Source organism: Mesorhizobium sp. M0854 (assembly GCF_040319815.1).
Lineage (GTDB): Bacteria > Pseudomonadota > Alphaproteobacteria > Rhizobiales > Rhizobiaceae > Mesorhizobium.
On record NZ_JAMYOL010000005.1, the window covers coordinates 55,654 to 109,790 of the forward strand.

Consider the following 54,137-nt stretch of genomic DNA (forward strand, 5'->3'; position numbering starts at 1 on the left):
GCCCCGACGAGGCGCGACGACCAGCCGTCGATTGCGGTGCTGCCGTTTCAGAATCTAGGCGGTGATGTCGAGCAGGAATATTTCGCCGACGGCATGGTGGAAGACATTGTCACCGCCTTGGCTCACTTTCGTCACCTGTTCGTGGTCGCACGGAATTCGAGCTTCACCTACAGGGGACGGTCCGTAGACATAAAGCAGGTCGGGCGTGAGCTGGGCGTGCGCTATGTGGTCGAGGGAAGTGTTCGCCGGGCGGGCGACCGCCTGCGCATCGCCGGGCAGCTCATCGACACCTCGACGGGGGCCTATCTCTGGGCCGACCGTTTTGACGGAACGCTCGCCGAAGTCTTCGATCTGCAGGACCAGGTCGCCTCGAGCATTGTCGGCGCAATCACGCCGAAAATGGAGGAGGCTGAGATCGAGCGTGCCAAACGCAAACCGACAGAAAGCCTCGATGCTTATGACTACTATCTCCGCGGGCTGGCGGCCTTTGACCGAACGATCACTAGTAGATCGGCGATTGACGACGCCTTGCGCCTCTTCATGAAGGCGATCGACCGTGACCCGGAGTTCGCGATAGCCCATGCGCGGGCGGCGCGGTGCTACGCTACCCGAAAAAGCAACGGCTGGATGGTCGACCGTGCAGAAGAGATTGCCGAAGCTACTCGACTGGCCAGGAGAGCGGTCGAACTCGGAAGGGACGATGCAATTGCGCTTTCCTACGGTGGATACGTCCTCGGCTACGTAGGCGGCGACCTTGATGATAGTGCGGCTTGCATCGATCGCGCGCTCGCTCTCAACCCTAACTTGGCCGCTGCTTTGGGCGTCAGCAGCTGGGTGAGGGCTTGCTTGGGCGAGCCAGGCAAGGCCATCGAGCACGCCGCGCTTGCCATGCGCCTAAGCCCATTGGATCCACGCCTGTTCGCTTGGCAGTTCAACACCGGGCTCGCTCATTTTTGTGCAGGCCACTACGATGACGCCGTCGCTTGGGCGGGAAAGTCGCTGCGGCACCAGCCGAACTACGTGAGCGCGATGCGTGTAGTGGCGGCGGGTCATGCCCTTGCGGGGCGCCTAACGGAAGCGCAGCAAATGATGGCCCGGCTTTGCGAGTTCGACCCCTCGCTGCGGCTTTCGAATCTCGCCGAGGTGCTGCCGCCGTTTTATCGACCGGACGATCGCAGCAGATATATCGAAGGCCTTCGCAAGGCGGGCCTGCCGGACTAACGCAGTATCAGCGCGAAGCGAGGCCGTCTTATGCAGCTTTCGGTGCTTCGCGCGTCGGCGCGACGCGCAAGCCCTGCAGCATCAGACCTTGGCGACGATCCGCATGAAGGCCGGCATGTCGTCGCCGAAGCCGACGGTCGCGTCATTGTCTTCCTGGCGCTGGCGGGCAGGGCGCTCGCGCTGCGGCCTGGTGTCGCCCCGTTCCGGCGCGCGCCGTTCGTTGCGATCGGGCGAAGCCTTGCGTTCAGGTGAAGCCTGGCGCTCGCTGTTTTCCGAGCGGATCGCCTCTTTGCGGGTACGCCGCTCGTCGATGTCGGCGACGGTGGCTTCGGCCACGACCGGCTGTTCCTCGCTAACTGCTTCTGGCGCTGCTTCTTCGCTGCGCTTGGCGTGGCGTTCACGCGGTTTGCGCTCGCCCCTGTCCTTGGCGTCGTCCTTGCGGCCGGCACGGCGTGGCGCACCGCGGCCACGGCGCGGGGCCTCATCCTCGCCGCCTTCGCTGGCAACGACCGTCGACAAATCGCCGTCATGCCACTCGATCTTCGTGCCGATCAGCCGCTCGATGGCGTCGATGTATTTGGTGTCCGACTTGGTCGCGATGGTGAAGGATTTGCCCGAGCGCCCGGCGCGGCCGGTACGGCCGATGCGGTGGACGTAATCCTCCGCGTGGATCGGCACGTCGTAATTGAAGACATGGCTGACATCGGGAATGTCGAGGCCACGCGCCGCGACATCCGAAGCAACGAGGTAGCGCAGCTTGCCGTCACGGAAATTGGCCAGCATCTGCATGCGCGCGCGCTGGTCCATGTCGCCGTGCAGGGCGCCGGCATCGAAGTCATATTTCAGCAGCGAGCGGAACAGCTCCGATACCTCGATCTTGCGGTTGCAGAAGATGATGGCGTTCTTCAGCTCGGCATCCTCGGCTTTCATCAGATTGCGCAGCGTCTCGCGCTTGTCCCAGGGTTTCGGGCCGGATTTCACCAGCCGCTGGATGATGTTGGTGGCGGCCGATGCTGCCTTCGACACTTCGACGCGCACCGGTGCGTGCAGGAATTTCTCGGTGAGCTTGGTGATTTCCGGCGGCATCGTCGCCGAGAAGAACAGCGTCTGCCTCGTGAACGGAATCATCTCGCAGATACGCTCGATGTCGGGGATGAAGCCCATGTCGAGCATGCGATCGGCCTCGTCGATGACGAGGATCTCGACGCCGTTGAGCAGGAGCTTGCCGCGCTCGCGATGGTCGAGCAGGCGGCCCGGCGTCGCGATCAGCACATCGGCGCCGCGCTCGAGCTTCTTGTCCTGCTCGTCGAAGGACACGCCGCCGATCAGCAGTGCGATGTTGAGCTTGTGGTTCTTGCCGTATTTGACGAAGTTTTCCTCGACCTGCGCGGCGAGCTCGCGCGTCGGCTCGAGGATCAGCGTGCGCGGCATGCGCGCGCGGGCGCGGCCCTTTTCCAGCCGGGTGAGCATCGGCAGGACGAAGGACGCCGTCTTGCCGGTGCCGGTCTGGGCAATGCCCAGCACGTCCTTGCCGAGCAAGGCGTGCGGGATAGCACCAGCCTGGATCGGCGTCGGCTCGGTGTAGCCGGCATCGGTAACTGCGGAAAGGACCTTCGGCGACAGGCCGAGGTCTGCGAAGGTCAACGCTTCTTGAGCGATCTGGGTGTCTGAGGACAAGTTTGGCTGTCTTTGGCTGGTTCGGGGGCGCAACATATGCAGTCGCGGCAAGCGCCGCGCGCCTGCAAGATTGGTATTGCAGGTAGGCGCAAGCCCACGATTTGTCAACACAAACGGGCGGCATTGGTGCGATTGTGAAGCCGTAAGCTTAATCGCGATGGTTACCGCTCGTCGATGGCCCGCTGTTCAGCAAGGCGACATTCTCGCATCAGCGCAGGTGTTGCAGATCAGCAACGCCAGGGTGCATTCATTCTGACCACACGCCAAAGTATCATTTGAGATTTGAAATAACTCAGAAAACTAGCCACAAACGATTCATCCATTTTCTTGGCTAGGGGGGCCACATTATGAAGAAAGCTTTTCTCTCCGCTGCGTTTCTGGCAGCGGCCTTGACTCCGGCGATCGCGGCCGATGTCGTGGAGTTGCCGGTCGCATCAACGTATAACTGGACGGGCCTCTATCTAGGCGCACATGTCGGCGGTGGCAGCAGCAAAGTAGACTGGGAATATACTGGTGGCGGGACGGCTGATCATGATGGCAGCGGCGCCCTGGGCGGCGTCCAGGCCGGTTACAATTTCCAGAGCGGAAATATAGTCTATGGCGTCGAGGCGGACATCTCGGCCGCCCATATCGATGGCGGCACGGACTGTCCGAACCCCACCTTCTCTTGCGATTCCGATGTAAAGATGCTCGGATCGCTGCGTGGCCGAATTGGCTATGCGATGGATAGGCTGCTGATCTACGGTACCGGCGGTCTCGGCTTCGGCAGGGTTGAGATTAGCACAAGCGGTCCGATCGGGACCAACGGCACCTCGAAAACCAGAGCAGGCTGGACCCTGGGCGCGGGCCTGGAATATGCCTTTACCGATCACTGGTCGCTCAAGGGCGAATACAAATATTTCGATCTGGGCAAGAGCGATTATACAGTCGACACCGGCCTGAATGTCGAAGCAAAGGTCCGCATACACACCGGAGTCATCGGCTTGAATTACAAGTTCTGATCGCAACGATCGGCCGCCGCAACACTTGTGTTGTCAAATAGGAACCCGGCCTCGTGCCGGGTTTTTATTTGCACGGTCTGTTCAATACCTGAACTGTTCGGCGAGAATGCGCTCGTTCCACGAATGGTTGGGATCGAACAGCAGCGTCGCCGTTGCCGTCGGCGATTCCCTCACCGTGACCGTCGTCACCGCCTTAACCTCGGTGTGGTCGGCGGCGGCATTCACCGGCCGCTTTTCCGGCTCCAGAATGTCGAAACGCACGATCGCCTTGTTGGAGAGCAGCGCGCCGCGCCAGCGGCGCGGACGAAACGGGCTGACCGGGGTCAGCGCCAGCAGCGGAGCGTCGAGCGGCAGGATCGGCCCGTGCGCCGACAGATTATATGCGGTCGAGCCGGCCGGCGTCGCAATCATCACGCCGTCGCAGTGCAATTCCTCCAGCCGCTCTTGCCCATCCACGGTGATGCGGATCTTGGCCGTCTGGTACGACTGGCGCCAAAGCGCGACCTCGTTGATCGCGAGCGCCGAAATCGTCTCGCCTTCGGCCGTCACCGCCTGCATCTCCAGCGGACGGATCGTTTCGGCAACGGCCGCCGCGATGCGCCCGGTCAAGCCGCTGGCGCGGTATTCGTTCATCAGAAAACCGATGGTGCCACGGTTCATGCCGTAGACCTTCTTTCCCGTGCTCATCGTCTCACGCAGGGTCTGCAGCAGAAAGCCGTCGCCGCCGAGCGCCACGACGATCCCGGCTTCTTCGACGGAGGCCTGGCCGTAACGCGCAGAGAGGCTTTCCAGCGCTGCATTGGCGTCGGCTGTACCGGATGAGACGAAGGCGAAACGGCTGGCGGTTTTGCTCATGGCTCTCAACGACAACCGATTGGCGACGACCGTCTGGCGACCGATTGGCGGCGACCGGTTGCTGGGCCGCGCCAGCGCCGGGTTAGCATGGGTGGGCATTTCTGCAAAGGGAGGGAGGTGCCTGGAGATGGCGACCAAACAAGCCGCACTCGCGCATCATGTCGGAGGACAAAATGATGTGATGGTTAAGACTCGCCTTAAACTCTCGTAAAGCCATATCGATCATGTTAGCCGGCAGCGGACGGGCGGCGTGGGGGCTAACCAGTCGAGGCCGATCTATTGCCGCTGGCACGCTTGATTATTGTCTTCCTGATGCTGGCAAGTTTTGCCCTGGCTTTTGCGGAACTGGTGCGCCAGTCGGAGGAAAAGAGCTTTAGACCCGAGCCCACGGCCTCACGCTGCGGCGACGCGGCGGGGACACCCTGTCCGCAAAGGGCGCTTTGACGCCACAGCGCCAGTGCTTATCGGGCTTGCAACAGATGGCAGCCGGCCTGGCGCTTTTGCGCGAGGTACTCGTCGACAAGCTGGCGATAGCGGACTTTGCCGAAGCTCGGGAAATGGCCGCCGTGCACGACCGAGACATCGAGATCGCGCATGCGCAGCAGCGTTTCGACATAATCGTCGATATCGGAGTGATAGACGTCGTCGATCAGCGGGCCGTCATAGATGATGTCGCCGGAAAACAGGATGCCCGTCCTGTTTTCGTAGAGCGCGATGCCGCCGGGTGAATGGCCGGGCGTGTGGATGACCTCGAAGGCACGGTCGCCGAGATCGACGATGTCGCCTTGCTCGAGCAACCGGCCGGCTGGTGCGGGCAGGATCTGGTAGCGCTTGGTGTCCCAACCTTGCGGCATGCCGTCGAACATCGCGTCAGTGGCATAGCGGTCGGCAACCGTCCATTCGTTGCGTGGATCGGCGAGGATTTCGGCCTCGGCCGGGTGCACGCAGCGGTCGGGAAATTCGTGATGGCAGCCGATATGATCGAAATGCGTGTGGCTGGCCACGCAGGTGAGCTTGCGCTCCGTGACCAGCGGCACGTGGCGGCGCAGGCTGAAATGGCCGAGGCCGGTATCGAACAGAAGATCGCGGTCGCGGCCGCGCACATGCCAGATGTTGCAGCGGAAGAACGGCTTGATCCACGGCTCGTGGATCAGCGTCACGCCATCGCCCATGCGGATAGTTTCGTACCAGTCAGGAGCGTCGATGATTGGAAGCGTGCTCATGTTCAGTCCGCAAGCAGGATGATGTCGCCAGCATCGCACGATACCGCGACAACGTCGCCCGGCTGGACGGCCGATGCTGCCGCGACCTTGGCGATGAAGTGCAGCGCCGGGTCGGTCGTGGAGGTCCCCAGCACACGCTTGAAGCTGCCCTGGAAGACGACGTCGCTGACCTTGGCCGTACCGAGCGCCACAGCACCGCCGGCAGCGCCGAGAACAAGATGCTCCGGCCGGACGGCCAGCGCAACGGTCGAGCCGGCCGGCAATGTGCCGGGCAAAGAGAGCGACCCAAGCTTCGTGGTGACGGCGACTTTGCCGCCCTTCGCCTCGGTCACCGTTCCCGATATCAGCGTGCTTTCGCCCATGAAAGTCGCGGAAAAGCGCGTCGCTGGCCGTGCATAAACGCGCTCGGGCGGTCCTTCGTCCTCGATGCGCCCGTCATTCATCACCACGCAATGATCGGCCAGCGCCATCGCCTCTTCCTGATCGTGAGTGACGTGGATGAAGGCGGTGCCGACGCGTTTCTGGATCGCCTTCAATTCATCCTGCATCTGCCGGCGCAATTTCAGGTCGAGCGCGCCGAGCGGCTCGTCGAGCAGGAGCACCGCCGGCTCGACCACCAGGGCGCGCGCCAGCGCCACGCGCTGCCGCTGACCGCCGGAAAGCTGATGCGGCTTCTTGTCGAAGGCAGTGGCCAACCCAACCAGCGCCAGCGCCTCGCGTGCCCTTGCTGCCCGGGTTGCGCCATCGACACCCCGCATGCGCAGCCCGAAGCCGACATTGCTGCCGACGCTCATATGCGGGAACAGCGCATAATCCTGGAACACGGTCGTCGTCGGCCGCTTCGCCGGCGGCACGGCGGTGCAGTCCTCGCCGCGGATCAGCACCTTGCCTTCGCTCGGCGTGACGAAGCCGCCGAGGATGGACAAAAGCGTCGTCTTGCCGGAGCCGGACGGGCCGAGCAGGATCGTGTAGCTGCCAGGCTCGATCGTCAGCGAGACGTTCTTCAGCACGGTATGCTGGCCGAAGCGATGCGAGACGGAGCTTATATCGACCAGTGGCGCACTCAAGCCGGCTTCCTCCGCAACAGCATCAGCTCGAACAATACCACCAGCACGATGGAGACGGCGAAGACCAGCGAGCCGACGGCGTTGGTCTTGGGATTGAGGCCGGAGCGCAGCAGGTTCCAGATCTCGACCGGCAGCGTCGTATCGAAGCGCGTCAACAGGAACGAGATGACGAATTCGTCCCAGGAGAAGGTCATCGACAGAAAGAAACCGGCGAAGATCGCCGGTGCCATGACAGGCACGGTGATCAGCAGCAGCACCTTCCATTCGGGCGCGCCGAGGTCGCGCGCGGCGCGCTCGATGTTGATCTGGTGGTCGCCCATCTGGCTGTAGACGATGGCAAAGCAGAGCGGCAGGTTGATCACGACGTGGCCGATGCCGGCGGCAATGAGCGACTTCGGCACGCCGGCCCAGTTGAACAGCACCAGCAGCCCCATGCCGATGATGAGATAGCTGACGGTCAGTGGCAAGGTGATCAGCCCGCGCATCAGGCCCGAGCCCGGCAAAGCGAAGCGCGCAAAACCCCAGGCGGAGAGAAAGCCCAACGTGACGGCGGCAGCCGAGGAGACGACCGCCACCAGCAGCGAATTGACCAGAGCCGAAGTCAGCCGCGTGTCGGCGAGCACGGCCTCGTACCAGCGCAGCGACGGTCCGGTGAAGGGCGGGATCGGAAACGACGTCGCCTGCAGCGAAAACAGCACCAGAACGATGACCGGTAGAAAGATGAAGCCGTAGATTGCGATGGCGTAAAGGCCGGAGACGAGGCGGATGAGCGCGCGCATGGTCAGGCCCGCTCGATCTTCAGCCAGCGGGAGCAGGCGAGATAGGCAATGGTGACCACCGCCATCAGGATGATCGACAACGCCGAAGCGAGCGGAAAGTCGCCGCGCCGGCCGATCTGCATCATGACGAGCTGCGGCATCAAAAGCTCGTTGTTGCCGCCGAGGATCTGCGGCGTGATGTAGTCGCCGATGCACAGCACGAAGGTGAGGAAGGCGCCGACCATGATACCGGGGAGCGTCAGCGGCAGAACGACATGCAGGAAAGTCCGAACCGGCCCGGCGCCGAGGTCGGCGGCGGCCTTGCGATAGCTGGGGCTGAGCTGCTTCAGATTGGCGAAGATCGTCAGCGTCAACAGCATGACGAAGAAATGCACGAAGCCGATGACGGTGGCCAGCCGCGTATTGGCGAGCTGCAGCGGTTCGCTGAACAGGCCGGAGCCGGTCAACGCATGGTTGACGACGCCGTTCTGCGCCAGCACCAGCAGCCACGAATAGGAGCGCACGACATAGGAGGTCCAGAACGGCAGCACTGCCAGCATCAGCGCCAGCCGCTGCCAGCGCTCCGGCACCTGCTCGGCCAGGATCCAGGCAAAAGGATAGGCGAGCAGCACGGAGATCACGGTGACGATCGCTGTGACCTGCAGCGAGTTCACCATCGCCTGCCAGTAGGACGGATTGGCAAAGAACTGGCTGTAGTTGGACAGCGTGAAGCCGCCGCCTTCATGTGCCGTCAGGCTGGATACCGCCATGGCGACGAAGGGCAGCACGAAGAACAGCAGCGTCCAGCCGAGCGCCGGCGTGACCAGCGCCCAGGGCAGGGCACGCCCACTGTTGACGGCGTTCACGACCGGCAGCCGGTCATTGCGCCTGCAGCATTTCGGTCCAGACGTCCTGCATCTTCTTGTCGAGTTCGGCGTTCGGCGCAGGATAGGACTGGGCGCGGGCGAGGAATTCCGGCTGCTCGTCGAAGCGCAGGATCTTCTTCTGCTCGTCGCTCAACGCCGCCTTGCTGTTGGCCGGCATGCCCCAATAGCAGGACGAGGTGGCGAGCCGCGCCTGGCCTTCGGGGCTCATAATGTACTGGATGAATTTAAGCGCCAGCTCCTTGTTCTTGGAATCCTTGAACATTGCCAGCGACTGCGACCACAGCACGGCGCCTTCTTTCGGGATCGAGAAGTCGAGGGCAGGGTTTTCCTTGGCCAGCCCCGCCGTCACCCATTCGCCGCCGCCGACCAGAATGTCGACCTCGCCGGTCGCCAGCGCCGTCTGGCTGGCGGTCACTTCGCCGACCAGCTTTGCGTTGGCCTTCATTTTGAGCAGCTCTTCCTTGATGGCGGGAAGGTCGGCTTCGGTCAGGTCGGCGGTCTTTTTGCCGATCGCCAGTGCGGCCATGCCGATGACCGGCAGGTAATAATCGTAGATGGCGATCTTGCCCTTGTACTTATCGCCGGTCAGCGCGGCAAGCGACTGCATGTCGGCCGGATCGACCTTGGTCTTGTTGTAGCCGATCGTGTTGTAGCCGAACTTTTCGGTGATGCCGTAGCGCTTGCCGTCGACGACGGTGGAGCTATCCATCTTCACCTGCGGAAACAGGTCGGCCAGCGGCAGCTTGTCTTCCGGCAGTGGCTCGAACAGGCCTTTTTCGACGCCGCGTGGCACGTCGATGCTGTCGATCACCATCACGTCCCAATCGCCGGGCTGTGATTGATCGACGATCGCCAGGCCGGCGCCGGTGCCTTCGAACTCCTTGACATTGACCTTGACGCCGTTGGCCTCCTCGAACGGCTGCAGCAGCGCCGGATCGGCGTGATCGCACCAGATCAGTGCGTTGAGATCCTGCGCCTGAGCGAGGCTGCCCGCCGCCAGCAGCAGTGCTGCCGCGGCACAGGCGCCTTGGAGATGGCTCTTCAGAACGGAAAGAGGATTCCTGACGGTTGGATTGGGGGTCTTTGGATTGACGGACATCGAGTGTTCTCCCTTGCCTTTTTGGCTTGTAGGAAAAAATTGAACCAATTCTAAAATTGAGTCAATTCTGTTTTTGTGGCAAACAGCCGATATGAGCGGATTGCGGGCAAGGCAGAAGGCGGATCGGCACCGCCGCATCATCGAGGCAGCGGCGGCGCTTTTCCGCGATGCCGGTTATGAAGGCGCCAAGATCGAGACCATCGCGGCGCAGGCCGAAGTCTCGGTCGGCACCATCTACAATTACTACCAGAACAAGGGCGACATCCTCGGCGCCATCGTCTCGATGGAGGTCAACGAGGTGCTGAATGCCGGGCGCGGCGTCGTCGCCAACCCGCCGGCAAATGTCGGCGACGCGCTGGATACGCTGCTCGGCATCTATATCGAGCATTCGCTGCATTATCTCAGCAAGGAGATGTGGCGACAGGCGATGGCGATCTCGACGCAACTGCCCGACAGCCCGTTCGGCCAGGCCTATACCGGGCTGGACCGCGCCCTGACAGAGCAGATCCGCGCGCTGATCGTCCGCCTGCAGGCGCTCGGCCTGGTACGCCGCGACATCGACGGGCCGGCGCTCGGCGAACTCATCTTCAACAACATGAACATGATGTTCATCGAGTTCGTGAAACGCGAAGGGGCGAGGATTGCCGAGCTGCGCGCTGCAATACGCCGGCAGAACAGGATATTGGTGGCGGCGATCGGAGTGTAAGAAGATCAAGGGCGAGTTGGGCCTGCAACACAAATCGCCGCAGCCGGAGCATCGCCTACCGGTTGATCAGCCATAGAATGGCCGAGAGCACGATGCTGACCAGTATCCCCGTGGTGATAGGGACATAAAGCCTGAAGTTCTCACGCTCGATCACGATATCGCCGGGCAGCCTGCCAAGGCCGGTCCGAGCCAACCAAGGCCACAGCAGGCCTAAGGCGACTATGCTGAGACCAACGACGATCAGAGTTCGCGACATGGCAGCATCCTGCCGGAAAAATGCCGGGCGCCTAGTATGGACCCGGATCACCCAGCCGTTAGGCCTGCTCGAGCGAGGATTTCAGGAGCCGGCGCGACATGCCCGTGCGGCTTGCAGTAGTCCGGGTCGATCGCGCGATAGCCGAGCAGATGGCCGAGTGGCGCCAGAATCGCCAGCGCCACTCGCTGAATCGCAGGTGGCGGGTGCGTGAAGACGATCACGTCGGCAAATTCCCTGGCGATGACTGCTGCCTGAAGCGGCGAAGGTCTACCTTTTCTGTCCACCTTGCCGGCATTGGCCAGGCCGAAGAGCATGCCGATCAGCAGCTCGAAACGGTTCGGGTCGACATTGTCCGCACCTGGCGCCCGGTCGACTTCGACCAGGACATGCGCTTCTTCGGTTTTGCTGCTGTTCCACCAATCATGTGCGACGCCTGCTTCGACCGTGGCGGATTGGCCAGGCTCCAGGGACAAAGTCTTCCCGGCGATGCAAGCGTCGAGACGGCCACGGAGGACGGTAAACCGTTCCGTCAGGTTCGGGTGGAAGTGCTCGCCCACCACTGCGGCTCCCGGCCGGGCGGTCAGATGAGCGATGCCAGGTCCCTGGCCGCGGTCTTCTGTGCCACGCAGGATGACGGCATATTCGCCGGTCACCTTGTTCTCGTAGACATCTCCGCAGTGTGACATGGATCAGCTCCGGGTTCAGAGCACCGGTGTCCAGCAACTTTATCGTCAACCGATTGATCGTTCAACGACGCTCGAACAGGCGATTGCGGAAACACCAGCTGCCGGCTCTTCGGCGACGCGGGCGATCAGCGCTCTACCGAACATGCTTGGGAGGCCGCGCACGCGGAAACGGCACGACCGTCAGTGGCGCCTTGCGGAATTCCGCGATGGCTATTTCTTCAATCAGCGCGTCGAGGACCTCGTTGACGCGTCGGCTCGTTTCATCTGCGCCGCAGAGGCGGTTTTGTGCGCACTCCAAAAGCTCGCGCGCCGCGGCGAAATCACTTCGCATGACAACACCCTTTGGTTTTTGGCCCGCCGCACCGACATTGTCGGCGCGCTTAATTGAGCGAGTGCTAATATACACAGGAGCAATTTAATCGAATGCTGTTAAATGGCTCGGAGCCGGAGAGGGGCCGAAATGATGGCTGTAAGGGCCAGGCACTAATGGGCTCGGCGTCTCTTGGTATGAGATGCCAAAGCGCAATCTGGCGTCAGATTAAGCCGGCAATTTCACGCGACGTTTGTGGTTCCCCGACGGGACGGAACGCGTGGCCCTAAAACGGTCTTGGGCGGCTTAGATATTCTCTGGCGGCGGCAATCTGGCGCCGGTGCTCGCGCAGGAAGGCTGCGCCGAAACAAATGGCGAAGGCCAGTACCGAAAGGCTTGTCGTTGCTCTTGATGTTGGATCGGGGTCGGGACTTGTCAGCAAACGAAAACCGAACGCGAGGGCGAAGACGATAAGGCCGCCAAACATCCCGTTGATGAAGGGGGCGGTCGTGCGTTTCTGCTCCAACGGAAACTCCCATGGTTTCCGATGCAGTTATATGCGTTTGAATTGATGTGCCACCGCTCTTGACGGCCCGACCCTGTGGAAATCGGGGATGACCAGATATCGATGCGCGTTGGGAAGTCCTCGCAAGCAATCCTTGCTTGCTGGTGCCCCCGGACGGGATCGAACCGCCGACCTTCGGTTTACAAAACCGCTGCTCTACCAGCTGAGCTACAAGGGCACGGCGCTTCGGTTACCATATTTGATGCGCCAGTAAAGACAAAACTCCGTTTTTCGGTTCCCGGCGAACGCGCCGGTTCTGCCGCCGGGGCGTCCTGAAAACGGCCAATTCGCTTCCTATATTGATCGAAGGTGCAATCGCATCAGCGAGGCTGTCGCATGATCAGGTTTGTCATCATTCTCCCGCTCGTCGTCGTGGCCTGGGTTCTCCTGGTGAAGCTCGTCAAGGATCTGAAGCGCGCCAATATCGACTGGACCGGCGTCACCACCATCATCGGCTTCATCGCGCTCGCCTTCTGGCTTCGCCACATCACCGGGATGGGGTGAGCGAGAGAGTGAGTAGTGAAACCGCGAATTCTCACTACTTACCAATCAAAACGAACTCCACTAAGAACCGCTCACTAAGAATTCTCAGAACCTCCGAACCTTTCGCTGCCGCGCCGCGACCGATCTCCAGAGGCGAATGATCGCCTCATTCAAAGATCGAGGAGATCATCATGTCCAAGCGCAGTCTTACTGTAAGCGATGTGCTCCTCACACATTGCTCGGATAATTCGGCCGCTCGGTGTCAGATGCCATTGGCCGCTGAACCTTATGGCAACGTGCGTCACTACCAGTCAGTGGCGACGATTTGAGGCCGTTGATACTGCGAAACATTTCGATATGCTTCCTTTCAAGCCATAATATTGTCGCGCAGCGCCTGTGTTGGATTTTCAATGCCGAGAAGAAAGCAATTTAAGGGAATTTGCCACGATATTCTTGAAAGCTTTGTCAGTAGATACAACGACCTGGATGGCTACTGGGCCTTGGGGCAATACGCAACCTTTCTGACGGAATCCGGTCAACGGGAGTTGCGGCTACAGCTGCAGAGGGGATCAACGTTGTCTGAGTGCTCCAAATTCAGCGCCTCGGCTACCTACTATCAAGGAGCGGTGTTGCGGCTTATGGATGCGAATGAGATGCCGCATAGCTGGTTTGCGGATGCCTACATCAGATTTTCCATGGTGGGTCCGACGAATGCTCTTTGCGAGGTTGAAATCGTGTCTGATCTCGGCAAGGCTTACCACTGTGATCGCAGGATCGACGTCCGACCTCATAACCCGCTTCGCGAGCACTGGAGAGGAGGCAACTTTGGGCCGTCAAATCAAATGGGCCAGTAAACCCGATCCGAGGCAAGGCATTTGTGCAATGACTGGTTCGGGCCGACTGCCATGGGTAGGAATTCCTTTGTAAGGCGGGATATTTCCAAGGAAGCAGCTCATCGATCCGGCATTGTTTATGGCCGCTGACGATGGCGGTGAGTGTGCTCGTCAGATAGGACAGCGGATCAAAAGTATTGAGTTTGCAAGTTTCAATGAGCGAGGCGATGGTCGCCCAGTTCTCGGCCCCAGCGTCGTGCGCTGCGAAGAGTGCGTTCTTGCGATTGAGGGCTATCGGTCCGATGGTTCGCTCGACGCTGTTATTATCGATTTCGACGCGGCCGGCGATCAGGAAGAGCTTCAGGCCATCCCGGTATTTGGCGATGTAGGCCAAAGCCTCGCCGAGTGGGGACTTGGCCGCGACGCGCGACCGTCTTCATCGCCACTGGCGCCCTGGCCGGCACCGCCTGTCGTCGTCGGCCCACGGCACGCATCATCATCATCACCATTGGCATCACTGGTGGTGGTGGCACCACCATCATCATCACCATGGAAGGTGATCATCTTCCTTTGATTAGATGATCCACTTGGCGAAAGGGTGGCTTCGGCCGCCCTTTTTGCGTCATGAGCCAGGATCGTTGCCGTCGGCCGAAGAGACCCGAAAAATGTTTGAACCTTTTTCTCCGCCGCAACGACTGATGGTCAAGAGGCGGTTGGATCGCCTCCCACAACAAGGAGATCGTCATGTTCAAGCGCACCATCATTTCCGGCCTCGTCGCCACCACTGTCGCCGCCGCCATGCTGGTCGGCACCGTTCAGCCGTCGGCCGCCCATCACAAGCACAAGCACCTCGGCATCGGCATTGCCGCAGGTGTCGGCGGCTTCCTGCTCGGCAGCGCGCTGGCCCAGCCGCGCACCGTCTATATCGAGGAAGACGGCGGCTCGTGGCACGTCCGGCGCTGCCTCAATCGCTACCAGAGCTACGACCCGTACTCGGACACCTATGTCGGCTACGACGGCTATCGCCATCGCTGCTGGCTTTGAGGGCCACGATGCCAGCTTGGGAGGACGTGACCGTTTCATGCAACCGGAAGGGCGCCCCACTGGCCCTTTTTCTGTTGTTCGGCGATAGGCTTCCTGTCGAAATCGACTGACTATCAGTGTCGGCGCTGCCCCTCATCTGCCTGCCGGCATCTTCTCCCCGTATAGTGACGGGGAGAAGGGACGCTCTCGGCGATGACTTCGGCAGTCTCCAGCGCTGCAAGAGGGCGCCAAGGTCGCGGTCAGCTTCTTTCTCCCCGTCACTATACGGGGAGAAATGCCCGGCAGGGCAATGAGGGGCAGCGCCAGCTTCAGTCTCCAAGCAATTTAGCTATCATTTGTCTCCGATTTCACCAGGAACCCGGCAGTATACAGCGATTTCCCAACAGCCTAGTCTGCACCGATAGCGAAACAGGGAGAGGGCGCTTGGGCGAGCACGATCCGAACGAAGAGCCGATCGAGACGGTTTTCCGCAACGGCACAATCACCACCGTCGGCATCCTGCTGGCGTTCTCGCTGGGCTTCATCACGCATTGGGCCGCCAACCCGATACCTTGGGAAATCTATCACCTGGCCGCCGTCGTGCCGATTTTGATCGGCATCGCCCTGCAGATACGAGCGCTGCGGTTGCTGCTCGACTTAACGTCTCTACAACGGCGCGTTTATGAACGCGCCAATCGTATCTTCATTGCCGGCCTAATCTTCACCGCCTGCGGAGTTGGGCTGGCGATGCTGCTTGATTTCTACGACCTATCAACCAAGAGCGCGGTGCCCGGGGCCTAGCTTTGGCCATCCTGGCAGATGTCGCACCATTCGACGCTGGTCAGCGCTGCCATGCGCTCGGTTCGCTGCGAAGGCCGGGAGGGGTCGACAGCCCGCCGATCATCCTTGTCACCTCCGCCGCCGCATCGTGCACAAGCGGGCCGATCTCGGCCAGCCGTTCCGGCGTTACCCGCACCGTCGGCCCGGAGACCGAAACGCCGCCGATCGGCTCGCCGAATTCATTGAAGATGGCGGCGGCAACGCAGCGCATGCCCGGATGCCGCTCCTCGTCGTCTACCGACCAGCCGCGCAGCTTGATCGTCACCAGGTCGCGGGCGAGCGCCGGGATATCGGACAGCGTGTTTTCGGTGAAGCGCTCCAGCCCGGCCCGGCGCAGGATGGTGGCGACGCGTTCCGGCTCGAGATGCGCCAGCACCGCCTTGCCGATGCCCGAGGCATGGAAGGAACTGCGCGTGCCCGGCCGGAAGAAGGCGCGGATCGCCTGATGCGTCTCGACCTGACTGACGAAGACGACGCAATCGTCCTCGGCGACGCCGAGATTGGCGGTCTCGCCGGTCTTCTCCATCAATTCCTGCATGACGATACGGGCGCGGTCGACCAGCTTGCGGCGGCGCAGGAACGCCGCGCCCATGCGATAGGTCTTGACGCCGATCGACCACAGCTGGTCGGTACCGTCGAACTCGACCATGCCGTGGTTCTCCAGCGTCGTCAGCATGCGGTAGGCGGTGGATGCCGGCAGACCGGAACTGGCGGCGATCTCGCTCAGCGACAGGCCGCTGCCATCGGCAACGATTGCCAGGATGCGCAGCGCCCGGTCCAGCGACTGCACCGAAGCAGCCTCGGCCGGCCCGTTGAAGGCGCGCGGCCGGCCGCGCTGGCGTTTTTCGGTGGTCTCCATCGGACCATTCTTCGCTCTGTTCGCGCAACAAGGCAATGAAAAAGTTTTTCACCGGTTTGCGCAGCGAATTCGTGGAAAACAGAAAGTCAAATCAATTCAATCCACAAGAGCCGTTTTCTAGAAATGAAAAAATATTCTGAAAAAATTGAAAAATCATTGGTGCGCTGGCATCATCGGCTATCAACAATTCCGTGGAGGCTGACATGGCCAGGATGCGCGCAGTCGACGCAGCGGTTCTCGTTCTCGAAAAGGAAGGCATCTCCTGTGCCTTCGGCGTGCCGGGTGCTGCGATCAACCCGCTCTATTCGGCGCTGAAGGCGAGGGGCAGTATCCGCCACATCCTTGCGCGGCACGTCGAGGCGGCTTCGCATATGGCCGAAGGGTTTACCCGCGCCAGATCGGGCAATATCGGTCTGTGCATCGGCACCTCGGGTCCTGCCGGCACCGACATGATCACCGGCCTCTATTCGGCCGCTGCCGATTCAATTCCCATCCTCTGCATCACCGGGCAGGCGCCGCGGGCGCGTCTCAACAAGGAGGATTTTCAGGCCGTCGACATTGCGGCGATCGCCGCACCCGTCGCCAAATGGGCGGTTACGGTGATGGAACCCTATCTGGTGCCGATGGCGTTGCAGAAAGCGTTTCATCTGATGCGCTCGTCGCGGCCGGGGCCGGTGCTGATCGATTTGCCTGTCGATGTGCAACTGACCGAGATCGAGTTCGACATCGATGCCTACGAGCCGCTGGTGCCGTTCAAGCCGGCAATGTCGCGCGCTCAGGCCGAGAAGGCGTTGACGATGCTGAACGGGGCGGAAAAGCCTGTCATCATCGCCGGCGGCGGCATCATCAACGCCGATGCGTCCGATCTGCTGATCGAATTCGCCGAAGTCACCGGCGTGCCCGTCATCCCGACGCTGATGGGCTGGGGCGCGATCCCCGACGACCACCGCCTGATGGCCGGCATGTGCGGGCTGCAGACCTCGCACCGCTATGGCAATGCCACGATGCTCGAAGCCGATTTCGTTTTCGGCATCGGCAACCGCTGGGCCAACCGCCACACCGGTTCGGTCGACGTCTACACCAAGGGCAAGACGTTCATCCACGTCGACATCGAGCCGACGCAGATCGGCCGGGTCTTCGCGCCGGACCTCGGCGTCGTCTCGGACGCCGGTGCGGCGCTGAAAATGCTGCTCGACGTCGCAACCGAATGGAGGACGGCCGGGAAATTGCGCGACTGGTCGGGCTGGGCCGGCGAATGCCGGCAGCGCAAGAAGACGATGAAGCGCAAGACGCATTTCGACCAGGTGCCGCTGAAGCCGCAGCGCGTCTACGAGGAGATGAACAAGGCGTTCGGCCGCGACACCACCTATGTCACCACGATCGGCCTGTCCCAGATCGCCGGGGCGCAATTCCTGCACGTCTACAAGCCACGCAACTGGATCAATTGCGGCCAGGCCGGCCCGCTCGGCTGGACATTGCCGGCAGCCCTCGGTGTTCGCGCCGCCGATCCGGACCGCACAATTGTGGCATTGTCCGGCGATTATGATTTCCAGTTCATGATCGAGGAACTGGCGGCCGGCGCACAGCACAAATTGCCCTACATCCATGTCGTCGTGAACAACGCCTATCTCGGGCTGATCCGCCAGGCGCAGCGCGGCTTTTCGATGGATTTCGAAGTCAGCCTGGCCTTCGAGAACGTCAACCGGAAAGACGAGCCTGAGGCCGGCTACGGCGTCGACCACGTCGCCGTTGCCGAGGCGATGGGCTGCAAGGCGGTCCGGGTGCGCCGGCCGGAGGAATTCGCCGGCGCGTTCAAGGAGGCGCAGCGCCTGATGAACGAGCACCAGGTTCCGGTGGTGCTCGAATTCATCCTCGAGCGCGTCACCAACGTTTCGATGGGTACCGAAATCGACAAGATCACCGAATTCGAGGAGCTAGCCGAACGCCATGAAGATGCCCCCACGGCGATCGTCATGCTCGACTAGGCCGCATATGAGGAACTACTGCCATGCCACGGTTCTCAGCCAATCTTTCGATGCTCTTTGGCGAGCATGACTTCCTCGACCGCTTCGATGCCGCCGCCCGCGCCGGCTTCAAGGGTGTCGAGTATATCGGCCCCTATGACCATGCGCCGGACGTCGTCGCGGCCAGGTTGAAGAAGAACGGGCTGACGCAGGTCCTGTTCAACCTGCCTGCCGGCGACTGGGCCAAGGGCGAGCGCGGCATCGCGATCCTGCCCGACCGCGTGCCGGAGTTCCGGCAGGGCATTGCCAAGGTCGTCACCTATGCCCATGCGCTCGGCTGCGAGCAGGTCAACTGCCTCGCCGGCATCGCGCCGCAAGGCGTCGACCGCTCCGTGCTGGAAGACGTCTTCGCCGAAAATCTGGCTTTCGCGGCCGAAAAGCTGGAGCAGGCCGGCATCAGGCTGCTGATCGAGCCGATCAACACCCGCGACATTCCGGGTTTTTTCCTGAATTACTCGGATCAGGCCCTGGCGCTGATCGACCGCGTCGGCTCGAAGAACCTGTTCCTGCAATACGATATCTATCACATGCAGATGATGGAGGGGGATCTCGCCCGTACCATCGAGGCAAACCTCAACCGCATCGCGCATATCCAGCTTGCGGACAATCCCGGCCGTCATGAGCCGGGGACGGGCGAGATCAATTTTCCCTTCCTGTACAACCACATCGACCGCATCGGCTATTCCGGCTGGGTCGGGGCGGAGTACAAGCCGAAGGGCGGAACGGAAGCCGGGCTTGGGTGGTTCAGGGACCTGGCCGGGCAGGGGAGTGCGGCAGCATAGACGCAACGTGTCGCACTTCCTGCGCGCCCCCTCTGGCCTGCCCTCTTTGCCAAAACTTGGCATCTCCCCCACAAGGAGGGAGATTGGATGTCACCGCCGCTTTCGCCAATTTTCGAGGTCGGGAAAGTTTAAGGGCCGGCGCGGCAACTGCCGATCTCCCCACTCGTGGGGGAGATGGCAAGTTTTGGCAAAGAGGGCAGGCCAGAGGGGGGCGCGCAGGAACGCCCCCTTAACAAGAAACGGAGAAAGACATGGACACCATCGGCTTCATCGGCCTCGGCATCATGGGCGCGCCGATGGCGGGGCATCTGCTAGACGCCGGTTATCAGGTCGTCGCCAGCGACCACCGCTCGAAGCCGCCGGCCGATCTCGTCGCCAAGGGCCTGAAGGCCGTCACCGGCCATGATGCCGTTGCCCGCGCGGCCGACATCGTCATCACCATGGTTCCGGATACGCCGCAGGTGGCCGATGTGCTGTTCGGCCAAAACGGCGTCGCGTCCGGCCTGACAAGAGGCAAGCTGGTCATCGACATGAGCTCGATCTCGCCGATCGAGACCAAGGAATTCGCAAAAAAGATCAACGATGTCGGCTGCGACTATCTCGATGCGCCGGTGTCGGGCGGCGAGGTCGGCGCCAAGGCGGCGTCGCTGACCATCATGGTCGGCGGCGAGGAAACAGCCTTCGAACGCGCCAGGCCTATCTTCGAGAAGATAGGCAAGAACATCACTCTGGTCGGACCCAACGGCGTCGGCCAGATCACCAAGGTTGCCAACCAGATCGTCGTTGCGCTGACCATCGAGGCCGTCGCCGAAGCGCTTGTTTTTGCATCGAAAGCCGGCGCCGACCCGGCCAAGGTCCGGCAGGCGCTGCTGGGCGGGCTCGCAAACTCGCGCATCCTGGAAGTGCATGGCGAGCGCATGATCAAGCGCAGCTTCGCGCCCGGCTTCCGCATCGAACTCCACCAGAAAGACCTGAATCTCGCCCTTGAAGGCGCGAAAGCGCTCGGCGTCGCCCTGCCCAACACTTCAACGACGCAGCAATTGTTCAACTCGTGCGCGGCCAACGGCGGCGCTAAGGAGGATCATTCGGCGCTGGTTCGGGCGCTGGAGCGGATGGCGGGATGTGAAGTGGGTGAATAGTGAATAGTGAATAGGTAGTCAGTTGCAGATAGGTGAGTAGTTGGTAGTGAATTGGTCACGACTTACGGACAGTCTCACCATTCACCATTCACCATTCACCATTCACCATTCACCATTCACTCTTTCAAAAATTTTCGCGCCGCATAAAGCGCCACCGCGGCGGCATTCGACACGTTGAGCGAGCGGATGGCGCCCGGCATGTCGAGGCGGGCGAGCGTCGTCACCGTTTCGCGCGTTTTCTGGCGCAGGCCTTTGCCCTCGGCGCCAAGTACCAACGCGATCTTTTCTCCGGCAAAGCTGGTTTCAAGTTCCGCCGGCCCGTCGGAATCCAGCCCTATCGTCTGGAATCCGGCCTCGCGCAGCTGCTCCAGCGCATCGGCGAGGTTCTTCACCTCGATCTGATCAATATGCTCGAGCGCGCCGGAGGCCGATTTCGCCAGTACGCCGGATTCCTGCGGGCTGTGGCGCGCCGTGGTGATCAGTGCACCGGCGCCGAAAGCCACGGCCGAGCGCAGGATCGCACCGACATTGTGCGGATCGGTGATCTGGTCGAGCACCAGCACCAGCCTGGTGTCGCCGAGCGCATCGAGGCGTTTCGGTTTCAGCGGCTCGGCCTCGATCACCACGCCCTGGTGCACGGCATCCGAGCCGGTGACCTTGTCGATGTCCCTGGGTTCGACCAACTCCGCCTTGAAGGGCAAAGCGCCAAGGTCGGCGATTGCCAGCCGCTCGGCAGCGTTGCGCGTCACCAGCATCTTCTTGATTTTGCGGCGCGGATTGTCGAGTGCGGCCCGCACCGTGTGCAGCCCATAGAGCCGCACCAGCCCATCCGCCGGGTTCTCGCCGGGCGGCACCGGCTGGCGTGGCCTGAATGCAGGCGCGCCACCGCTCTTCTCGTCGCGATGCGCGCGGCGCAGCTTGGCGTAGTGGGTGTCTTTAGGGGTCTTGGATTTGTTATCGTTGCTCATGGCCGGCTTCTATAGCCGTGTCGTCCGGCCATGGATACAGCTGCATAAGCTGCTTGTCGGGCGAGGCGTGAGATTCAGCGCTTTTTGCCGGACGGTTGCGGTTGACAGTTTTGGGCGCTGCCGCCATAAGGCGCTTCGCGGAAGGGCTGCTTTGGCAGCCGCGACGCGTCGATGCCTCGTTGCATGGCTCCGGCGGCAGACTGGAGAGGTGCCCGAGTGGTTAAAGGGGACGGACTGTAAATCCGTTGGCTATGCCTACGTTGGTTCAAATCCAACCCTCTCCACCACTGCCGGCCCGGAAGCCCTGAAACGCAGAGCGAGCGTCGGAGCGGATCCGATGCTTGACTGAAAGGCGCGGGTATAGCTCAGTGGTAGAGCAGCAGCCTTCCAAGCTGAATATGCGGGTTCGATTCCCGCTACCCGCTCCAGATTTCCCCCAAGCCGCGGCGCACCTCGCGCACGATTCCGAAGCAGGCACCGCCAAGCGAAGCGCTTTGCCGATAGTTCAAAGTATTCGTTGCGCGTCCAGACGGACGCGCATCTTAATCTGTGTTATCGTTGTCCCGAACCGCAGGCGGTGTGGGGCGACAGGCGTCAGCTCGCGAATTTGCTGAATATGGACGCGAGTTGGTTCTGCTGCGGCACTTGCCCATTCGGCGTCAGCTGGTCGACAAGCCCTGGCAAGGCCGCCGACAGTTGCTTGAGCAGGTCCTGTTGGTTCAGACCCGTCCTTTGCGCGATCTCCTGAATGATCTGCGGGCCGAGGGCACTGCCCAGATCGCTGGGGTTGATCGGCTGGTTCTGACCGGTGCCGACCCACGAATTGGCAACGTTGCCGTGGCCGGCGTCCTTCAGTTTGTCGAGCAGTCCGCCCAGACCGCCGAGCAGTCCGCCATCGGCGGATGCGGTTGTATCAGGCGGGACGGGGGCAGGGCTCTGCGCCGCCTCCGGCTGGGCGGAACTTCCACCGCTCAGCATTTTTCCCACCAAAAGTGCGCCGAGCGCGATCATCAGCGGCTTGGCGACGTTGCCGCCGGGAACGGCATTGTCAAACAGTCCCATTGTGGATCTCCATGTCAAATTGCCCGTCCGTCTCCAACAATGACGCATCCATGGCGAATTTCAAGCCGGTTTGAGCTTTCCGTAATCATGATTTTCAACTTGGCTTGAGCTTTGCTTAATAATGTGGAAGTAATCGGGTGCGGGGAACGGAGAGGAAAAATGTCAATATTAAGCTGGATTATTCTCGGCGTCATCGCCGGCTTCATAGGCAGCAAGATCGTCAATAAAAGCGGGCAAGGCCTGGTGCTCGACATCGTGCTCGGGATTGTCGGCGCCATCGTCGGCGGGCTCATCTTCAGCGCCTTTGGCGCGTCGGGCGTTACCGGGCTCAACATCTATAGCCTGATCGTCGCCGTGGTCGGTGCCGTGGTTGTCCTGTGGGCCTATCATCAGTTCAGCGGCAAGAGGGCACTGTAGAAGCCGTCCGGCAGTTGCGTCGGCATTCGGGTGAATGCCGACCCCCTATCTGATCCTTTTGAGGATTTCGCGGATCAGCGTGTTGAGGCCGGCTTCCAGCCCTCTCACCATGATCGGCCATAATTCCTCGAGCAGTCGCTGCCATGCGGCATCGCGCCCAATCCTCACCGGCAGATTTGGCATCGCGCCCATTGCCGCCGTCACGTCGCGGCGCAGCCGCTCGCCACAGGCGCTTGCGCCGCTGATCGTCGGATCGAAGGGCAGCCGGGTGAAATCCCATTTTCCGCGCTGCTCGATGCCGAGATTGCTCTCGACTTCGGCATGCGACAGCACCGTTTTGGGCGTGACCTTGATGCGGTAGTATTTGCAGAGTTCGGCGACGACGGCGGCCATCGCGCCCCACTGCGCCCTGGTCATCGGATAGCGGCCGGCATCGAACGGCCTTTCCTCCGCCCCGGCCATGCAGCAGACCGAAACCCCGATCGAGCCGCCGTTGCAGTTGAGCGTGTGCGCGGCATATCCCGGTTTTACCCGGCCTGAATTGAGCGCGATCGAAGGCCGGCCCCTGACCAGGCGGCCATTCCCCTCGACCAGTATGTGATACGCATCCCTGTCGGTATCGCCGGCCGAATGCGAGCCGGCCGTCCAGTGGCAAATGACGCGCCTCATCGCAACATTGGGCAACCAGTCGGGCGGCAATGCCACAGAAATCCCCGCGACATAAGTTCAGTGACGGAGCACAGTATAGTTTCCTTGGCGGCGGACGCGAAAACGAAACGATAATTTGGTTGAGCGTTTTCTAACGGTCAGCTATTCGCCGGCATCTCCGGCGACCGCGTGTTCTCTGTATTGCGGCAGATCGTCGGTGATCGTGAACCACTTCGCCTTGGAGCCGACGAAGATGTGCTGCGTCGGCCGGATGGTCGGCTCGTCGACGAGACTTCCCATGGCGACATGCACGAAGGCACCGTCGCGGACCACCGAATAGAGCAACGAGCCGCAAGTCTTGCAGTGCGCGTCATGGCCGGTGTCGTCGCCGAAGATCATGAGATTGTCCTCGCCCCTGGTCAGGCTCAGCCTGTCGCGTTCGATGCCGGCGAATGGCTTGAAGGCCGAGCCGGTGGTGCGCCGGCAGTTCGAGCAGTGGCAGTTCGCGGCGTAGACGAACGCGTCCGCCACCGCGTACTGAACGGCGCCGCACAGGCACTTTCCGATAAGCCTGCGGTTGCGTGAATTCTGGTTGTCATCCGGGCTTGCCACGCGCTCCTCCTATTGTGCAGGCCGATTTCAGTTTCAAGCGACGACGGTCAACCGGCGCTTGCGCTCGTCGAGCGAGACGATGGTCAACCCGCTGGCGACCACCAGCAGGATGCCGCAGATGGCCAGCGCATTCGGGAGTTGCCGGAATACCACCACGCCTGAAATCACCGCCCAGACGGTAAAGCAATAGTAGAACGGCGCCACCACGCTGGTCGGCCCGACGAAGATGAAGAAGTGGCCGAAGATCAGGAACAGTCCGGCGCCGCCCATCAGCAGCAGGTGACGGATTTCAGGCACCACCCACTGCTCGGAAACCAGATGCGCAACGCCGGCGCCCGCGAGCACGACAATCACCGCGGAAATAGCTACAACCATTCCCGGCACGTCGGCGGCGACCTTGCGTCCGGCCAGATCGCGCGCCGCGGACAGGGCGGCATTGCCTAGCGCCAGCAGGGCATAGACCGAAATCCCCTGCATTGTCGGTTGTGCCACCATCACTGCGCCGATAAAGCCGAGCCCGATCAGCGCCAGGCGCAGCCCACCGATCCGTTCGCCAAACAGCATCGAGGAGCCGACCAGCATCAGCAAGGGCGTGATCTGTCCGAGCGCGGTCGAATCGGCGATCTGCATGTTGGCGAGCGCCACCACGTAGCAAAGGATCGCACCCAGTTCGAGCATGTTCCTGCGCAAAACCTTGGCGTCGAGGATCAGCGGGATCTGCTTGCCGTAGCCCAGCATGAACAGCAGCGGAATGCCCCACAATGTTGCCGCAGCGCCGCGCAGGAACAGCACCTCATAGGGCGGCAGTCCCGCGGTTGCGAGCTTCATCATCGTGTCGTTGACGATGTAGGACCCGGTCGAAACGACCATGAACAGCGGGCCTCGTATGGCAGTCGGGATGAAATGCATAGGCCCACGAAATCAGACCGGCGCCAGGGCGGCAATGGGCCAGATCCGGCTGTAAATCCGTCAAAGCCGTCAGCCGCCGCCACAACCATTCCAATTGCCCTTGTTCGTTCCTATATCCGCGCCACATTCTCCGAAACCGGATCACGCGTTCGGGCGGGCGAGCGCGCTCGGCGACAAGGCACTTGTGTTTTTCGGCCTTAGTCGCTAATCGCCCCGCATTCGACTGAACTGAAGGTCCAGGCCGTCCCCAGGCCGTCCAAGGAAAGAGACTATGGCAAAAGGTAAATTCGAGCGCACTAAGCCTCATGTGAACATTGGCACGATTGGTCACGTCGACCATGGCAAGACGTCGCTGACGGCGGCGATCACCAAGTATTTTGGCGAATACAAGCGCTACGACCAGATCGACGCGGCGCCCGAAGAGAAGGCGCGCGGCATCACCATTTCGACGGCGCACGTCGAATACGAGACCGCCAACCGCCACTATGCCCATGTCGACTGCCCCGGCCACGCCGACTACGTGAAGAACATGATCACCGGTGCCGCGCAGATGGACGGCGCGATCCTGGTGGTGTCGGCCGCCGACGGCCCGATGCCGCAGACCCGCGAGCACATCCTTTTGGCCCGTCAGGTCGGCGTGCCCTCGATCGTGGTGTTCTTGAACAAGGTCGACCAGGTCGACGACGCCGAGCTGCTCGAGCTGGTCGAGCTCGAGGTGCGTGAGCTTCTGACCAAGAACGAGTTCCCCGGCGACGACATTCCGATCGTCAAGGGTTCGGCGCTTGCCGCACTTGAAGACAGCGACAAGAAGATCGGCGAGGACGCCATCCGCGAACTGATGGCTGCGGTCGATGCCTACATCCCGACGCCGGTTCGTCCGCTCGACAAGCCGTTCCTGATGCCGATCGAGGACGTGTTCTCGATCTCGGGCCGTGGCACGGTTGTGACCGGCCGCGTCGAGCGCGGCGTCGTCAAGGTCGGCGAGGAGCTGGAGATCGTCGGCATCCGTCCGACCACCAAGACGACCTGCACGGGCGTCGAGATGTTCCGCAAGCTGCTCGACCAGGGCCAGGCCGGCGACAACATCGGCGCGCTGTTGCGCGGTGTCGACCGTGAAGGCGTCGAGCGCGGCCAGGTCCTGGCCAAGCCCGGCACCGTCAAGCCGCACAAGAAGTTCGTCGCCGAAGCCTACATCCTGACCAAGGACGAGGGCGGCCGCCACACGCCGTTCTTCACCAACTACCGTCCGCAGTTCTATTTCCGCACGACGGACGTGACCGGCATCGTGTCGCTGCCGGAAGGCACCGAGATGGTGATGCCGGGCGACAACATCACCGTCGATGTCGAGCTGATCGTGCCGATCGCCATGGAAGAGAAGCTGCGCTTCGCCATCCGTGAAGGCGGCCGCACCGTCGGTGCCGGCATCGTCGTCACCATCACAGAGTAATCGCCGGCGCTGCCGGTTGAGATGGATGCAAAGGGGCGGTCTTCGGGCCGCCCTTTTGATTCTGATATTCTGGCAATGGATTAACCGCATTGCTTCAAATCCTGTTGCAAGCGCCTCTGCCATAACTAGTATAGGTTGCATCGAGGGGGGCTTTGCAAACGTGGTTCCGGGACGACGTTCAGACAGTGGGGCAAAGTGGTGGCGCGGGCTGGTTCGCCTGGCGCCGGTGGTCACAATGGCGATGGCTGCGTTCGCCGCCAAGGCCGAGGATGTGTTCCCGAAGACATGGCAGACACTGTCCCATCCGCAGACATTGTCCGATCCGCAGACTTGGGCCGATCCGAAGATATTCTCCGATGATCTCTCACCGATGCGATTCGTCGTCGTGCGCAGCAGCGCGACTGGCTGCGAACCCAACTGTCCGGAATGGATCTCGGCCGAAGGCGCAATCGAAGCCGGCACGCCGACTCTGCTTAAGCGTATGTTGAAGAAGCTCGGCCGCCGCCAACTGCCGATCATCGTCAATTCCCCGGGCGGTAATGTCGAAGCGGCGATCCAGCTTGGCCGAATAATTCGCAAGAACAAGCTCGATATCGCCGTCGGAGCGACCAGGTTTTCCGGTTGTTGGCCTGGGATGAAGGACTGCCGGGCCAATGATGGCAAGGCCTCCGCCTATTTCGGCAATCCTTATGCCAGCGGCGCCATCTGCAATTCCGCCTGTCCGCTGATGTTTGCCGGCGGTGTCCGGCGCGTGGTCGGCGGTTGGGCCTTTCTAGGAGTCCACCAGATCACCACTACATACCGGCGCGAACAGGTATATTACCGCACCACCTACAGAATTGTGCATGGCAGGAAGAAGGTTATCGGCACCAAGGTTATCAGCCGCACGGATACCGGCAGCTATAAGACTTATGAGATGAGCAAAGCGGTTGAGAGGAGGCTCTCGGCCTATCTGAGGGAGATGGGTGTCGGGCGGGGCGTGCTGGACAGAATGAAGGCCACGCCCGCCAGTGACATCCGGCAGATCGCCCTCGGCGACATGCGGCAAATGAATCTGGTCACCAGCTTCGATTCGGTCGATCTGCTGACGCTGCCGACCATCTGCACCGCTGATCCTGTTCCCGCGAGTTGCAGGGAAGTGCCGCCGCCGGCAGATGAAGCCGCCGACGTCGTGGCGAGCGCCCAAGCCGCCCCGGCTGCAGCGGTCGAGCCGGAAAGCCCGACGGCGAAGAACATTGCTGACATGCGCTTCGTTCTGGTCCGCGGCAGCAATCCGCTGTGCAATCCCAATTGCCCGGAATGGATCTCGGCGGAAGGCACGATTACCGCTCACACGGCCGAAAAACTGCGCCAGCTGCTTGACGGCATCGGCGACCGGCGCCTGCCCATCGTCATCAGTTCGCCGGGCGGTGACGTGCTTGGCGCTCTCGCCGCCGGAAGGCTGATCCGCGAACGTAAACTCGACATAGCAGTAGCGCGGACGGACTTCATCGGCTGCGAGCCGCGGCAGGCCGACTGCGCCGCCGAAGACCGCGTCTATAGCGGGCTCACGGTCGATGTCGGCGGCGAGTGCGGCTCGGCCTGCCCGATCATGCTCGCCGGCGGTGTCAAACGGCTGGTCGGCCCGCGTGCACAGTTGAGCGTGCATTCGATGGGCTTCGAGCAGCGGGTCAAGGCCTATCTCGAGGACATGACTGTCGGACCCGGCATGTTTTCGGCGATGCAATCGGCGCAATACTCGCGCTACCGGCAGCTTGAACCAGAGATGATGCTGAAAGTCGGGCTGACGACCGGGCCTGGATCCGCGGACGAATTGACCGGGCCTGGCATCTGCAGATCGGAGCCACGGCCGGAAAACTGCCGCGAAGCCTCGGGCGCCAAGGCTCAGGCCAGCACGCCGGTCAAATCGTAACGTGGGCATTGCGGCCGACTGCCCATCGAGGCAGGTTGAGCGGCGCTCGGTGTTTCCGCTATCGTCCTGCGTGGTTGAAGACCAGTCAGGTGAGAAATCGCGAATGAGCCAGGATGTCCCGACATTGTTTGAATGGGCCGGCGGCTCCGAAGCGCTGAACCGCCTGACCCAAACCTTCTACGACAGCGTCTCTCGGGATCCCATCGTCGGGCCGGTGTTCAAACATATGTCGCCGGACCATCCCGCTCACGTCGCGGCCTTCATCGGCGAAGTTTTCGGCGGACCGAAAACCTACAGCGAAGAGCATGGCGGCCATCGCGAGATGGTGATGCATCATCTCGGCAAGCATCTGACCGAGGAGCAGCGCCGGCGCTGGATCAATCTTCTCGCCGACGCCGCCGACGAGGTCGGCCTGCCTGACGATCCCGAATTCCGCTCGGCTTTCATGGCCTATGTCGAATGGGGATCGCGGCTGGCCAAGATGAACTCCAACAAGGGCCCGACCTGCGACCCCGAGACGGAACCAATGCCGGCCTGGGGCTGGGGGGTGCCGGGCGGCCCATACAAGGCGCCTTCGGGAGACTGACCGGGGCGCAAATCGGTCGAAAACCCTGCCGCCAGGACCCGATTTGCGGGAAATGGGTGGCGGTGAATGGTTCGGTCCGCCAGGCTGGAACGGTTTGAGGCCGCCGTGGCTGGCGGGGGCCGCGCTGAAAAACCGGAGGCCTGCGATGGGATCGGACAGCAAAGCAAATTCTGACAGCAACCGCGGAATCCGAAATCCGTTTGGCGTCATGGACGTCCCCACTCCCGACGACGAGGAGGTGTCGGCGTTCGCCGCCGGCTTGAAACTGGAGGGAACTCCAAGCGATGAAAATGCCGAGGCATGGGGCACCGACCGCGACCGCGACCGCAACGACACCATCGAAGGCAGCTGGTCCAGCCGATGGAACGGCGGTGCCGATCCCACGATCCCGGGCGATAGCAAGCATAAATGGAAGTCCGGCCGGGGCGAGGTGAAGACGGCGGGAGAGAGGGTTTACCTGCTGTTCGATTGGCATGATGGCGTGCGCAAGGGGCTCATCGATGCGCGGCGCGAGGGTGCGAAAGGGCTGGTTGGAAAATACATCAATCTGACCGACCCGAAAATCGTGCGTCCCTGGGTCGGCTTGATCGTCAGCAATCAACGGATCGACGGGAAATGGCCGGGAGGACGCCTGGACTTTCGAAGATGAAGGCCGGGTAGCGCACGTCGCTCTTTACAGAGCGCGCGGAAGCTTTTAGGAAGCGCCTGCTGCGCCGACATGCGCATACGGGCATAGCTCAGTTGGTAGAGCGGCGGTCTCCAAAACCGCAGGTCGTAGGTTCGAGCCCTGCTGCCCGTGCCATTCTTTGAATGGATACCTAAAACGATTCTTTTGCAGTGCGGCCTTTGAAAATCGGCTTGTGACTTGCCATATGGCATAAGTTGCGGCATAAGGGCCGCATAGCCGGGACGGGACGACTGGATGGTTCCGAGGCGGCGTTTGGCCATAAAGCGGACACTTGCCACTTGCGTGGATCAAGAATCGGTTTTATGTAGACGAGACAGACACGCGACGCGTGGAGCTGGGAAGCCGGCTTTACGCGTCTGATTTGCATGGGCGAAATGATTGCGCTGATTCGGCGCGAACGCACGCTCAAGCGGCACGTCCCGGCCAGCGGGATCATCCAGGAGGCCCGGCCAACGGGTCTTGCAGACAGAGCGGCATATGGCTTCGAAAACCACAAATCCCTTCACCTTTCTCCAGCAGGTTCGCGCGGAGACCGCCAAGGTCACTTGGCCGTCGCGGCGCGAAACGATGATCTCGACGGTGATGGTCCTTGTGTTCGCGGTCATCGCGATGATCTTTTTCTTTACCGCAGACGTGGCCATGGGCTTTGCGGTCGAAAAAATCCTCGGCCTCGGACAGTAAGTCCGGCGATTACGGAGAAGTCTTGAAATGACCGCGCGGTGGTACATCGTCCACGCCTACTCGAACTTTGAAAAGAAGGTCGCCGAGGACATTGAGAACAAGGCCAAGCAGAAGGGCCTGTCCGCCGACATCGAGCAGATCGTGGTGCCGACCGAGAAGGTCGTCGAGATCCGCCGCGGCCGCAAGGTCGATGCCGAGCGCAAGTTCTTTCCGGGCTATGTGCTGCTGAAAGCCAATCTGACCGACGCCGTGTTCTCGCTCGTCAAGAACACGCCGAAGGTCACCGGTTTCCTGGGCGACTCCAAGCCGGTGCCGATCACCGAAGCCGAGGCCCAGCGTATCCTGAACCAGGTTCAGGAAGGCGTCGAGCGGCCGAAGCCGTCGGTGACGTTCGAGATCGGCGAAGCGATCCGCGTTTCGGATGGACCATTCGCGTCCTTTAACGGTTTCGTCCAGGAAGTGGACGAGGAGCGGGCGCGGCTCAAGGTGGAAGTTTCGATCTTCGGGCGCGCTGTGCCGGTCGATCTGGAATTCGGACAGGTCGAGAAGGGCTGATCCGAAATCCCTGCACCGGTTTCGGCGGCAGGGAAGGCGGCGCGGAGATCGCGCGGCCAAAAACGGGTGGGAGGCGAATGCGGCTTTAGCCGGCCGCGCGGACCGCACCACCAGACTGCAACCGCCGGCAAGACCGGCATGAGAAAAGGCAGGAAGAGAGATGGCTAAGAAAATTGCAGGCCAGCTCAAGCTCCAGGTTTCCGCGGGATCGGCCACGCCGTCGCCCCCGATCGGCCCGGCGCTTGGTCAGCGGGGCATCAACATCATGGAGTTCTGCAAGGCGTTCAACGCGCAGACCCAGGAAATGGAAAAGGGCTCGCCGGTTCCGGTCGTCATCACCTACTACCAGGACAAGTCGTTCACCTTCGTCATGAAGACGCCGCCGGTGAGCTACTTCCTGAAGAAGGCTGCGAACCTGAAGTCGGGCTCGAAGGAGCCGGGCAAGGTCAAGGCCGGCACGATCGGCCGCGACAAGGTGCGCGCCATCGCCGAGCAGAAGATGAAGGATCTGAACGCAAACGACGTCGAGGCGGCCATGCGCATGGTCGAGGGCTCTGCCCGCTCGATGGGTCTGGAAGTGGTGGGCTGAGATCATGGCAAAGATTGCAAAGCGTGTATCGAAGACCCGCGAAGGCATCGATCCCAACAAGGCTTACGCTTTGGGTGAGGCGCTGAAGCTGCTCAAGGATCGCTCCTCGGTGAAGTTCGACGAGACGATCGAAGTCGCGATGAACCTCGGCGTCGACCCGCGCCATGCCGACCAGATGGTCCGCGGCGTGGTCAATCTGCCGAACGGCACCGGCCGCAGCGTTCGCGTCGCCGTCTTCGCGCGTGGCGACAAGGCCGAGGAGGCCAAGGCCGCCGGCGCCGACATCGTCGGAGCCGAGGATCTGGTCGACATCGTCCAGAAGGGCACGATCGACTTCGACCGCTGCATCGCCACGCCGGACATGATGCCGCTGGTCGGCCGTCTCGGCAAGGTGCTCGGTCCGCGCGGCATGATGCCGAACCCGAAGGTCGGCACCGTCACCACCGACGTTACCGCCGCCGTCAAGGCATCGAAGGGCGGCGCCGTCGAGTTCCGCGTCGAGAAGGCCGGCATCGTTCACGCCGGCGTCGGCAAGGTCTCGTTCGACGTCAAGGCGCTGGAAGAAAACGTCCGCGCCTTCGCTGATGCGGTGACCAGGGCAAAGCCGGCTGGTGCCAAGGGCAACTACGTCAAGAAGGTGTCGGTCACCTCGACGATGGGCCCGGGCCTCAAGCTCGACGTCTCGACGCTCGCAGCGTCCTGATACGAACAATTGGATCGGCCGCTAAAACGCTGATCCGTGGAAGAATTCCGGGCCTCCGACCTGTCGGCGGCCCGGTACCGGAAGTCGAAAGGCTTCCGGACATCCTGTCCGAGATTGCAGGCGGCCCCCAAGCCTTAGGTGATGTGGGCCTTAATTCATGTGGGCCTGCATGAGACGGGTGAAGACCGGACAAAGGAGCCACAAGCTCCAATGAAAGGTTCGAACCGTGTTTGCCTTTTGTCTGCGCACCGTCCGGCTTGCCGGCAGGTGTGGCGAAAGGGGGCAGGATCCTCGAGCGTCGTTCGGGAGATCCGTTACTGGATGGCCCGGCCGGCAAAAGGCAACCCGACGCCTGTCCTTCGTAGAGGGCAGGGGTCAACTGGAGATAGGCAGTGGACAGAGCGGAAAAACGCGAACTCGTCACGGGCCTGAATGATGCGTTTTCAAGCGCTGGTTCAGTCGTCGTGGCCCACTACGCCGGTATCACCGTCGCGCAAATGAACGACCTTCGGTCGAAAATGCGCGCCGCCGGTGGCACCGTCAAAGTCGCGAAGAACCGTCTCGCCAAAATCGCTCTTCAGGGCACGGACTCCGCATCGATCATCGAGCTGTTCAAGGGACAGACGCTGATCGCCTATTCGGAGGATCCGATTGCGGCGCCGAAGGTCGCGTCCGATTTCGCCAAGGGAAATGACAAGCTCGTCATTCTCGGCGGCGCAATGGGCACCACCTCGCTCAATGCCGACGGTGTGAAGGCACTCGCCACACTTCCGTCGCTCGATGAGCTGCGCGCCAGGCTGGTTGGCATGATCGCCACGCCGGCAACCCGGATCGCCCAGATCGTCAATGCGCCTGCGGCTTCGGTCGCGCGCGTCATCGGCGCTTACGCCCGGAAGGACGAGGCGGCATGAGGCCGTTCCTCGCTATCACAAACACACGTTCGAACCTTATGAAGGAACATTGCAATGGCTGATCTGGCAAAGATCGTAGACGACCTTTCGAAGCTGACCGTCCTCGAGGCGGCCGAGCTGTCGAAGCTTCTTGAAGAAAAGTGGGGCGTTTCCGCCGCTGCTCCGGTGGCGGTTGCCGCTGCCGGCGGCGCTGCGGCCGCTGCTGCTCCGGTCGAGGAAAAGACGGAATTCGACGTCGTCCTCACCGAGGCAGGCGCTCAGAAGATCAACGTCATCAAGGAAGTTCGCGCCATCACCGGTCTTGGCCTCAAGGAAGCCAAGGACCTGGTCGAGGCGGCTCCGAAGCCGGTCAAGGAAGCCGTTTCCAAGGCCGACGCGGACAAGTTCAAGGCCCAGCTGGAAGCAGCCGGCGCCAAGGTCGAACTGAAGTAAGCGTTGAGTACCGGCCGACGGCATAGCCGCCTCCGCCACGCCTTTCACATCGAAGGGAGGCTGCGTAACGCGAAGAGTGCGAAAACCTCTTTCCTGAGGGCCGCAAACCGGCCTTCAGGAAACGGGTTTTCTCCCGTTTCTGGCCCGCCGCCAATTGGCGGCGGGTGAAAAGACAAGAAGCCGCCGACAGGCGGCGGGCAACAAGACAGGGCCGCCAAGGTGGCCCGAGATGCAAGGCGAGCCGCGGCGAGGCTCGTCCCGAGAATTGAGCTAAGGAGCGACGATGGCCCAGACCCAGACTTTCAATGGCCGCAGACGCGTACGCAAGTTTTTCGGAAAGATCCCGGAAGTTGCGGAGATGCCGAACCTGATCGAGGTTCAGAAGGCATCCTATGACCAGTTCCTGATGGTGGAGGAGCCCAAGGGTGGGCGTCCTGACGAGGGGCTGCAGGCAGTTTTCAAGTCGGTCTTCCCGATTTCCGATTTTTCCGGCTCCTCGATGCTGGAATTCGTGAAGTATGAGTTCGAGGGACCGAAATTCGACGTTGACGAATGCCGTCAGCGCGACCTGACCTATGCGGCGCCGCTCAAGGTGACGCTGCGCCTCATCGTGTTCGATATCGACGAGGATACCGGCGCCAAGTCGATCAAGGACATCAAGGAGCAGGACGTCTACATGGGCGACATGCCGCTCATGACCTTGAACGGCACCTTCATCGTCAACGGCACCGAGCGCGTCATCGTCTCGCAGATGCACCGTTCGCCGGGCGTCTTCTTCGACCATGACAAGGGCAAGTCGCACTCGTCCGGCAAGCTTCTGTTTGCCGCGCGCGTCATTCCCTATCGCGGTTCGTGGCTCGACATCGAGTTCGATAGCAAGGACGTCGTGCATGCCCGCATCGATCGCCGCCGCAAGATTCCGGTGACGTCGCTGCTGATGGCGCTCGGCATGGACGGCGAAGAGATCCTGTCGACCTTCTACAGCAAGATCACCTACAAGCGCGCCGGCGACCATTGGCGCATCCCGTTCAACGTCGAGCGTTTCCGCGGCCTCAAGGCCGTTGGTGACCTGGTCGACGCCGACACCGGCGAAGTCGTCGTCGAGGCCGGCAAGAAGATCACCGCCCGCCAGGCCAGGGCGCTTGGCGAAAAGGGTCTCAAGGCGATCAAGGCGACCGACGAGGATCTGCTCGGCAACTACCTTGCCGAGGATATTGTCAACTACGGGACCGGCGAGATCTTCCTCGAAGCCGGTGACGAGATCGACGAAAAGACACTGAAAGTGCTGCTTGGCACCGGTGACGATGAGATCAAGGTCCTCGACATCGACCACGTCAACGTCGGCGCCTACATCCGCAACACGCTCAACGTCGACAAGAACGAGAGCCGCCAGGACGCGCTGTTCGACATCTACCGCGTCATGCGCCCCGGCGAGCCGCCGACGCTGGAAACCGCTGAAGCCATGTTCAACTCGCTGTTCTTCGACAGCGAGCGCTATGATCTGTCGGCCGTTGGCCGCGTCAAGATGAACATGCGCCTCGAGCTCAAGGCCGAGGATACCGTGCGCGTGCTGCGCAAGGACGACATCCTGGCCGTGGTCAAGACGCTGGTCGAACTGCGCGACGGCAAGGGCGAGATCGACGACATCGACAATCTCGGCAACCGCCGCGTGCGCTCGGTCGGCGAGCTGATGGAGAACCAGTACCGCGTCGGCCTGCTGCGCATGGAGCGCGCGATCAAGGAACGCATGTCCTCGATCGAGATCGATACGGTGATGCCGCAGGACCTGATCAACGCCAAGCCGGCGGCTGCCGCCGTGCGCGAGTTCTTCGGTTCCTCGCAGCTGTCGCAGTTTATGGATCAGACCAACCCGCTTTCGGAGATCACCCACAAGCGCCGTCTTTCGGCGCTTGGACCGGGCGGTCTGACCCGCGAGCGTGCCGGTTTCGAAGTGCGCGACGTGCACCCGACGCATTACGGCCGCATCTGCCCAATCGAGACGCCGGAAGGCCCGAACATCGGCCTGATCAACTCGCTTGCGACCTTCGCGCGCGTCAACAAATACGGCTTCATCGAGAGCCCGTACCGCAAGATCGTCAACGGCAAGCTGACCAATGAGGTCGTTTACCTCTCGGCTATGGAAGAGGCCAAGCACCACGTCGCGCAGGCCAATGCCGAGCTCGACAAGAATGGTCATTTCGTCGACGAATTCGTCATTTGCCGCAACGCCGGCGAAGTGATGATGGCGCCGCGCGAAAACGTCGATCTGATGGACGTGTCGCCGAAGCAGATGGTGTCGGTGGCCGCGGCCCTGATCCCGTTCCTGGAGAACGATGACGCCAACCGTGCGCTGATGGGCTCGAACATGCAGCGTCAGGCCGTGCCGCTGGTGCGCGCCGAAGCGCCGTTCGTCGGCACCGGCATGGAGCCGATCGTCGCCCGTGATTCGGGCGCCGCCATCGGCGCCCGCCGCGGCGGCATCGTCGACCAGGTGGACGCGACGCGTATCGTCATCCGCGCCACGGAAGATCTCGACCCCGGCAAGTCCGGCGTCGATATCTACCGGCTGATGAAGTTCCAGCGTTCGAACCAGAACACCTGCATCAACCAGCGTCCGCTGGTGCGCATGGGCGACCGGGTCAACAAGGGCGACATCATCGCCGACGGTCCGTCGACCGAGCTCGGCGATCTGGCCCTCGGCCGTAACGTGCTGGTCGCGTTCATGCCGTGGAACGGCTACAACTACGAGGACTCCATCCTCCTGTCCGAGCGCATCGTCGCCGACGACGTCTTCACCTCGATCCATATCGAGGAGTTCGAAGTCATGGCCCGCGACACCAAGCTGGGGCCGGAGGAGATCACGCGCGACATTCCCAACGTCTCGGAAGAAGCGCTGAAGAACCTCGATGAGGCCGGCATCGTCTACATCGGTGCGGAAGTGCAGCCGGGCGACATCCTGGTCGGCAAGATCACGCCGAAGGGCGAAAGCCCGATGACGCCGGAAGAAAAGCTGCTGCGCGCCATCTTCGGTGAAAAGGCCTCGGACGTGCGCGACACCTCGATGCGCATGCCTCCGGGAACCTTCGGCACCGTCGTCGAAGTGCGTGTCTTCAACCGCCACGGCGTCGAGAAGGACGAGCGCGCCATGGCCATCGAGCGCGAGGAGATCGAACGCCTCGCCAAGGACCGCGACGACGAGCAGGCGATCCTCGACCGCAACGTCTATTCGCGTCTTTCCGACGTTCTCGTCGGCAAGGAAGCGATTGCCGGGCCGAAGGGCTTCAAGAAGGGCTCGAAGCTGTCGAAGGACACGCTCGACGAGTATCCGCGTTCGCAGTGGTGGCAGTTTGCCGTGGAGAACGAAAAGCTCCAGAGCGAACTGGAAGCCCTGCGTGGCCAGTACGACGATTCCAAGAAGGCGCTCGAGCAGCGCTTCATGGACAAGGTCGAGAAGGTGCAGCGCGGCGACGAGATGCCTCCGGGCGTCATGAAGATGGTCAAGGTCTTCGTGGCCGTGAAGCGCAAGATGCAGCCCGGCGACAAGATGGCCGGCCGGCACGGCAACAAGGGTGTCGTGTCGCGGATCGTTCCGGTCGAGGACATGCCTTTCCTCGAGGACGGCACGCATGCCGATATCGTGCTCAACCCGCTGGGTGTGCCGAGCCGCATGAATGTCGGCCAGATCCTGGAAACGCATCTGGGCTGGGCTTGCGCCGGAATGGGCAGGAAGATCGGCGATCTGATCGACGCGTACAAGACGGCGGGCGACATCAAGCCGCTGCGCAAGACGCTCGAGAGCTTCATGCCTTCCAACGACCGCAACGAGCCGGTCCGCGAATATGACGACGAGAGCATCGTTCGCCTCAGCGAGCAGATGCGCCGCGGCGTCTCCATCGCGACACCGGTGTTCGACGGCGCGCACGAGGCCGACATCAACATCATGCTGGAGCAGGCGGGCCTGCACACCAGCGGTCAGTCGCAGCTCTATGACGGGCGCACCGGCGAGCCGTTCGATCGCAAAGTGACGATGGGCTATATATATATGCTCAAGCTTCACCACCTTGTGGACGACAAGATCCACGCGCGTTCGATCGGGCCGTACTCGCTCGTTACCCAGCAGCCGCTGGGCGGCAAGGCGCAGTTCGGTGGCCAGCGCTTCGGCGAGATGGAGGTCTGGGCGCTCGAAGCGTACGGCGCCGCCTACACGCTGCAGGAGATGCTGACGGTGAAGTCGGATGACGTCGCCGGACGCACCAAGGTCTACGAGGCGATCGTCAGAGGCGACGACACCTTCGAGGCCGGCATTCCCGAGAGCTTCAACGTTCTCGTCAAGGAAATGCGGTCTCTCGGCCTCAATGTCGAGCTGGAGAACACCAAGCTCGACGACAACCCGATCCGGCTGCCCGACGCGGCCGAGTAAGCAAGACGTCCGGCCGCGGTCTTCCCGCGACCGGACGCACCAAATTCTCGGCCGATGGCCGATCAAGTCGGCGGGCGTTTGGCCCGCGCTAGATGCAAGGGGTTTTCGAGGACCCCGAAAAGGAGAACGGCATGAACCAAGAGGTCATGAATCTCTTCAATCCCCAGGCGCCTGCGCAGGTGTTCGATTCCATCCGGATCTCGCTTGCCAGCCCTGAGAAGATTCTGTCCTGGTCGTTCGGCGAGATCAAGAAGCCGGAGACCATCAACTACCGCACCTTCAAGCCGGAGCGTGACGGCCTGTTTTGCGCGCGCATTTTTGGCCCGATCAAGGACTATGAGTGCCTGTGCGGCAAGTACAAGCGCATGAAATACAAGGGCGTCATCTGCGAGAAGTGCGGCGTCGAAGTCACGCTGTCGCGCGTCCGCCGCGAGCGCATGGGCCATATCGAGCTGGCGGCACCGGTCGCCCACATCTGGTTCCTGAAGTCGCTGCCGTCGCGCATCGGCACGCTGCTCGACATGACGCTGAAGGACATCGAGCGGGTCCTCTACTTCGAGAACTACATCGTTACCGAACCCGGCCTCACCGCGCTGAAGGAGCACCAGTTGCTCAGCGAGGAAGAGTACATGATGGCCGTCGACGAGTATGGCGAGGATTCGTTCACCGCCATGATCGGCGCCGAGGCGATCCACGACCTTCTGGCCGGCATGGACCTCGAGAAGATCGCCGGCGATCTGCGTTCTGAGCTGGCTTCGACCACCTCCGAGCTCAAGCAGAATAAATACCTGAAGCGGCTCAAGGTCGTCGAGAACTTCATGGAATCCGGCAACCGTCCGGAATGGATGATCATGAAGGTGGTTCCGGTGATCCCGCCGGATCTGCGCCCGCTTGTCCCGCTGGACGGCGGCCGTTTCGCCACGTCGGATCTGAACGACCTCTATCGCCGCGTCATCAACCGCAACAACCGCTTGAAGCGGCTGATCGAGCTGCGCGCGCCCGGCATCATCGTGCGCAATGAAAAGCGCATGCTGCAGGAAGCCGTCGATGCGCTGTTCGACAACGGCCGCCGCGGCCGCGTCATCACCGGCGCCAACAAGCGTCCGCTGAAGTCGCTGTCCGACATGCTGAAGGGCAAGCAGGGCCGGTTCCGCCAGAACCTGCTCGGCAAGCGCGTCGACTATTCCGGCCGCTCGGTCATCGTCACCGGTCCGGAGCTCAAGCTCCACCAGTGCGGCCTGCCGAAGAAGATGGCGCTCGAACTGTTCAAGCCCTTCATCTACGCCCGTCTCGACGCCAAGGGCTACTCCTCGACCGTCAAGCAGGCGAAGAAGCTGGTCGAGAAGGAGCGTCCGGAGGTCTGGGATATCCTCGACGAGGTCATCCGCGAGCATCCGGTGCTGCTGAACCGCGCACCGACGCTGCACCGCCTCGGTATCCAGGCGTTCGAGCCGATCCTGATCGAAGGCAAGGCGATCCAGCTTCACCCGCTGGTCTGCACGGCCTTCAACGCCGATTTCGACGGCGACCAGATGGCGGTCCACGTGCCGCTGTCGCTGGAAGCGCAGCTTGAAGCCCGCGTGCTGATGATGTCGACCAACAACATCCTGCACCCGGCCTCGGGCGCGCCGATCATCGTGCCGTCGCAGGACATGGTTCTCGGTCTCTACTACCTTTCGATCGTCAATCAGAACGAGCCGGGCGAGGGCATGGTGTTTGCCGACATGGGCGAACTCCAGCACGCGCTCGAGACCAAGGCGGTGACGCTGCATGCCAAGATCAAGGGGCGCTTCCGCACGGTCGACGCCGACGGCAAGGTCGTGTCGAAGATCTACGACACCACGCCTGGCCGCATGATCATCGGCGAGCTGCTGCCGAAGAACCACAACGTGCCCTACGAGACCGCCAACCAGGAGATGACCAAGAAGAACATCTCCAAGATGATCGACACCGTCTACCGCCATTGCGGTCAGAAGGAGACGGTCATTTTCTGCGATCGCATCATGGCTCTCGGCTTCAGCCACGCCTGCCGTGCCGGCATTTCGTTCGGCAAGGACGACATGCTGATCCCGGACGCCAAGATCAAGCTGGTCTCCGACACCGAGGCTTTGGCCAAGGAGTACGAGCAGCAGTACAATGACGGTCTGATCACCCAGGGCGAGAAGTACAACAAGGTCGTCGACGCCTGGGCCAAGTGCTCGGAAAAGGTCGCCGACGAAATGATGGCCCGCATCAAGGCGGTCGAGTTTGAGGACAACGGCCGTCAGAAGCCGATGAACTCGATCTACATGATGTCGCACTCCGGTGCGCGCGGCTCGCCCACCCAGATGCGCCAGCTCGCCGGCATGCGCGGCCTGATGGCCAAGCCTAGCGGTGAAATCATCGAGACGCCGATCATCTCGAACTTCAAGGAAGGCCTCACCGTGCTCGAGTACTTCAACTCGACCCACGGCGCCCGCAAGGGGCTGGCCGACACCGCCTTGAAGACGGCGAACTCGGGTTACCTGACGCGTCGTCTCGTCGACGTGGCGCAGGACTGCATCGTCAACTCGCTCGACTGCGGCACCGACAAGGGCCTCACCATGCAGCCGATCGTCGATGCCGGTCAGGTCGTCGCCTCGGTTGGTCAGCGCGTTCTCGGCCGCACCTCGCTCGACGACATCACCCACCCGGTCACCGGCGAGGTTCTGGTCAAGGCCGGAACGCTGATGGACGAGCGTGACGTGGAACTGATCGAAAAGGCCGGCGTGCAGTCGGTCCGCATCCGTTCGGCGCTGACCTGCGAGGTCAGGGTCGGCGTCTGCGCGGTCTGCTACGGACGCGATCTGGCCCGCGGCACTCCCGTCAACCAGGGCGAGGCTGTCGGCGTCATCGCGGCGCAGTCGATCGGCGAGCCGGGCACTCAGCTCACCATGCGTACCTTCCACATGGGCGGCACGGCGCAGGTGGTGGATTCCTCGTTCCTTGAAGCCTCCTATGAGGGCAAGGTCGAGATCCGCAACCGCAACGTGGTGCGCAACTCCGACGGCCAGTTAATGGTCATGGGCCGCAACATGGCGGTGCTGATCCTCGACGAAGCCGGCAAGGAACGCGCCACGCACCGCGTCACCTACGGTTCGCGCATCTTCGTCGACGATGGCGACAAGGTGAAGCGCGGCCAGCGCATTGCCGAGTGGGATCCTTATACCCGCCCGATCCTCACCGAAATCGAGGGCAGGGTGGCATTCGAGGATCTGGTCGATGGCATTTCCGTTCAGGAAACCGCCGACGAATCGACCGGCATCACCAAGCGCGAGGTCATCGACTGGCGTTCGACGCCACGCGGCAACGACCTCAAGCCGGCGATCGTCGTCCAGGATGCCAAGGGCAAGGTCGGCAAGCTGTCGAAAGGCGGCGACGCCCGCTTCCTGCTCTCGGTCGAGGCCATTCTTTCGGTCGAGCCGGGCGCACAGGTTCGCCCCGGCGACGTGCTGGCGCGTATCCCGATGGAAAGCGCCAAGACCAAGGACATCACCGGCGGTCTGCCGCGTGTTGCCGAACTGTTCGAGGCACGCCGTCCGAAGGACCACGCCATCATCGCCGAGATCGATGGCACGATCCGCTTCGGCCGCGACTACAAGAACAAGCGCCGCATCATCATCGAGCCGCATGACTCGACGCTTGAGCCAGTCGAATACCTGATCCCGAAGGGCAAGCCGTTCCATCTCCAGGACGGCGACGTCATCGAGAAGGGCGACTACATCCTCGACGGCAATCCGGCGCCGCACGACATCCTGGCGATCAAGGGCGTGGAGGCGCTTGCCTCCTACCTCGTCAACGAGATCCAGGAGGTCTACCGACTGCAGGGCGTGTCGATCAACGACAAGCACATCGAGGTGATCGTTCGCCAGATGCTGCAGAAGGTCGAGATCACCACGCAGGGCGATTCGACCTACATTCCGGGCGACCACGTCGATGTGATCGAGCTGGAAGAGGTCAATGAGCGCCTGGTCGAGGAAGGCAAGAAGCCGGCCGAAGGCCAGCCGGTGCTGCTCGGCATCACCAAGGCCTCGCTGCAGACGCCGTCCTTCATCTCCGCCGCCTCCTTCCAGGAGACGACGAGGGTGCTGACCGAAGCTGCGGTTGCGGGCAAGACCGACATGCTGCAGGGGCTGAAGGAAAACGTCATCGTCGGCCGGCTGATCCCGGCCGGTACCGGCGGTACGATGAGCCAGATCCGGCGCATCGCCACCTCGCGCGACGAGTTGATCATCGACGAGCGCCGCAAGGCGTCCGGCGTCGAGGTCGCCGAGCCGATGCTGACCGACATGGTTAACGCCGCGCAGTAAGCGCGCAAGAAAGAGAAGATAGAAAAGGGGCCCAGGTGGCCCCTTTTCGCGTTGTGGTTCCCCAATCGGATCGGAGGAGAACGATGAGCAGGAAGATCTGGGCTTCTGTCGACGACTACATTGTCGAAGCTCTTTTCGAGGCGGATCCCGCCCTCGATGCCGTTCTGGCGGCCAACCATGATCAGGGCCTGCCGCCTATCGACGTTTCCCCGGCACAAGGCAAGCTGCTCTCACTTCTTGCGCGAATGCAGGGAGCGAGGAAGGTACTCGAAATCGGCACGTTGGGCGGTTATTCGACAATCTGGATGGCGCGAGCATTGCCGATGGACGGCAAGGTCGTGACGCTCGAGCTTGATCCGCACCACGCCAGTGTCGCGCGGTCGAACTTTGAACGAGCAGGGGTGTCTGACCGTGTGGAACTGCGAGTCGGACCGGCGCTTCAATCGCTTGCGGCCTTAGGCGCCGAGAATGCCGGGCCGTTCGACTTCATCTTCATCGACGCCGACAAGCCGAACAACCCGCACTATCTGTCCTGGGCCATGCGTCTTTCGAGGCCGGGGACCGTTATCGTCTGCGACAATGTCATCCGTGACGGCGCGGTGGTGAATGAAGATGGTCGCGATGCCAATGTCGAAGGGGCACGCGCGGCGTTCTCGTTCATCGGCAGCGACAAACGTCTGGAAGGCACCGCGATCCAGACTGTTGGCGCCAAGGGCTATGACGGCTTTGCAATAGCGATCGTTAATTGAATTTGTGCGGTGCGCCGGCCGGACCTGCGATCCGGCGGCGCCCACTGATCAATCGAAAAAAGCTTCCACCACATTGCGCTTGCCGAGCATGAAGGCGTCGGCGACGTGCTGCAGGGGCGCGAGATCGACGTCGGAGGTGCCGGCGCGCACGATCTCGGCAAAGCGCTTGTAGAGCATCGGGTATTCGGCTTCCGGCTCCTCGTGAACGACGCGGCCATCGATGGCGAGCTTTGAGCCGCCGCCAGAAAGCACCATCGAACCGGCCTCGGTATCGGCCAGAATGTCCCAGCTTTGCGGGCCGGTCTGGCGCCAGTCGAGTTCCATCGTCACCGGCAGACCGTTCGAAGTGCGGAAAGCGATATGGGCGGCGATCGGGGCCGCGCGGTTCTCGGGGAAATCGAGCTCTGCCGAGCTGATGAACATCGGCGGCAGGATGTGGGTGGCGATCGACAGCGCGTTGATGCCGGGATCGAAGACGCCAAAGCCGCCGGGAGCCCAGATCCACTCCTGGTTCGGATGCCAGCGGCGCACGTCTTCTTTCCAATTGATGGCGGCCGACCTGATCGTTGTCGATCCAAGGAATGCGCGCGCAGCTTCGACAGCCGGCGCATAGCGTGAATGCCAGCTGGCGAACAGGCAGACGCCGTTCGCTGTCGCCAGCGCCTTCAGGTCTTCGACCTCGCTGACCGTGGCGCCGGGCGGCTTTTCCAGGAAAACATGCTTTTTCGCCGCCAGCGCCAAGCGCGCGGCGTCGTAACGAAACTGCGGCGGCATGCACAGCGACACCGCCTCGAGCTCCGGCGTTGCGTCGAGCATCGCCTCGATCGTCGGGAAGTTCGGGATGTCCTCGACTTTGCCATGGCGGCTCGCTGCGGCAACCAGGCGATAATCCTGGTCCTTCGCCAGCGCCGGCAGATGCTGGTCACGGACGATCTTCCCCACGCCGACGATGCCGAGCTTGATGGGATTAGAGGACATGGGAGCTCCGCAGGTTGAGTGTGCTTGGTTTTGCCAGAGGTCGCTTCTTAGCAGAGAACTTGTGCCGGGCAAGTCGCCGGGCTTTGTCGCCGGCCCGTGAGATCGACCGCGATTCAGATCTCTTCAGATCGGCACATCGAACGTCACGATCGACACTTCGCCTTCGAGCGCGCCCTGATAGGCGGACAGATGCGGCTCCTCGTCCGGCACGCCGTCCAGGTCGCCGATCTGATCGAGCTCTGCCTCGGCATAACCTTCGGCGGCAAGCGATTCGAGAGCGCGGCGCACCGCCGAATCGTCGTCCGGCGCGACCAGCATCACATGCACGCCTTCCGGTTGCCGCCTTTGCGCTTCCACACCCGCCCGGTAATAATGGTGACCGGGCGCTCCTCATTGTCATTCACGGGTTCGTACCTCCGGGCGAGGGGGTTTGGGCTGCTCATGCCGCCTTTTCGCACGAAGCACGGCCTGGAAACAGCCGCAAGCCGGTCACTTTCTGGCTTCCTCTTGAAAAACGGCGCAAGAAAATTACACGCGCTTTTCGCATGGCTGCCACGCCTCGGGTTCAGCGCAATATTTGCCGCTCCGGGGTTGACGGACAGTGGCCATACGAGTAGAAGCCGCCCAGTCAGAACCGATGTGAGGCTCTTGCTTCCGAAGCGACACGCTTTGGAGTTTGCCTCAAACAGGGTTCGTTTTACGAGCGAAAAGACATTTCCGGCGTGCACGAAGCGGCTTCCGCTTCCTCTGCCATTTGTTCGGGCAAGACCGCGAGGCGCGGTTTGTGGCCCGAATTTGCGTATGGAAGTGACGCTTTGAGCGGCCCTGACCGGGCGAGATACGGAATTGAGAGACAAGAGGGTTTAATGCCTACCGTCAACCAGCTGATCCGCAAGCCGCGCATTGCGCCGGTGAAGCGCAACAAGGTCCCGGCCATGCAGCAGAACCCGCAGAAGCGGGGCGTCTGCACGCGCGTCTACACCACGACGCCGAAGAAGCCGAACTCGGCGCTGCGCAAGGTGGCCAAGATCCGCCTGACCAATGGTTTTGAAGTGATCGGTTACATCCCCGGCGAAGGCCACAACCTTCAGGAGCACTCGGTGGTGATGATCCGCGGCGGTCGCGTCAAGGATCTTCCGGGCGTCCGTTACCACATCATCCGCGGCGTGCTCGACACGCAAGGCGTGAAGAACCGCAAGCAGCGCCGTTCGAAATACGGCGCCAAGCGTCCGAAGTGACCGAAGCGTAGCCAAGGTCGTTCCGGGCGGCGTCAAGCGACGATCCGGGATCCAGGCCACCGCGTAGAATTGAGGCAGAGAAAAAATGTCCCGTCGTCACAGTGCAGAAAAGCGTGAGATCAATCCGGACCCGAAGTTCGGCGATCTGATCGTCACCAAGTTCATGAATGCCGTCATGTATGACGGCAAGAAGTCGGTTGCCGAGACCATCGTTTACGGCGCGCTCGATCAGGTCCAGTCCAAGACCAAGCAGGAGCCGGTCACCGTCTTCCATCAGGCGCTCGACAATGTCGCGCCGCATGTCGAAGTGCGTTCGCGTCGCGTCGGCGGCGCCACATACCAGGTTCCGGTCGACGTGCGCCCCGAGCGCCGTCAGGCATTGGCCATCCGCTGGCTGATTGCCGCCGCCCGCAACCGCAACGAGACCACTATGGTCGACCGCCTCTCCGGCGAGCTGATGGACGCGGCCAACAACCGCGGCACCGCCGTCAAGAAGCGTGAAGACACCCACAAGATGGCAGAAGCCAACCGCGCTTTCGCGCACTACCGCTGGTAAAGCGCGAACGAGACTGAAGAGGCACCTCCCATGGCCCGCGAATATAAAATCGAAGACTACCGCAATTTCGGTATCATGGCGCATATCGACGCCGGCAAGACGACGACCACCGAGCGCGTCCTCTATTACACGGGCAAGTCGCACAAGATCGGCGAAGTCCACGACGGCGCTGCCACCATGGATTGGATGGAGCAGGAGCAGGAGCGCGGCATCACCATCACGTCGGCCGCGACCACGACCTTCTGGAAGGGTCGCGACGGCAAGATGCACCGCTTCAACATCATCGACACCCCCGGCCACGTCGACTTCACCATTGAAGTCGAGCGTTCGCTGCGCGTGCTCGACGGCGCCATTGCGCTGCTCGATGCCAATGCCGGTGTCGAGCCGCAGACGGAGACCGTCTGGCGCCAGGCCGACAAGTATCGCGTGCCGCGCATGATCTTCTGCAACAAGATGGACAAGATCGGCGCCGACTTCTACCGCTCGGTCGAGATGATCGGATCGCGCCTCGGTGCGCATGCCGTCGTCATGCAGCTGCCGATCGGCGCCGAGACCGAGTTCAAGGGTGTCGTCGACCTCGTCGAGATGAACGCGCTGGTCTGGCGCGACGAGACGCTGGGCGCTGCCTGGGACATCGTCGAGATCCCTGCCGACCTCAAGGCTCGTGCCGAAGAATACCGCGAGAAGATGATCGAGGCCGCCGTCGAAATGGACGAGACGGCGCTCGAGAATTACCTCGAAGGCAAGATGCCGAGCAACGACGAGATCCGTGCGCTCATCCGCAAGGGCACGATCGCGGTGAAGTTCTATCCGATGTTCTGCGGCTCGGCCTTCAAGAACAAGGGCGTGCAGCCGCTGCTCGACGCCGTCGTCGAATATCTGCCGTCGCCGGCCGATGTCCCGGCCATCAAGGGCGTCGACGCCAAGACCGACGCCGAGATCGAGCGTCATGCCGACGACAACGAGCCGCTGTCGATGCTTGCCTTCAAGATCATGAACGACCCGTTCGTCGGTTCGCTCACCTTTGCCCGCATCTATTCGGGCAAGCTCACCAAGGGCATCTCGGTCGACAACACCGTGAAGGGCAAGAAAGAGCGCATCGGCCGCATGCTGCAGATGCATGCGAATTCGCGCGCCGACGTCGAAGAGGCGTTTGCCGGCGACATCGTCGCCCTCGCTGGCCTCAAGGACACCACCACCGGCGACACGCTCAGTGATCCGCTGCATCCGGTCATCCTCGAGCGCATGGAATTCCCCGATCCGGTCATCCAGATCGCCATCGAGCCGAAGACCAAGAACGACCAGGAAAAGATGGGTCTCGCCCTTCACCGCCTGGCCGCCGAGGATCCGTCCTTCCGCGTCAAGACTGACGAGGAATCGGGCCAGACGATCATTTCCGGCATGGGCGAGCTTCACCTCGACATCATCGTCGACCGCATGCGCCGCGAGTTCAAGGTCGAGGCCAATGTCGGCGCGCCGCAGGTGGCCTACCGCGAGACGATCACCCGCAAGCACGAGCAGGACTACACGCACAAGAAGCAGACCGGCGGTACCGGCCAGTTCGCCCGCGTCAAGATCCTGTTCGAGCCGAATCCGGAAAGCAGCGAATTCGAGTTCGAAACCAAGATCGTCGGCGGCGCTGTGCCGAAGGAATACATCCCCGGTGTCGAAAAGGGCATCAACAGCGTCATGACCTCGGGCCCGTTCGCCGGCTTCCCGATGATCGGCGTCAAGGCGACGCTGATCGATGGCGCCTACCACGACGTGGACTCGTCGGTTCTGGCCTTCGAAATCGCCGGCCGCGCCTGCTTCCGTGAAGCAGCCCCCAAGCTTGGCGTGCAGTTGCTCGAGCCAATCATGAAGGTCGAAGTGGTGACGCCGGAAGATTACGTCGGCAGCGTTATCGGCGACCTGAACGGCCGTCGCGGCCAGATCCAGGGCCAGGAAGCCCGTGGCGTGGCTGTGGTCATCAACGCGATGGTGCCGCTCGCCAACATGTTCAAATACGTGGACAACCTTCGCTCGATGAGCCAGGGCCGCGCGGCCTACACGATGCAGTTCGACCACTACGAGCCGGTCCCGACCGCGGTCGCCCAGGAAGTCCAGAAGAAATACGCGTAACTCGAAACGAGTTGCATCAGTAACTTAATTCAAGGCCCGCACGGGCTGGCAGGAATGGAGAGATCACATGGCAAAAGGTAAATTCGAGCGCACTAAGCCTCATGTGAACATTGGCACGATTGGTCACGTCGACCATGGCAAGACGTCGCTGACGGCGGCGATCACCAAGTATTTTGGCGAATACAAGCGCTACGACCAGATCGACGCGGCGCCCGAAGAGAAGGCGCGCGGCATCACCATTTCGACGGCGCACGTCGAATACGAGACCGCCAACCGCCACTATGCCCATGTCGACTGCCCCGGCCACGCCGACTACGTGAAGAACATGATCACCGGTGCCGCGCAGATGGACGGCGCGATCCTGGTGGTGTCGGCCGCCGACGGCCCGATGCCGCAGACCCGCGAGCACATCCTTTTGGCCCGTCAGGTCGGCGTGCCCTCGATCGTGGTGTTCTTGAACAAGGTCGACCAGGTCGACGACGCCGAGCTGCTCGAGCTGGTCGAGCTCGAGGTGCGTGAGCTTCTGACCAAGAACGAGTTCCCCGGCGACGACATTCCGATCGTCAAGGGTTCGGCGCTTGCCGCACTTGAAGACAGCGACAAGAAGATCGGCGAGGACGCCATCCGCGAACTGATGGCTGCGGTCGATGCCTACATCCCGACGCCGGTTCGTCCGCTCGACAAGCCGTTCCTGATGCCGATCGAGGACGTGTTCTCGATCTCGGGCCGTGGCACGGTTGTGACCGGCCGCGTCGAGCGCGGCGTCGTCAAGGTCGGCGAGGAGCTGGAGATCGTCGGCATCCGTCCGACCACCAAGACGACCTGCACGGGCGTCGAGATGTTCCGCAAGCTGCTCGACCAGGGCCAGGCCGGCGACAACATCGGCGCGCTGTTGCGCGGTGTCGACCGTGAAGGCGTCGAGCGCGGCCAGGTCCTGGCCAAGCCCGGCACCGTCAAGCCGCACAAGAAGTTCGTCGCCGAAGCCTACATCCTGACCAAGGACGAGGGCGGCCGCCACACGCCGTTCTTCACCAACTACCGTCCGCAGTTCTATTTCCGCACGACGGACGTGACCGGCATCGTGTCGCTGCCGGAAGGCACCGAGATGGTGATGCCGGGCGACAACATCACCGTCGATGTCGAGCTGATCGTGCCGATCGCCATGGAAGAGAAGCTGCGCTTCGCCATCCGTGAAGGCGGCCGCACCGTCGGTGCCGGCATCGTCGTCACCATCACAGAGTAATTTGGACTTAAACCGATCTGTCGCGGGCGCTGCCCGCGCCGCGCCAGAACAAGGAAGTGACGCATGAACGGACAGAATATCCGCATCCGCCTGAAGGCGTTTGATCACCGGGTGCTCGACGCCTCGACACGGGAAATCGTGTCGACCGCCAAGCGCACCGGCGCCAACGTCCGCGGCCCCATTCCGCTGCCGACGCGGATCGAAAAGTTCACGGTCAACCGGTCGCCTCACGTCGACAAGAAGAGCCGCGAGCAGTTCGAGATGCGCACGCACAAGCGTCTGCTCGACATTGTAGACCCGACCCCGCAGACGGTCGATGCTTTGATGAAGCTCGACCTGGCCGCCGGTGTCGACGTCGAGATCAAGCTGTAAGGAACCAGAGGTCAGCGGGGCGACCCGGAACTCTGAAGGAACAAGAGGCGTGGAGGGGCGACAGCCCCGACAGGGAACTCTAAAGGAATTGAACCGATGCGTTCAGGTGTGATTGCAAAGAAGGTGGGAATGACCCGCATCTACAACGATGCCGGGGAACATGTTCCCGTCACTGTTCTCCAGATGGAGAACTGCCAGGTCGTGGCGCAGCGCACGCAGGAGAAGAACGGCTATACCGCCGTCCAGCTCGGCGTTGGCCTTGCCAAAGTGAAGAACACGTCGAAGGCGATGCGCGGCCATTTCGCGACCGCTTCCGTCGAGCCCAAGGCCAAGGTTGCCGAGTTTCGCGTCTCTGCCGACAACATGATCGATGTTGGCGCCGAGATCACCGTCGAGCACTTCGTCGTCGGCCAGAAGGTCGATGTGACGGGCACCACGATCGGCAAGGGCTTCCAAGGCGTCATCAAGCGGCACCACATGGGTGGCGGCCGCGCAACACACGGCAACTCGGTGTCGCACCGTACACACGGCTCGACCGGCCAGCGCCAGGATCCGGGCAAGGTGTTCAAGGGCAAGCATATGGCCGGCCACATGGGCGACACCCGCGTCACCACGCAGAATGTCGAGGTCGTCTCGACCGACGCCGATCGCGGCCTGATCCTGATCCGCGGTGCGGTCCCGGGTTCGAAGGGTGCATGGATCCTGGTCCGCGACGCGGCCAAGGTGGCGCTTCCGGCCAATGCGCCGAAGCCCGCCGCGATCCGCGCCCTTGCGACTGACGGTGCCGCCACGAACGAGGCCCCGGCCACAGAGGGAGCGGAATAATGGACCTCAAGATTACAACGCTTGGCGGCAAGGACGCCGGCAAGCTGAAGCTCTCCGAAGAGATTTTCGGCCTCGATCCGCGCGAGGACATCCTGCAGCGCGTCGTGCGCTGGCAGCTTGCCAAGAAGCAGCAGGGCACGCACAAGGCCAAGGGTCGCGCGGAAATCGCCCGCACCGGCGCCAAGATGTACAAGCAGAAGGGTACGGGCCGCGCCCGTCACCATTCGGCTCGCGCTCCGCAGTTCCGCGGCGGCGGCAAGGCCCACGGCCCGGTCGTGCGCAGCCACGAGCACGATCTGCCTAAGAAGGTGCGTGCGCTCGGCCTGAAGCATGCGCTTTCGGCCAAGGCCAAGAGCGCGTCGATCATCATCATCGACGAGCTGAAGCTGACCGAGGCCAAGACCAAGGCGCTGATCGCGAATTTCGCGACGCTGGGCCTGAGCAACGCCCTGGTGATTGGCGGCGCCGAGCTTGACAAGAACTTCAAGCTGGCAGCGACCAACATCCCGAACATCGACGTGCTGCCCATCCAGGGCATCAACGTCTACGACATTCTGCGCCGCGGCACGCTGGTCCTTTCCAAGGCCGCCGTCGAGGCTCTCGAGGAGCGCTTCAAATGACCGACCTTCGTCATTACGACGTAATCGTCTCGCCGGCGATCACCGAAAAGTCGACCATGGCTTCCGAGCAGAACCAGGTCGTCTTCAACGTCGCCAAGAAGGCGTCGAAGCCGGAAATCAAGGCCGCCGTCGAAGCGCTGTTCGGCGTCAAGGTGATGGCCGTGAACACGCTTGTCCGCAAGGGCAAGATCAAGCGCTTCCGCGGCACGATCGGCCGCCAGAGCGACGTCAAGAAGGCGGTTGTGACGCTGGCCGAAGGCCAGTCGATCGACGTCGCGACGGGTCTCTGAGCAAGGTCGCGAGGACAGAACAATGGCACTGAAAAAATTCAACCCGGTAACGCCGAGCACCCGTCAGCTGGTCATCGTCGATCGGTCGGGCCTCTACAAGGGCAAGCCCGTCAAGGGCCTGACCGAAGGCCTGACCAAGTCGGGCGGCCGCAACAATTACGGCCGCATCACAGCCCGCTTCATCGGCGGCGGTCACAAGCGCACCTACCGCATCATCGACTTCAAGCGCCGCAAGTTCGACGTCGTCGGCACGGTCGAGCGCATCGAGTACGATCCGAACCGCACCGCCTTCATCGCGCTGATCAAGTATGACGATGGCGAGCTGTCCTACATCATCGCCCCGCAGCGTCTGGCTCCCGGCGACAAGATCGTGGCCGGTGAATCGGTCGACGTGAAGCCGGGCAACGCGATGCCGCTGGCCTCGATGCCGGTCGGCACGATCGTCCACAATATCGAGCTGAAGCCCGGCAAGGGCGCTCAGGTCGCCCGTTCGGCCGGCGGTTATGGCCAGCTCGTCGGCCGCGACCAGGGCATGGCGATCCTGCGCCTCAATTCGGGCGAGCAGCGTGTCGTCCACGGCTCCTGCATGGCCACTGTCGGCGCCGTGTCTAACCCGGACCATGGCAACATCAATGACGGCAAGGCAGGCCGCACCGTGTGGCGCGGCAAACGTCCGCACAATCGCGGCGTGACCATGAACCCGGTCGACCATCCACATGGCGGCGGCGAAGGCCGCACCTCGGGTGGCCGCCATCCGGTTTCGCCCTGGGGCAAGCCGACCAAGGGCAAGAAGACGCGGTCCAACAAGGCGACCGACAAGTTCATCCTGCGCTCGCGCCATCAGCGCAAGAGCTAAGAAGAGGTAACGCCAAGTGACTCGTTCGATTTGGAAAGGCCCCTTCATCGACGGCTACCTTCTGAAGAAGGTGGACAAGGTTCGTGAAGGTGGTCGCAATGAGGTGATCAAGATGTGGAGCCGCCGCTCCACCATCCTGCCGCAGTTCGTCGGCTTCACCTTCGGTGTCTACAACGGCCAGAAGCACGTTCCCGTCTCGGTGAACGAGGACATGGTCGGTCACAAGTTCGGTGAATTCGCTCCGACCCGGACCTATTACGGTCACGGCGCGGATAAGAAGGCGAAGAGGAAATAATCATGGGCAAGGCCAAAGCTCCGCGCAGGCTTGCTGACAACGAAGCGCGCGCCGTGTTGCGCACGATCCGTATCAGCCCGCAGAAGCTGAACCTGGTTGCCGCGCTGATCCGCGGCAAGAAGGTCGCGACAGCGCTTTCCGACCTCGAATTCTCGGCCAAGCGGATTTCCGGCACGGTCAAGAAGACGCTGGAATCGGCGATCGCCAACGCGGAAAACAACCACGACCTCGACGTCGATGCGCTGATCGTGGCGGAAGCCTATGTCGGCAAGTCGATCGTCATGAAGCGGTTCCATGCCCGTGGCCGTGGGCGCGCCAGCCGTATCGAGAAGCCGTTCTCGCACCTCACGATCGTCGTTCGTGAAGTCGAAGAAAAAGGGGAGGCCGCATAATGGGCCAGAAAGTCAATCCGATCGGTCTGCGTCTCGGCATCAACCGCACCTGGGATTCGCGCTGGTTCGCGAACACCGGCGAGTACGGCAAGCTGCTGCACGAGGACATCAAGATCCGCAAATATCTTGAGAAGGAACTCAAGCAGGCTGCGATCTCGAAAGTCGTGATCGAGCGTCCGCACAAGAAGTGCCGCGTCACCATCCATGCGGCGCGTCCGGGCCTGATCATCGGCAAGAAGGGCGCCGACATCGAGAAGCTTCGCAAGAAGCTCATGGAGATGACCAAGTCCGAGACGCATCTGAACATCGTCGAAGTGCGCAAGCCGGAGATCGACGCGACCTTGGTCGCCCAGTCGATCGCCCAGCAGCTCGAGCGCCGCATCGCGTTCCGCCGCGCCATGAAGCGTGCCGTGCAGTCGGCGATGCGCCTCGGTGCCGAAGGCATCCGCATCAACTGCGCCGGCCGTCTCGGCGGCGCCGAGATCGCGCGCATGGAATGGTATCGCGAAGGCCGCGTGCCGCTGCATACGCTGCGTGCCGACGTCGACTACGGCACGGCCGAGGCGAATACGGCCTACGGCATCTGCGGCGTCAAGGTCTGGGTGTTCAAGGGCGAAATCCTCGAGCACGACCCGATGGCTTCGGAGCGCCGCGCCACCGAGGGCGATCATGCGCATGGCGGTGGTGGTGAGCGCGAACGCGGTCGCCGTCGCGAAAACGCGTAAGACATTTAGGAATTTGGAGTTAGAACGATGCTGCAGCCAAAGCGCACAAAGTTCCGCAAGCAGTTCAAGGGCCGCATCCACGGTACCGCCAAGGGCGGCACCAACCTGGATTTCGGTGGTTTCGGGCTGAAGGCGCTTGAGCCGAACCGCGTCACCGCGCGTGAGATCGAGGCGGCCCGCCGCGCGATCACCCGCGAGATGAAGCGTGCCGGCCGCGTGTGGATCCGTATCTTCCCGGACGTGCCGGTGACGTCGAAGCCGACCGAAGTCCGTATGGGTAAGGGCAAGGGCGCGGTCGACTACTGGGCGGCACGCGTCAAGCCGGGCCGCATCATGTTCGAGATCGACGGCGTCAACGAGGAAACCGCCCGTGAGGCGCTGCGTCTCGGCGCGGCCAAGCTCTCGGTCAGGACGCGCTTCGTACAGCGCATCGCAGAATAAGGACGGGCTGATCATGAAAGCCGAAGACATCCGGACCAAGACCCAGGACCAGCTGACCGACGACCTGGCCAGCCTGAAGAAGGAGCAGTTCAACCTGCGCTTTCAGAAGGCCACCGGCCAGCTTGAGAAGACCGCGCGCGTGAGGCAGGTCCGCAAGGACATTGCGCGTATCAAGACCATCGCTGCGGAAAAGTCCGCGGCCAAGAAGGCTTAAGGACGAAAACCATGCCAAAGCGCATTCTGCAGGGCACCGTCGTCAGCGACAAGAACGAGA

General features: G+C 62.1%; 57 protein-coding genes, 4 tRNA genes and 2 pseudogenes (2 of these 63 only partly in view). 43 read left to right on the forward strand and 20 right to left on the reverse strand.

Features of this window, described 5'->3' with window-relative positions; genetic code table 11:
• Positions 1 to 1,221 carry the 3' portion of a BTAD domain-containing putative transcriptional regulator gene (locus NKH99_RS10775; protein WP_353014005.1) on the forward strand. 792 nt of this gene lie to the left of the window's left edge, so only the last 1,221 of its 2,013 coding nucleotides appear in the window; its start codon lies off the left edge, out of view; its stop codon occupies positions 1,219 to 1,221.
• Between the two features lie 81 nt (positions 1,222 to 1,302).
• On the opposite strand, the gene NKH99_RS10780 is transcribed toward NKH99_RS10775, so the two are convergent.
• Complete coding sequence (locus tag NKH99_RS10780) at positions 1,303 to 2,898, reverse strand: DEAD/DEAH box helicase (protein WP_352451079.1); 1,596 nt, start codon at positions 2,896 to 2,898, stop codon at positions 1,303 to 1,305.
• A 347-nt stretch (positions 2,899 to 3,245) separates the two neighbouring features.
• Between NKH99_RS10780 and NKH99_RS10785 the strand changes: the two genes are divergently transcribed.
• Positions 3,246 to 3,899, forward strand: coding sequence for an outer membrane protein (locus tag NKH99_RS10785; RefSeq protein ID WP_352451078.1), 654 nt, complete (start codon positions 3,246 to 3,248; stop codon positions 3,897 to 3,899).
• Between the two features lie 81 nt (positions 3,900 to 3,980).
• Here the strand turns inward: NKH99_RS10785 and NKH99_RS10790 are convergent, their stop codons facing one another.
• The 6 genes from NKH99_RS10790 to NKH99_RS10815 all read right to left on the reverse strand — a co-directional run bounded on the left by NKH99_RS10790 (position 3,981) and on the right by NKH99_RS10815 (position 9,788).
• Positions 3,981 to 4,754 (reverse strand): NAD kinase, encoded by a 774-nt coding sequence (locus NKH99_RS10790; RefSeq protein WP_023679915.1) that lies wholly within the window; start codon positions 4,752 to 4,754, stop codon positions 3,981 to 3,983.
• A 461-nt stretch (positions 4,755 to 5,215) separates the two neighbouring features.
• Entirely contained in the window at positions 5,216 to 5,977 is a 762-nt protein-coding gene (locus tag NKH99_RS10795; protein WP_353014007.1) for an MBL fold metallo-hydrolase, read from the reverse strand.
• Between the two features lie 2 nt (positions 5,978 to 5,979).
• The gene (locus tag NKH99_RS10800) at positions 5,980 to 7,044 is read right to left on the reverse strand and encodes an ABC transporter ATP-binding protein (protein WP_353014009.1); all 1,065 of its coding nucleotides are present in this window, start codon (positions 7,042 to 7,044) and stop codon (positions 5,980 to 5,982) included.
• Positions 7,041 to 7,823: an ABC transporter permease gene (locus NKH99_RS10805; RefSeq protein ID WP_352451075.1), complete on the reverse strand. Its 783-nt coding sequence runs from the start codon at positions 7,821 to 7,823 to the stop codon at positions 7,041 to 7,043. The genes NKH99_RS10800 and NKH99_RS10805 overlap by 4 nt, the downstream gene beginning before the upstream one ends.
• A gap of 2 nt (positions 7,824 to 7,825) precedes the next feature.
• On the reverse strand, positions 7,826 to 8,668 hold the full coding sequence (locus NKH99_RS10810) for an ABC transporter permease (protein WP_352472776.1): 843 nt from the start codon (positions 8,666 to 8,668) through the stop codon (positions 7,826 to 7,828).
• A gap of 13 nt (positions 8,669 to 8,681) precedes the next feature.
• A complete protein-coding gene (locus tag NKH99_RS10815; protein WP_353014011.1) occupies positions 8,682 to 9,788 on the reverse strand; it encodes a polyamine ABC transporter substrate-binding protein in 1,107 nt (368 codons plus the stop codon).
• A 91-nt stretch (positions 9,789 to 9,879) separates the two neighbouring features.
• On the opposite strand from NKH99_RS10815, the gene NKH99_RS10820 reads away from it, so the two are divergent.
• Positions 9,880 to 10,494 carry a TetR/AcrR family transcriptional regulator gene (locus tag NKH99_RS10820; protein ID WP_352746778.1) on the forward strand — a complete coding sequence of 205 codons (615 nt, stop codon included), beginning with the start codon at positions 9,880 to 9,882 and terminating at the stop codon, positions 10,492 to 10,494.
• Positions 10,495 to 10,549: 55 nt separating this feature from the next.
• On the opposite strand, the gene NKH99_RS10825 is transcribed toward NKH99_RS10820, so the two are convergent.
• Together NKH99_RS10825 and NKH99_RS10830 are read right to left on the reverse strand one after the other, a co-directional pair.
• Positions 10,550 to 10,750 (reverse strand): DUF2905 domain-containing protein, encoded by a 201-nt coding sequence (locus NKH99_RS10825; protein WP_352457462.1) that lies wholly within the window; start codon positions 10,748 to 10,750, stop codon positions 10,550 to 10,552.
• A gap of 47 nt (positions 10,751 to 10,797) precedes the next feature.
• Positions 10,798 to 11,436: a cupin domain-containing protein gene (locus NKH99_RS10830; protein WP_353014013.1), complete on the reverse strand. Its 639-nt coding sequence runs from the start codon at positions 11,434 to 11,436 to the stop codon at positions 10,798 to 10,800.
• Between NKH99_RS10830 and NKH99_RS10835 the strand changes: the two genes are divergently transcribed.
• The gene (locus NKH99_RS10835; RefSeq protein WP_353014015.1) at positions 11,435 to 11,824 is read left to right on the forward strand and encodes a hypothetical protein; all 390 of its coding nucleotides are present in this window, start codon (positions 11,435 to 11,437) and stop codon (positions 11,822 to 11,824) included. The two genes, NKH99_RS10830 and NKH99_RS10835, sit on opposite strands and share 2 nt — an antisense overlap.
• Before the next feature lie 208 nt (positions 11,825 to 12,032).
• Here NKH99_RS10835 and NKH99_RS10840 read toward each other — a convergent pair whose 3' ends face one another.
• Positions 12,033 to 12,272, reverse strand: a complete 240-nt coding sequence (locus NKH99_RS10840) for a hypothetical protein (protein ID WP_352774609.1) — start codon at positions 12,270 to 12,272, stop codon at positions 12,033 to 12,035.
• A 141-nt stretch (positions 12,273 to 12,413) separates the two neighbouring features.
• Positions 12,414 to 12,489, reverse strand: a tRNA-Thr gene (locus NKH99_RS10845).
• 158 nt (positions 12,490 to 12,647) lie between these two features.
• Here NKH99_RS10845 and NKH99_RS10850 point away from each other — a divergent pair.
• Positions 12,648 to 12,815, forward strand: a complete 168-nt coding sequence (locus tag NKH99_RS10850; protein ID WP_292661863.1) for a hypothetical protein — start codon at positions 12,648 to 12,650, stop codon at positions 12,813 to 12,815.
• Between the two features lie 359 nt (positions 12,816 to 13,174).
• Positions 13,175 to 13,648: a hypothetical protein gene (locus tag NKH99_RS10855; RefSeq protein ID WP_353014017.1), complete on the forward strand. Its 474-nt coding sequence runs from the start codon at positions 13,175 to 13,177 to the stop codon at positions 13,646 to 13,648.
• Positions 13,649 to 13,724: 76 nt separating this feature from the next.
• On the opposite strand, the pseudogene NKH99_RS10860 reads toward NKH99_RS10855, so the two are convergent.
• A pseudogene (locus NKH99_RS10860) lies at positions 13,725 to 14,060 on the reverse strand (IS66 family transposase); the annotation flags it as partial.
• A 311-nt stretch (positions 14,061 to 14,371) separates the two neighbouring features.
• On the opposite strand from NKH99_RS10860, the gene NKH99_RS10865 reads away from it, so the two are divergent.
• Positions 14,372 to 14,671: a BA14K family protein gene (locus NKH99_RS10865; RefSeq protein ID WP_352766692.1), complete on the forward strand. Its 300-nt coding sequence runs from the start codon at positions 14,372 to 14,374 to the stop codon at positions 14,669 to 14,671.
• 423 nt (positions 14,672 to 15,094) lie between these two features.
• Positions 15,095 to 15,451, forward strand: a complete 357-nt coding sequence (locus NKH99_RS10870; RefSeq protein WP_352501665.1) for a hypothetical protein — start codon at positions 15,095 to 15,097, stop codon at positions 15,449 to 15,451.
• A gap of 40 nt (positions 15,452 to 15,491) precedes the next feature.
• Here NKH99_RS10870 and bhcR read toward each other — a convergent pair whose 3' ends face one another.
• Positions 15,492 to 16,349, reverse strand: a complete 858-nt coding sequence (gene bhcR / locus NKH99_RS10875; protein WP_353014019.1) for an HTH-type transcriptional regulator BhcR — start codon at positions 16,347 to 16,349, stop codon at positions 15,492 to 15,494.
• 203 nt (positions 16,350 to 16,552) lie between these two features.
• Between bhcR and gcl the strand changes: the two genes are divergently transcribed.
• The 3 genes from gcl (at position 16,553) to NKH99_RS10890 (ending at position 20,294) form a co-directional block, all read left to right on the forward strand.
• Entirely contained in the window at positions 16,553 to 18,334 is a 1,782-nt protein-coding gene (gene gcl / locus NKH99_RS10880; protein ID WP_353014021.1) for a glyoxylate carboligase, read from the forward strand.
• Between the two features lie 23 nt (positions 18,335 to 18,357).
• Positions 18,358 to 19,155 carry a hydroxypyruvate isomerase gene (gene hyi, locus NKH99_RS10885; protein WP_353014023.1) on the forward strand — a complete coding sequence of 266 codons (798 nt, stop codon included), beginning with the start codon at positions 18,358 to 18,360 and terminating at the stop codon, positions 19,153 to 19,155.
• 251 nt (positions 19,156 to 19,406) lie between these two features.
• Positions 19,407 to 20,294 carry a 2-hydroxy-3-oxopropionate reductase gene (locus NKH99_RS10890; protein WP_353014025.1) on the forward strand — a complete coding sequence of 296 codons (888 nt, stop codon included), beginning with the start codon at positions 19,407 to 19,409 and terminating at the stop codon, positions 20,292 to 20,294.
• Between the two features lie 116 nt (positions 20,295 to 20,410).
• Here NKH99_RS10890 and rlmB read toward each other — a convergent pair whose 3' ends face one another.
• Entirely contained in the window at positions 20,411 to 21,262 is an 852-nt protein-coding gene (gene rlmB / locus NKH99_RS10895) for a 23S rRNA (guanosine(2251)-2'-O)-methyltransferase RlmB (protein WP_353014027.1), read from the reverse strand.
• 202 nt (positions 21,263 to 21,464) lie between these two features.
• Between rlmB and NKH99_RS10900 the strand changes: the two genes are divergently transcribed.
• Positions 21,465 to 21,549 (forward strand) — tRNA-Tyr (locus NKH99_RS10900).
• Positions 21,550 to 21,616: 67 nt separating this feature from the next.
• Positions 21,617 to 21,690, forward strand: a tRNA-Gly gene (locus NKH99_RS10905).
• A 166-nt stretch (positions 21,691 to 21,856) separates the two neighbouring features.
• Here NKH99_RS10905 and NKH99_RS10910 read toward each other — a convergent pair.
• The gene (locus NKH99_RS10910; protein WP_023680430.1) at positions 21,857 to 22,324 is read right to left on the reverse strand and encodes a YidB family protein; all 468 of its coding nucleotides are present in this window, start codon (positions 22,322 to 22,324) and stop codon (positions 21,857 to 21,859) included.
• A 159-nt stretch (positions 22,325 to 22,483) separates the two neighbouring features.
• Between NKH99_RS10910 and NKH99_RS10915 the strand changes: the two genes are divergently transcribed.
• On the forward strand, positions 22,484 to 22,741 hold the full coding sequence (locus NKH99_RS10915) for a GlsB/YeaQ/YmgE family stress response membrane protein (RefSeq protein ID WP_023717513.1): 258 nt from the start codon (positions 22,484 to 22,486) through the stop codon (positions 22,739 to 22,741).
• 45 nt (positions 22,742 to 22,786) lie between these two features.
• On the opposite strand, the gene NKH99_RS10920 is transcribed toward NKH99_RS10915, so the two are convergent.
• The 3 genes from NKH99_RS10920 to NKH99_RS10930 form a co-directional block, all read right to left on the reverse strand.
• Complete coding sequence (locus tag NKH99_RS10920; protein ID WP_353014029.1) at positions 22,787 to 23,410, reverse strand: peptidoglycan recognition protein family protein; 624 nt, start codon at positions 23,408 to 23,410, stop codon at positions 22,787 to 22,789.
• A gap of 141 nt (positions 23,411 to 23,551) precedes the next feature.
• On the reverse strand, positions 23,552 to 24,001 hold the full coding sequence (locus tag NKH99_RS10925) for a GFA family protein (RefSeq protein ID WP_352981328.1): 450 nt from the start codon (positions 23,999 to 24,001) through the stop codon (positions 23,552 to 23,554).
• Positions 24,002 to 24,034: 33 nt separating this feature from the next.
• A complete protein-coding gene (locus NKH99_RS10930) occupies positions 24,035 to 24,910 on the reverse strand; it encodes a DMT family transporter (protein WP_353014031.1) in 876 nt (291 codons plus the stop codon).
• A 271-nt stretch (positions 24,911 to 25,181) separates the two neighbouring features.
• On the opposite strand from NKH99_RS10930, the gene tuf (NKH99_RS10935) reads away from it, so the two are divergent.
• From tuf (NKH99_RS10935) to NKH99_RS11000, 14 genes are all read left to right on the forward strand, one after another.
• Positions 25,182 to 26,357: an elongation factor Tu gene (tuf, locus tag NKH99_RS10935; protein WP_352614181.1), complete on the forward strand. Its 1,176-nt coding sequence runs from the start codon at positions 25,182 to 25,184 to the stop codon at positions 26,355 to 26,357.
• Between the two features lie 235 nt (positions 26,358 to 26,592).
• Positions 26,593 to 28,269 carry a COG3904 family protein gene (locus tag NKH99_RS10940; RefSeq protein ID WP_502900025.1) on the forward strand — a complete coding sequence of 559 codons (1,677 nt, stop codon included), beginning with the start codon at positions 26,593 to 26,595 and terminating at the stop codon, positions 28,267 to 28,269.
• A 103-nt stretch (positions 28,270 to 28,372) separates the two neighbouring features.
• On the forward strand, positions 28,373 to 28,855 hold the full coding sequence (locus tag NKH99_RS10945; protein ID WP_352997526.1) for a group II truncated hemoglobin: 483 nt from the start codon (positions 28,373 to 28,375) through the stop codon (positions 28,853 to 28,855).
• 145 nt (positions 28,856 to 29,000) lie between these two features.
• Complete coding sequence (locus NKH99_RS10950; RefSeq protein ID WP_352997527.1) at positions 29,001 to 29,504, forward strand: hypothetical protein; 504 nt, start codon at positions 29,001 to 29,003, stop codon at positions 29,502 to 29,504.
• Between the two features lie 77 nt (positions 29,505 to 29,581).
• Positions 29,582 to 29,657: transfer RNA gene (locus tag NKH99_RS10955), tRNA-Trp, on the forward strand.
• Between the two features lie 363 nt (positions 29,658 to 30,020).
• On the forward strand, positions 30,021 to 30,224 hold the full coding sequence (secE, locus tag NKH99_RS10960) for a preprotein translocase subunit SecE (RefSeq protein WP_023680439.1): 204 nt from the start codon (positions 30,021 to 30,023) through the stop codon (positions 30,222 to 30,224).
• A 27-nt stretch (positions 30,225 to 30,251) separates the two neighbouring features.
• Positions 30,252 to 30,779: a transcription termination/antitermination protein NusG gene (gene nusG / locus NKH99_RS10965; RefSeq protein ID WP_006333333.1), complete on the forward strand. Its 528-nt coding sequence runs from the start codon at positions 30,252 to 30,254 to the stop codon at positions 30,777 to 30,779.
• Positions 30,780 to 30,939: 160 nt separating this feature from the next.
• The gene (rplK, locus tag NKH99_RS10970; RefSeq protein ID WP_023680440.1) at positions 30,940 to 31,368 is read left to right on the forward strand and encodes a 50S ribosomal protein L11; all 429 of its coding nucleotides are present in this window, start codon (positions 30,940 to 30,942) and stop codon (positions 31,366 to 31,368) included.
• A gap of 4 nt (positions 31,369 to 31,372) precedes the next feature.
• Positions 31,373 to 32,071, forward strand: a complete 699-nt coding sequence (gene rplA / locus NKH99_RS10975; protein ID WP_023680441.1) for a 50S ribosomal protein L1 — start codon at positions 31,373 to 31,375, stop codon at positions 32,069 to 32,071.
• 392 nt (positions 32,072 to 32,463) lie between these two features.
• Positions 32,464 to 32,982, forward strand: a complete 519-nt coding sequence (gene rplJ, locus NKH99_RS10980) for a 50S ribosomal protein L10 (protein ID WP_008875657.1) — start codon at positions 32,464 to 32,466, stop codon at positions 32,980 to 32,982.
• Positions 32,983 to 33,036: 54 nt separating this feature from the next.
• Positions 33,037 to 33,414: a 50S ribosomal protein L7/L12 gene (gene rplL, locus NKH99_RS10985; protein ID WP_023680442.1), complete on the forward strand. Its 378-nt coding sequence runs from the start codon at positions 33,037 to 33,039 to the stop codon at positions 33,412 to 33,414.
• 283 nt (positions 33,415 to 33,697) lie between these two features.
• Positions 33,698 to 37,834: a DNA-directed RNA polymerase subunit beta gene (gene rpoB, locus NKH99_RS10990; RefSeq protein ID WP_353014035.1), complete on the forward strand. Its 4,137-nt coding sequence runs from the start codon at positions 33,698 to 33,700 to the stop codon at positions 37,832 to 37,834.
• A 131-nt stretch (positions 37,835 to 37,965) separates the two neighbouring features.
• The gene (gene rpoC, locus NKH99_RS10995) at positions 37,966 to 42,162 is read left to right on the forward strand and encodes a DNA-directed RNA polymerase subunit beta' (protein ID WP_352700729.1); all 4,197 of its coding nucleotides are present in this window, start codon (positions 37,966 to 37,968) and stop codon (positions 42,160 to 42,162) included.
• An 83-nt stretch (positions 42,163 to 42,245) separates the two neighbouring features.
• Positions 42,246 to 42,911 carry an O-methyltransferase gene (locus NKH99_RS11000; RefSeq protein WP_352474774.1) on the forward strand — a complete coding sequence of 222 codons (666 nt, stop codon included), beginning with the start codon at positions 42,246 to 42,248 and terminating at the stop codon, positions 42,909 to 42,911.
• A gap of 48 nt (positions 42,912 to 42,959) precedes the next feature.
• Here NKH99_RS11000 and NKH99_RS11005 read toward each other — a convergent pair whose 3' ends face one another.
• The gene (locus NKH99_RS11005) at positions 42,960 to 43,889 is read right to left on the reverse strand and encodes a Gfo/Idh/MocA family protein (RefSeq protein ID WP_352682668.1); all 930 of its coding nucleotides are present in this window, start codon (positions 43,887 to 43,889) and stop codon (positions 42,960 to 42,962) included.
• 123 nt (positions 43,890 to 44,012) lie between these two features.
• Positions 44,013 to 44,293, reverse strand: a pseudogene (locus NKH99_RS11010) (transcriptional regulator).
• 462 nt (positions 44,294 to 44,755) lie between these two features.
• Between NKH99_RS11010 and rpsL the strand changes: the two are divergent.
• From rpsL to rpsQ, 15 genes are all read left to right on the forward strand, one after another.
• Positions 44,756 to 45,127, forward strand: a complete 372-nt coding sequence (gene rpsL, locus NKH99_RS11015; protein WP_006333356.1) for a 30S ribosomal protein S12 — start codon at positions 44,756 to 44,758, stop codon at positions 45,125 to 45,127.
• An 85-nt stretch (positions 45,128 to 45,212) separates the two neighbouring features.
• Positions 45,213 to 45,683: a 30S ribosomal protein S7 gene (gene rpsG / locus NKH99_RS11020; protein WP_008875664.1), complete on the forward strand. Its 471-nt coding sequence runs from the start codon at positions 45,213 to 45,215 to the stop codon at positions 45,681 to 45,683.
• A gap of 30 nt (positions 45,684 to 45,713) precedes the next feature.
• Entirely contained in the window at positions 45,714 to 47,804 is a 2,091-nt protein-coding gene (gene fusA / locus NKH99_RS11025; protein WP_023680448.1) for an elongation factor G, read from the forward strand.
• A gap of 67 nt (positions 47,805 to 47,871) precedes the next feature.
• Positions 47,872 to 49,047 carry an elongation factor Tu gene (gene tuf / locus NKH99_RS11030; protein ID WP_352614181.1) on the forward strand — a complete coding sequence of 392 codons (1,176 nt, stop codon included), beginning with the start codon at positions 47,872 to 47,874 and terminating at the stop codon, positions 49,045 to 49,047.
• Positions 49,048 to 49,110: 63 nt separating this feature from the next.
• A complete protein-coding gene (gene rpsJ / locus NKH99_RS11035) occupies positions 49,111 to 49,419 on the forward strand; it encodes a 30S ribosomal protein S10 (protein WP_006205468.1) in 309 nt (102 codons plus the stop codon).
• Between the two features lie 96 nt (positions 49,420 to 49,515).
• The gene (gene rplC / locus NKH99_RS11040) at positions 49,516 to 50,244 is read left to right on the forward strand and encodes a 50S ribosomal protein L3 (RefSeq protein WP_352451050.1); all 729 of its coding nucleotides are present in this window, start codon (positions 49,516 to 49,518) and stop codon (positions 50,242 to 50,244) included.
• Complete coding sequence (rplD, locus tag NKH99_RS11045; protein WP_023675140.1) at positions 50,244 to 50,864, forward strand: 50S ribosomal protein L4; 621 nt, start codon at positions 50,244 to 50,246, stop codon at positions 50,862 to 50,864. Before rplC ends, rplD begins: the two co-directional genes overlap by 1 nt.
• On the forward strand, positions 50,861 to 51,154 hold the full coding sequence (locus NKH99_RS11050) for a 50S ribosomal protein L23 (RefSeq protein WP_023675139.1): 294 nt from the start codon (positions 50,861 to 50,863) through the stop codon (positions 51,152 to 51,154). The genes rplD and NKH99_RS11050 overlap by 4 nt, the downstream gene beginning before the upstream one ends.
• Before the next feature lie 22 nt (positions 51,155 to 51,176).
• Positions 51,177 to 52,010 carry a 50S ribosomal protein L2 gene (rplB, locus tag NKH99_RS11055; RefSeq protein ID WP_023675138.1) on the forward strand — a complete coding sequence of 278 codons (834 nt, stop codon included), beginning with the start codon at positions 51,177 to 51,179 and terminating at the stop codon, positions 52,008 to 52,010.
• A gap of 16 nt (positions 52,011 to 52,026) precedes the next feature.
• Entirely contained in the window at positions 52,027 to 52,305 is a 279-nt protein-coding gene (rpsS, locus tag NKH99_RS11060; protein WP_006205463.1) for a 30S ribosomal protein S19, read from the forward strand.
• A gap of 2 nt (positions 52,306 to 52,307) precedes the next feature.
• A complete protein-coding gene (rplV, locus tag NKH99_RS11065) occupies positions 52,308 to 52,697 on the forward strand; it encodes a 50S ribosomal protein L22 (protein ID WP_006205462.1) in 390 nt (129 codons plus the stop codon).
• Positions 52,697 to 53,422: a 30S ribosomal protein S3 gene (rpsC, locus tag NKH99_RS11070; protein ID WP_023675137.1), complete on the forward strand. Its 726-nt coding sequence runs from the start codon at positions 52,697 to 52,699 to the stop codon at positions 53,420 to 53,422. The genes rplV and rpsC overlap by 1 nt, the downstream gene beginning before the upstream one ends.
• 27 nt (positions 53,423 to 53,449) lie before the next feature.
• Complete coding sequence (gene rplP, locus NKH99_RS11075; protein WP_006205460.1) at positions 53,450 to 53,863, forward strand: 50S ribosomal protein L16; 414 nt, start codon at positions 53,450 to 53,452, stop codon at positions 53,861 to 53,863.
• Positions 53,864 to 53,876: 13 nt separating this feature from the next.
• Positions 53,877 to 54,077 (forward strand): 50S ribosomal protein L29, encoded by a 201-nt coding sequence (gene rpmC / locus NKH99_RS11080; RefSeq protein ID WP_006205459.1) that lies wholly within the window; start codon positions 53,877 to 53,879, stop codon positions 54,075 to 54,077.
• An 11-nt stretch (positions 54,078 to 54,088) separates the two neighbouring features.
• A protein-coding gene (rpsQ, locus tag NKH99_RS11085; RefSeq protein ID WP_023675136.1) for a 30S ribosomal protein S17 crosses the window boundary here: on the forward strand, positions 54,089 to 54,137 show its beginning. The gene runs 191 nt beyond the window's last position; only the first 49 of its 240 coding nucleotides appear in the window; the start codon lies at positions 54,089 to 54,091; its stop codon lies beyond the right edge, outside the window.

What these genes read in the sequence shown, in the direction of transcription:
- NKH99_RS10785 (WP_352451078.1), top strand. Translation starts at nt 3,246, where the DNA reads ATGAAGAAAGCTTTTCTCTCCGCTGCGTTTCTGGCAGCGGCCTTGACT.
- NKH99_RS10790 (WP_023679915.1), bottom strand. Translation starts at nt 4,754, where the DNA reads ATGAGCAAAACCGCCAGCCGTTTCGCCTTCGTCTCATCCGGTACAGCC.
- NKH99_RS10795 (WP_353014007.1), bottom strand. Translation starts at nt 5,977, where the DNA reads ATGAGCACGCTTCCAATCATCGACGCTCCTGACTGGTACGAAACTATC.
- NKH99_RS10805 (WP_352451075.1), bottom strand. Translation starts at nt 7,823, where the DNA reads ATGCGCGCGCTCATCCGCCTCGTCTCCGGCCTTTACGCCATCGCAATC.
- NKH99_RS10815 (WP_353014011.1), bottom strand. Translation starts at nt 9,788, where the DNA reads ATGTCCGTCAATCCAAAGACCCCCAATCCAACCGTCAGGAATCCTCTT.
- NKH99_RS10820 (WP_352746778.1), top strand. Translation starts at nt 9,880, where the DNA reads ATGAGCGGATTGCGGGCAAGGCAGAAGGCGGATCGGCACCGCCGCATC.
- NKH99_RS10825 (WP_352457462.1), bottom strand. Translation starts at nt 10,750, where the DNA reads ATGTCGCGAACTCTGATCGTCGTTGGTCTCAGCATAGTCGCCTTAGGC.
- NKH99_RS10835 (WP_353014015.1), top strand. Translation starts at nt 11,435, where the DNA reads ATGGATCAGCTCCGGGTTCAGAGCACCGGTGTCCAGCAACTTTATCGT.
- NKH99_RS10830 (WP_353014013.1), bottom strand. Translation starts at nt 11,436, where the DNA reads ATGTCACACTGCGGAGATGTCTACGAGAACAAGGTGACCGGCGAATAT.
- NKH99_RS10850 (WP_292661863.1), top strand. Translation starts at nt 12,648, where the DNA reads ATGATCAGGTTTGTCATCATTCTCCCGCTCGTCGTCGTGGCCTGGGTT.
- NKH99_RS10865 (WP_352766692.1), top strand. Translation starts at nt 14,372, where the DNA reads ATGTTCAAGCGCACCATCATTTCCGGCCTCGTCGCCACCACTGTCGCC.
- bhcR (WP_353014019.1), bottom strand. Translation starts at nt 16,349, where the DNA reads ATGGAGACCACCGAAAAACGCCAGCGCGGCCGGCCGCGCGCCTTCAAC.
- gcl (WP_353014021.1), top strand. Translation starts at nt 16,553, where the DNA reads ATGGCCAGGATGCGCGCAGTCGACGCAGCGGTTCTCGTTCTCGAAAAG.
- hyi (WP_353014023.1), top strand. Translation starts at nt 18,358, where the DNA reads ATGCCACGGTTCTCAGCCAATCTTTCGATGCTCTTTGGCGAGCATGAC.
- NKH99_RS10890 (WP_353014025.1), top strand. Translation starts at nt 19,407, where the DNA reads ATGGACACCATCGGCTTCATCGGCCTCGGCATCATGGGCGCGCCGATG.
- rlmB (WP_353014027.1), bottom strand. Translation starts at nt 21,262, where the DNA reads ATGAGCAACGATAACAAATCCAAGACCCCTAAAGACACCCACTACGCC.
- NKH99_RS10910 (WP_023680430.1), bottom strand. Translation starts at nt 22,324, where the DNA reads ATGGGACTGTTTGACAATGCCGTTCCCGGCGGCAACGTCGCCAAGCCG.
- NKH99_RS10915 (WP_023717513.1), top strand. Translation starts at nt 22,484, where the DNA reads ATGTCAATATTAAGCTGGATTATTCTCGGCGTCATCGCCGGCTTCATA.
- NKH99_RS10920 (WP_353014029.1), bottom strand. Translation starts at nt 23,410, where the DNA reads ATGAGGCGCGTCATTTGCCACTGGACGGCCGGCTCGCATTCGGCCGGC.
- NKH99_RS10930 (WP_353014031.1), bottom strand. Translation starts at nt 24,910, where the DNA reads ATGCATTTCATCCCGACTGCCATACGAGGCCCGCTGTTCATGGTCGTT.
- tuf (WP_352614181.1), top strand. Translation starts at nt 25,182, where the DNA reads ATGGCAAAAGGTAAATTCGAGCGCACTAAGCCTCATGTGAACATTGGC.
- NKH99_RS10940 (WP_502900025.1), top strand. Translation starts at nt 26,593, where the DNA reads ATGGCGATGGCTGCGTTCGCCGCCAAGGCCGAGGATGTGTTCCCGAAG.
- NKH99_RS10945 (WP_352997526.1), top strand. Translation starts at nt 28,373, where the DNA reads ATGAGCCAGGATGTCCCGACATTGTTTGAATGGGCCGGCGGCTCCGAA.
- NKH99_RS10950 (WP_352997527.1), top strand. Translation starts at nt 29,001, where the DNA reads ATGGGATCGGACAGCAAAGCAAATTCTGACAGCAACCGCGGAATCCGA.
- secE (WP_023680439.1), top strand. Translation starts at nt 30,021, where the DNA reads ATGGCTTCGAAAACCACAAATCCCTTCACCTTTCTCCAGCAGGTTCGC.
- nusG (WP_006333333.1), top strand. Translation starts at nt 30,252, where the DNA reads ATGACCGCGCGGTGGTACATCGTCCACGCCTACTCGAACTTTGAAAAG.
- rplK (WP_023680440.1), top strand. Translation starts at nt 30,940, where the DNA reads ATGGCTAAGAAAATTGCAGGCCAGCTCAAGCTCCAGGTTTCCGCGGGA.
- rplA (WP_023680441.1), top strand. Translation starts at nt 31,373, where the DNA reads ATGGCAAAGATTGCAAAGCGTGTATCGAAGACCCGCGAAGGCATCGAT.
- rplL (WP_023680442.1), top strand. Translation starts at nt 33,037, where the DNA reads ATGGCTGATCTGGCAAAGATCGTAGACGACCTTTCGAAGCTGACCGTC.
- rpoB (WP_353014035.1), top strand. Translation starts at nt 33,698, where the DNA reads ATGGCCCAGACCCAGACTTTCAATGGCCGCAGACGCGTACGCAAGTTT.
- rpoC (WP_352700729.1), top strand. Translation starts at nt 37,966, where the DNA reads ATGAACCAAGAGGTCATGAATCTCTTCAATCCCCAGGCGCCTGCGCAG.
- NKH99_RS11000 (WP_352474774.1), top strand. Translation starts at nt 42,246, where the DNA reads ATGAGCAGGAAGATCTGGGCTTCTGTCGACGACTACATTGTCGAAGCT.
- NKH99_RS11005 (WP_352682668.1), bottom strand. Translation starts at nt 43,889, where the DNA reads ATGTCCTCTAATCCCATCAAGCTCGGCATCGTCGGCGTGGGGAAGATC.
- rpsL (WP_006333356.1), top strand. Translation starts at nt 44,756, where the DNA reads ATGCCTACCGTCAACCAGCTGATCCGCAAGCCGCGCATTGCGCCGGTG.
- rpsG (WP_008875664.1), top strand. Translation starts at nt 45,213, where the DNA reads ATGTCCCGTCGTCACAGTGCAGAAAAGCGTGAGATCAATCCGGACCCG.
- fusA (WP_023680448.1), top strand. Translation starts at nt 45,714, where the DNA reads ATGGCCCGCGAATATAAAATCGAAGACTACCGCAATTTCGGTATCATG.
- tuf (WP_352614181.1), top strand. Translation starts at nt 47,872, where the DNA reads ATGGCAAAAGGTAAATTCGAGCGCACTAAGCCTCATGTGAACATTGGC.
- rpsJ (WP_006205468.1), top strand. Translation starts at nt 49,111, where the DNA reads ATGAACGGACAGAATATCCGCATCCGCCTGAAGGCGTTTGATCACCGG.
- rplC (WP_352451050.1), top strand. Translation starts at nt 49,516, where the DNA reads ATGCGTTCAGGTGTGATTGCAAAGAAGGTGGGAATGACCCGCATCTAC.
- rplD (WP_023675140.1), top strand. Translation starts at nt 50,244, where the DNA reads ATGGACCTCAAGATTACAACGCTTGGCGGCAAGGACGCCGGCAAGCTG.
- NKH99_RS11050 (WP_023675139.1), top strand. Translation starts at nt 50,861, where the DNA reads ATGACCGACCTTCGTCATTACGACGTAATCGTCTCGCCGGCGATCACC.
- rplB (WP_023675138.1), top strand. Translation starts at nt 51,177, where the DNA reads ATGGCACTGAAAAAATTCAACCCGGTAACGCCGAGCACCCGTCAGCTG.
- rplV (WP_006205462.1), top strand. Translation starts at nt 52,308, where the DNA reads ATGGGCAAGGCCAAAGCTCCGCGCAGGCTTGCTGACAACGAAGCGCGC.
- rpsC (WP_023675137.1), top strand. Translation starts at nt 52,697, where the DNA reads ATGGGCCAGAAAGTCAATCCGATCGGTCTGCGTCTCGGCATCAACCGC.
- rplP (WP_006205460.1), top strand. Translation starts at nt 53,450, where the DNA reads ATGCTGCAGCCAAAGCGCACAAAGTTCCGCAAGCAGTTCAAGGGCCGC.
- rpmC (WP_006205459.1), top strand. Translation starts at nt 53,877, where the DNA reads ATGAAAGCCGAAGACATCCGGACCAAGACCCAGGACCAGCTGACCGAC.